General features: G+C 64.1%; 52 protein-coding genes (2 of these 52 running past the window's edge). 24 read left to right on the forward strand and 28 right to left on the reverse strand.

All coding sequences use genetic code 11. From position 1 onward, the window contains the following. Nucleotides 1-622, forward strand: the 3' portion of a protein-coding gene (locus tag FHW96_RS10220; RefSeq protein ID WP_216650851.1) for a formylglycine-generating enzyme family protein. It extends 278 nt beyond the left edge of the window; 622 of the gene's 900 nt are visible here — the last part of the coding sequence; its start codon lies beyond the left edge, outside the window; its stop codon occupies nt 620-622. A 33-nt stretch (nt 623-655) separates the two neighbouring features. Here FHW96_RS10220 and FHW96_RS10225 read toward each other — a convergent pair whose 3' ends face one another. Beyond that, on the reverse strand, nt 656-1,570 hold the full coding sequence (locus FHW96_RS10225) for a DUF1838 family protein (protein WP_172340459.1): 915 nt from the start codon (nt 1,568-1,570) through the stop codon (nt 656-658). A gap of 22 nt (nt 1,571-1,592) precedes the next feature. Beyond that, nucleotides 1,593-2,357, reverse strand: coding sequence for an SDR family NAD(P)-dependent oxidoreductase (locus FHW96_RS10230; RefSeq protein WP_172340460.1), 765 nt, complete (start codon nt 2,355-2,357; stop codon nt 1,593-1,595). 118 nt (nt 2,358-2,475) lie between these two features. On the opposite strand from FHW96_RS10230, the gene FHW96_RS10235 reads away from it, so the two are divergent. Next, on the forward strand, nt 2,476-3,438 hold the full coding sequence (locus FHW96_RS10235) for a hypothetical protein (protein ID WP_172340461.1): 963 nt from the start codon (nt 2,476-2,478) through the stop codon (nt 3,436-3,438). On the opposite strand, the gene FHW96_RS10240 is transcribed toward FHW96_RS10235, so the two are convergent. The 4 genes from FHW96_RS10240 to FHW96_RS10255 are packed head-to-tail and all read right to left on the reverse strand — an operon-like array spanning nt 3,425 to nt 7,110. Then, nucleotides 3,425-4,054, reverse strand: a complete 630-nt coding sequence (locus FHW96_RS10240) for an isochorismatase family protein (RefSeq protein WP_172340462.1) — start codon at nt 4,052-4,054, stop codon at nt 3,425-3,427. The two genes, FHW96_RS10235 and FHW96_RS10240, sit on opposite strands and share 14 nt — an antisense overlap. Continuing rightward, nucleotides 4,051-4,674, reverse strand: a complete 624-nt coding sequence (leuD, locus tag FHW96_RS10245; protein ID WP_172340463.1) for a 3-isopropylmalate dehydratase small subunit — start codon at nt 4,672-4,674, stop codon at nt 4,051-4,053. The genes FHW96_RS10240 and leuD (FHW96_RS10245) overlap by 4 nt, the downstream gene beginning before the upstream one ends. Beyond that, nucleotides 4,671-6,095 (reverse strand): 3-isopropylmalate dehydratase large subunit, encoded by a 1,425-nt coding sequence (leuC, locus tag FHW96_RS10250; protein ID WP_172340464.1) that lies wholly within the window; start codon nt 6,093-6,095, stop codon nt 4,671-4,673. The genes leuD (FHW96_RS10245) and leuC overlap by 4 nt, the downstream gene beginning before the upstream one ends. A gap of 13 nt (nt 6,096-6,108) precedes the next feature. Then, nucleotides 6,109-7,110 (reverse strand): alpha/beta fold hydrolase, encoded by a 1,002-nt coding sequence (locus FHW96_RS10255; RefSeq protein WP_253950862.1) that lies wholly within the window; start codon nt 7,108-7,110, stop codon nt 6,109-6,111. A gap of 221 nt (nt 7,111-7,331) precedes the next feature. Between FHW96_RS10255 and FHW96_RS10260 the strand changes: the two genes are divergently transcribed. From FHW96_RS10260 to FHW96_RS10275, 4 genes are all read left to right on the forward strand, one after another. Then, a complete protein-coding gene (locus tag FHW96_RS10260) occupies nt 7,332-8,786 on the forward strand; it encodes an NAD(P)/FAD-dependent oxidoreductase (protein ID WP_172340465.1) in 1,455 nt (484 codons plus the stop codon). Nucleotides 8,787-8,887: 101 nt separating this feature from the next. Further along, a complete protein-coding gene (locus FHW96_RS10265; protein WP_172340466.1) occupies nt 8,888-9,814 on the forward strand; it encodes a polysaccharide deacetylase family protein in 927 nt (308 codons plus the stop codon). After that, nucleotides 9,811-10,962 carry an FAD-dependent monooxygenase gene (locus tag FHW96_RS10270; protein ID WP_172340467.1) on the forward strand — a complete coding sequence of 384 codons (1,152 nt, stop codon included), beginning with the start codon at nt 9,811-9,813 and terminating at the stop codon, nt 10,960-10,962. Before FHW96_RS10265 ends, FHW96_RS10270 begins: the two co-directional genes overlap by 4 nt. Further along, the gene (locus FHW96_RS10275; protein WP_172340468.1) at nt 10,959-12,461 is read left to right on the forward strand and encodes an aldehyde dehydrogenase; all 1,503 of its coding nucleotides are present in this window, start codon (nt 10,959-10,961) and stop codon (nt 12,459-12,461) included. Before FHW96_RS10270 ends, FHW96_RS10275 begins: the two co-directional genes overlap by 4 nt. Nucleotides 12,462-12,494: 33 nt before the next feature. On the opposite strand, the gene FHW96_RS10280 is transcribed toward FHW96_RS10275, so the two are convergent. The 5 genes from FHW96_RS10280 to FHW96_RS10300 form a co-directional block, all read right to left on the reverse strand. After that, nucleotides 12,495-13,289: an IclR family transcriptional regulator C-terminal domain-containing protein gene (locus FHW96_RS10280; protein WP_172340469.1), complete on the reverse strand. Its 795-nt coding sequence runs from the start codon at nt 13,287-13,289 to the stop codon at nt 12,495-12,497. 113 nt (nt 13,290-13,402) lie between these two features. Further along, nucleotides 13,403-14,524 carry a zinc-binding dehydrogenase gene (locus FHW96_RS10285; RefSeq protein ID WP_172340470.1) on the reverse strand — a complete coding sequence of 374 codons (1,122 nt, stop codon included), beginning with the start codon at nt 14,522-14,524 and terminating at the stop codon, nt 13,403-13,405. A gap of 4 nt (nt 14,525-14,528) precedes the next feature. Next, on the reverse strand, nt 14,529-15,383 hold the full coding sequence (locus tag FHW96_RS10290) for an oxaloacetate decarboxylase (RefSeq protein ID WP_172340471.1): 855 nt from the start codon (nt 15,381-15,383) through the stop codon (nt 14,529-14,531). A 60-nt stretch (nt 15,384-15,443) separates the two neighbouring features. After that, nucleotides 15,444-17,306 (reverse strand): hydantoinase B/oxoprolinase family protein, encoded by a 1,863-nt coding sequence (locus FHW96_RS10295; protein ID WP_172340472.1) that lies wholly within the window; start codon nt 17,304-17,306, stop codon nt 15,444-15,446. A gap of 15 nt (nt 17,307-17,321) precedes the next feature. Further along, on the reverse strand, nt 17,322-19,370 hold the full coding sequence (locus FHW96_RS10300) for a hydantoinase/oxoprolinase family protein (protein WP_172340473.1): 2,049 nt from the start codon (nt 19,368-19,370) through the stop codon (nt 17,322-17,324). A 260-nt stretch (nt 19,371-19,630) separates the two neighbouring features. Between FHW96_RS10300 and FHW96_RS10305 the strand changes: the two genes are divergently transcribed. Together FHW96_RS10305 and FHW96_RS10310 are read left to right on the forward strand one after the other, a co-directional pair. After that, nucleotides 19,631-21,136 carry an aldehyde dehydrogenase gene (locus FHW96_RS10305; RefSeq protein ID WP_172340474.1) on the forward strand — a complete coding sequence of 502 codons (1,506 nt, stop codon included), beginning with the start codon at nt 19,631-19,633 and terminating at the stop codon, nt 21,134-21,136. A 96-nt stretch (nt 21,137-21,232) separates the two neighbouring features. Continuing rightward, entirely contained in the window at nt 21,233-22,447 is a 1,215-nt protein-coding gene (locus FHW96_RS10310; RefSeq protein WP_172340475.1) for an esterase family protein, read from the forward strand. A gap of 4 nt (nt 22,448-22,451) precedes the next feature. On the opposite strand, the gene FHW96_RS10315 is transcribed toward FHW96_RS10310, so the two are convergent. Together FHW96_RS10315 and FHW96_RS10320 are read right to left on the reverse strand one after the other, a co-directional pair. Beyond that, the gene (locus FHW96_RS10315; RefSeq protein ID WP_172340476.1) at nt 22,452-23,822 is read right to left on the reverse strand and encodes an MFS transporter; all 1,371 of its coding nucleotides are present in this window, start codon (nt 23,820-23,822) and stop codon (nt 22,452-22,454) included. Then, on the reverse strand, nt 23,819-24,688 hold the full coding sequence (locus FHW96_RS10320) for an alpha/beta fold hydrolase (protein ID WP_172340477.1): 870 nt from the start codon (nt 24,686-24,688) through the stop codon (nt 23,819-23,821). Before FHW96_RS10320 ends, FHW96_RS10315 begins: the two co-directional genes overlap by 4 nt. Nucleotides 24,689-24,807: 119 nt before the next feature. Between FHW96_RS10320 and FHW96_RS10325 the strand changes: the two genes are divergently transcribed. Genes FHW96_RS10325 through FHW96_RS10340 form a run of 4 tightly spaced genes read left to right on the forward strand, consistent with a single transcriptional unit; the run spans nt 24,808 to nt 29,112 of the window. Beyond that, on the forward strand, nt 24,808-26,094 hold the full coding sequence (locus tag FHW96_RS10325) for a Xaa-Pro peptidase family protein (protein WP_172340478.1): 1,287 nt from the start codon (nt 24,808-24,810) through the stop codon (nt 26,092-26,094). Continuing rightward, on the forward strand, nt 26,091-26,915 hold the full coding sequence (locus FHW96_RS10330) for an LLM class flavin-dependent oxidoreductase (protein ID WP_172340479.1): 825 nt from the start codon (nt 26,091-26,093) through the stop codon (nt 26,913-26,915). Before FHW96_RS10325 ends, FHW96_RS10330 begins: the two co-directional genes overlap by 4 nt. After that, entirely contained in the window at nt 26,915-28,144 is a 1,230-nt protein-coding gene (locus FHW96_RS10335) for an LLM class flavin-dependent oxidoreductase (protein WP_253950863.1), read from the forward strand. The genes FHW96_RS10330 and FHW96_RS10335 overlap by 1 nt, the downstream gene beginning before the upstream one ends. Continuing rightward, entirely contained in the window at nt 28,141-29,112 is a 972-nt protein-coding gene (locus FHW96_RS10340) for an alpha/beta fold hydrolase (protein WP_371815686.1), read from the forward strand. Before FHW96_RS10335 ends, FHW96_RS10340 begins: the two co-directional genes overlap by 4 nt. Here FHW96_RS10340 and FHW96_RS10345 read toward each other — a convergent pair. Further along, complete coding sequence (locus tag FHW96_RS10345; RefSeq protein WP_172340480.1) at nt 29,109-30,305, reverse strand: serine hydrolase; 1,197 nt, start codon at nt 30,303-30,305, stop codon at nt 29,109-29,111. The genes FHW96_RS10340 and FHW96_RS10345 overlap by 4 nt on opposite strands. Before the next feature lie 204 nt (nt 30,306-30,509). Here FHW96_RS10345 and FHW96_RS10350 point away from each other — a divergent pair, with 204 nt between their 5' ends. From FHW96_RS10350 to FHW96_RS10360, 3 genes are all read left to right on the forward strand, one after another. Then, the gene (locus FHW96_RS10350) at nt 30,510-31,715 is read left to right on the forward strand and encodes an NAD(P)/FAD-dependent oxidoreductase (RefSeq protein WP_172340481.1); all 1,206 of its coding nucleotides are present in this window, start codon (nt 30,510-30,512) and stop codon (nt 31,713-31,715) included. Between the two features lie 91 nt (nt 31,716-31,806). Next, nucleotides 31,807-32,553, forward strand: a complete 747-nt coding sequence (locus tag FHW96_RS10355; RefSeq protein WP_172340482.1) for an arylmalonate decarboxylase — start codon at nt 31,807-31,809, stop codon at nt 32,551-32,553. Nucleotides 32,554-32,723: 170 nt separating this feature from the next. Then, nucleotides 32,724-33,401, forward strand: coding sequence for a hypothetical protein (locus tag FHW96_RS10360; RefSeq protein ID WP_343058995.1), 678 nt, complete (start codon nt 32,724-32,726; stop codon nt 33,399-33,401). Nucleotides 33,402-33,527: 126 nt separating this feature from the next. Here FHW96_RS10360 and FHW96_RS10365 read toward each other — a convergent pair whose 3' ends face one another. The 10 genes from FHW96_RS10365 to FHW96_RS26715 form a co-directional block, all read right to left on the reverse strand. Continuing rightward, entirely contained in the window at nt 33,528-34,433 is a 906-nt protein-coding gene (locus FHW96_RS10365; protein WP_172340483.1) for a hypothetical protein, read from the reverse strand. Nucleotides 34,434-34,455: 22 nt separating this feature from the next. After that, entirely contained in the window at nt 34,456-35,637 is a 1,182-nt protein-coding gene (locus FHW96_RS10370) for a CaiB/BaiF CoA-transferase family protein (RefSeq protein WP_172340484.1), read from the reverse strand. After that, nucleotides 35,634-36,551, reverse strand: coding sequence for a hydroxymethylglutaryl-CoA lyase (locus FHW96_RS10375; protein ID WP_172340485.1), 918 nt, complete (start codon nt 36,549-36,551; stop codon nt 35,634-35,636). Before FHW96_RS10375 ends, FHW96_RS10370 begins: the two co-directional genes overlap by 4 nt. Then, nucleotides 36,548-37,135 carry a 3-isopropylmalate dehydratase small subunit gene (leuD, locus tag FHW96_RS10380; RefSeq protein ID WP_172340486.1) on the reverse strand — a complete coding sequence of 196 codons (588 nt, stop codon included), beginning with the start codon at nt 37,133-37,135 and terminating at the stop codon, nt 36,548-36,550. The genes FHW96_RS10375 and leuD (FHW96_RS10380) overlap by 4 nt, the downstream gene beginning before the upstream one ends. Beyond that, a complete protein-coding gene (locus FHW96_RS10385; protein WP_172340487.1) occupies nt 37,132-38,502 on the reverse strand; it encodes a 3-isopropylmalate dehydratase large subunit in 1,371 nt (456 codons plus the stop codon). The genes leuD (FHW96_RS10380) and FHW96_RS10385 overlap by 4 nt, the downstream gene beginning before the upstream one ends. Continuing rightward, a complete protein-coding gene (locus FHW96_RS10390; RefSeq protein ID WP_172340488.1) occupies nt 38,502-39,530 on the reverse strand; it encodes a zinc-binding dehydrogenase in 1,029 nt (342 codons plus the stop codon). The genes FHW96_RS10385 and FHW96_RS10390 overlap by 1 nt, the downstream gene beginning before the upstream one ends. Continuing rightward, entirely contained in the window at nt 39,527-41,134 is a 1,608-nt protein-coding gene (locus tag FHW96_RS10395) for an FAD-binding oxidoreductase (protein ID WP_216650852.1), read from the reverse strand. Before FHW96_RS10395 ends, FHW96_RS10390 begins: the two co-directional genes overlap by 4 nt. 94 nt (nt 41,135-41,228) lie before the next feature. After that, nucleotides 41,229-42,599, reverse strand: a complete 1,371-nt coding sequence (locus FHW96_RS10400; protein WP_172340489.1) for an FAD-dependent oxidoreductase — start codon at nt 42,597-42,599, stop codon at nt 41,229-41,231. Continuing rightward, nucleotides 42,599-42,961, reverse strand: coding sequence for a hypothetical protein (locus FHW96_RS10405; RefSeq protein ID WP_172340490.1), 363 nt, complete (start codon nt 42,959-42,961; stop codon nt 42,599-42,601). Before FHW96_RS10405 ends, FHW96_RS10400 begins: the two co-directional genes overlap by 1 nt. Further along, a complete protein-coding gene (locus tag FHW96_RS26715) occupies nt 42,958-44,184 on the reverse strand; it encodes a methyltransferase domain-containing protein (protein ID WP_172340491.1) in 1,227 nt (408 codons plus the stop codon). Before FHW96_RS26715 ends, FHW96_RS10405 begins: the two co-directional genes overlap by 4 nt. Nucleotides 44,185-44,375: 191 nt before the next feature. On the opposite strand from FHW96_RS26715, the gene FHW96_RS10415 reads away from it, so the two are divergent. The 7 genes from FHW96_RS10415 to FHW96_RS10445 are packed head-to-tail and all read left to right on the forward strand — an operon-like array spanning nt 44,376 to nt 50,570. Continuing rightward, nucleotides 44,376-44,684: an REDY-like protein HapK gene (locus FHW96_RS10415; protein WP_172340492.1), complete on the forward strand. Its 309-nt coding sequence runs from the start codon at nt 44,376-44,378 to the stop codon at nt 44,682-44,684. After that, nucleotides 44,681-45,508, forward strand: a complete 828-nt coding sequence (locus FHW96_RS10420; protein WP_172340493.1) for an SDR family oxidoreductase — start codon at nt 44,681-44,683, stop codon at nt 45,506-45,508. The genes FHW96_RS10415 and FHW96_RS10420 overlap by 4 nt, the downstream gene beginning before the upstream one ends. Beyond that, complete coding sequence (locus tag FHW96_RS10425; RefSeq protein WP_172340494.1) at nt 45,508-46,869, forward strand: MmgE/PrpD family protein; 1,362 nt, start codon at nt 45,508-45,510, stop codon at nt 46,867-46,869. Before FHW96_RS10420 ends, FHW96_RS10425 begins: the two co-directional genes overlap by 1 nt. Further along, nucleotides 46,866-47,747 carry a VOC family protein gene (locus FHW96_RS10430; protein WP_172340495.1) on the forward strand — a complete coding sequence of 294 codons (882 nt, stop codon included), beginning with the start codon at nt 46,866-46,868 and terminating at the stop codon, nt 47,745-47,747. The genes FHW96_RS10425 and FHW96_RS10430 overlap by 4 nt, the downstream gene beginning before the upstream one ends. After that, on the forward strand, nt 47,744-48,598 hold the full coding sequence (locus tag FHW96_RS10435; RefSeq protein WP_371815688.1) for an alpha/beta fold hydrolase: 855 nt from the start codon (nt 47,744-47,746) through the stop codon (nt 48,596-48,598). The genes FHW96_RS10430 and FHW96_RS10435 overlap by 4 nt, the downstream gene beginning before the upstream one ends. Nucleotides 48,599-48,618: 20 nt before the next feature. Then, nucleotides 48,619-49,341, forward strand: a complete 723-nt coding sequence (locus FHW96_RS10440) for a hypothetical protein (protein WP_172340496.1) — start codon at nt 48,619-48,621, stop codon at nt 49,339-49,341. Then, nucleotides 49,341-50,570, forward strand: coding sequence for an MFS transporter (locus tag FHW96_RS10445; RefSeq protein ID WP_172340497.1), 1,230 nt, complete (start codon nt 49,341-49,343; stop codon nt 50,568-50,570). Before FHW96_RS10440 ends, FHW96_RS10445 begins: the two co-directional genes overlap by 1 nt. A gap of 17 nt (nt 50,571-50,587) precedes the next feature. On the opposite strand, the gene FHW96_RS10450 is transcribed toward FHW96_RS10445, so the two are convergent. Genes FHW96_RS10450 through FHW96_RS10465 form a run of 4 tightly spaced genes read right to left on the reverse strand, consistent with a single transcriptional unit; the run spans nt 50,588 to nt 54,109 of the window. Continuing rightward, nucleotides 50,588-51,607 carry an NAD(P)-dependent alcohol dehydrogenase gene (locus tag FHW96_RS10450; protein ID WP_172340498.1) on the reverse strand — a complete coding sequence of 340 codons (1,020 nt, stop codon included), beginning with the start codon at nt 51,605-51,607 and terminating at the stop codon, nt 50,588-50,590. A 6-nt stretch (nt 51,608-51,613) separates the two neighbouring features. Continuing rightward, a complete protein-coding gene (locus FHW96_RS10455; protein WP_172340499.1) occupies nt 51,614-52,534 on the reverse strand; it encodes a polysaccharide deacetylase family protein in 921 nt (306 codons plus the stop codon). Next, nucleotides 52,531-53,427: a polysaccharide deacetylase family protein gene (locus tag FHW96_RS10460; protein WP_172340500.1), complete on the reverse strand. Its 897-nt coding sequence runs from the start codon at nt 53,425-53,427 to the stop codon at nt 52,531-52,533. Before FHW96_RS10460 ends, FHW96_RS10455 begins: the two co-directional genes overlap by 4 nt. Continuing rightward, entirely contained in the window at nt 53,420-54,109 is a 690-nt protein-coding gene (locus tag FHW96_RS10465; RefSeq protein WP_172340501.1) for an isochorismatase family protein, read from the reverse strand. Before FHW96_RS10465 ends, FHW96_RS10460 begins: the two co-directional genes overlap by 8 nt. 175 nt (nt 54,110-54,284) lie before the next feature. Here FHW96_RS10465 and FHW96_RS10470 point away from each other — a divergent pair, with 175 nt between their 5' ends. Next, a complete protein-coding gene (locus tag FHW96_RS10470) occupies nt 54,285-55,283 on the forward strand; it encodes an alpha/beta hydrolase (RefSeq protein ID WP_172340502.1) in 999 nt (332 codons plus the stop codon). Then, on the forward strand, nt 55,283-56,536 hold the 5' portion of the coding sequence (locus tag FHW96_RS10475) for an NAD-dependent succinate-semialdehyde dehydrogenase (protein WP_172340562.1). The gene runs 201 nt beyond the window's last position; 1,254 of the gene's 1,455 nt are visible here — the first part of the coding sequence; it begins with the start codon at nt 55,283-55,285; its stop codon lies off the right edge, out of view. Before FHW96_RS10470 ends, FHW96_RS10475 begins: the two co-directional genes overlap by 1 nt.

Genomic DNA, 56,536 nt, shown 5'->3' on the forward strand with positions numbered 1-56,536 from the left:
GATGGAGGGGCCGGTGCATCCCGTGACCATCGCGCGGCCCTTTGCCGTGGGGCGCTATGCCGTCACGTTCGACCAATGGGATGCCTGCGTGGCCGATGGCGGCTGCGGCACCTATCGCCCGGCGGATGAGGGCTGGGGGCGCGGGCGGCGGCCGGTCATCAATGTGAATTACGACGATGCGCAGGCCTATGTCGCCTGGATCCGTCGGAAAACGGGGCAGTCCTATCGTCTGTTGTCCGAGGCGGAATGGGAATATGCCGCGCGCGCGGGCACGGTCACGCCCTTCTATTTCGGCACGCGCATCACCCATGATGACGCCAATTACGGCAATTTCTATGATCGAACGACGCCGGTGGGGGCCTATCCGCCCAACCGGTTTGGCCTGTATGATATGGCGGGCAACACCGCGCAATGGGTGGCCGATTGCCATCACCCCGATTTCAAGGGCGCGCCCGGCGATGGTTCGGCATGGATCGCGGGCGGTGATTGCACCAAGCGCAATGTGCGCGGCGGCGGGTGGAGCCTGCTCGACTGGACCTTGCATGTGGCCCAGCGCATCGGTGATCCGCCGCAACAGCGCAATAACCATCTGGGCTTTCGCGTGGCGCGCGATTTGCCGTGATGATGGGGGCCTTGGCAAAGGCCCCCACGCCGGTCAGCCCTTGGGCACGGTTTTGAGATAATCGCCCATATCGTTGCGAAAGCCGGTCCATTCCTTCCATTTGAAAATGTCGGGCGTGTGGCTTTCCAATGATCGGCGCGCGGCGGCGGGGATCTCATCAAGGCCGCTGATCTTGGCCCCATAGGCGCGGCCCCATGTGCGGCCCGATGTGGTTTCGGCCCGTCCGCCCATGCCCAGCCATGGGTGCCATGTTGCCATATTCTGGAATGTGCAGAAGGCAGGCGCGTTGGTCAGTTTTTCATTGAAGGCGTCCTGCGCCCGCGCCCCATAGGTGGCGTGACTTTCCCAGAAAATGGTCTTGCCCGCCGAGAGATGCGGATAGGCATCGGGCGTGGCGGCATTGGGAAAGGCCGCCGAGGAGGATGTCGGCACGATCACCATGTCGCCCAGTTCTTCCATCGGCAGCACCACCGGGTTGAGATCGGCGCCCTTGGTGACGATCCCGTCCGGGCCGATGGCGACACTGAAAGGGCCGCCGTAGAATTGCCAGACCTTGCGCTTTTCGCCGGTGATGGGGTTTACCCATTCGTCGAGCGGCTCGTCGGTGTTGAACCGGCAATAGACCCCGGCCTCATAGGTCCGCGATTCATACTGGTTGCCGGGCAGGGGCGTCCATTCCGACACGTTGAGGTGGTTCATCGTGAAGAAGGGGATCAGATTGCCATCGCCGCTGTAGCCATAGATGTGCAGGCGATAGAAGATGAATACCGTTTCGCGTGCGCAGGAACCGATCACGCGGGCGCGCATCCGGGCGCGGGCGGCCGGGTCGTTCAGATCGGGCCTTGCGCCTTTGACGATGGCCGGGGCGGCCAAGGCGGCGGGCGTCAACAGCCCCATTCCGGCGGCGGGCGCGGCGGCGAGCAGGTTTCGGCGGGACAGATGATTCATGGTTTTCAGGCTCCCTTGGCGATTATCGGCCCCCCGCCACATCCAGCGTGGTGCCCGAGATATAGCTGGCCTCGTCGCCGGCCAGGAACAGGATGGCGTCGGCCACCTCGCGCGGCGTGCCCAGCCGGTGCAGCGGCACCATACGGCTGGGGGCATATTCTAGGCCCTGTTCGTCCATCGCGCGCAGGTATGGCCCCGCCAGTTCGGTATCGATGGGGCCGGGGGCTACGGCGTTGATTGTAATCCCGCTGTCGCCAAGTTCGATGGCCAGCGCGCGGACAAAGCCGATCACCCCGGCCTTGGCGGTCGAATAGGGGGCGGCGCCGGCGTAGAAGGCGTTCCACACCGTTCCGTTTCGCGCGCCCGAGGACAGACACACGATCCGCCCATAACCGCGCGCCGCCATGCCCGGTACGGCGGCGCGGGTGCACAGGAACATCGAGCGCAGGGACAGCGCCATCGTCTGTTCCCAATCGTCGAGCGAGAGATCAGCGATCCGCCCCGAACGCCCGCCGCCGACATTGTTGATCAGAATGTCGAGCGGGCGCCATTCGAGCGCCGCCCTGAACAGATCGGCCACCTGCGCTTCGCTGGTGACATCACAGGGTATGAGCAGATGCGGCGAACCGCCCAGCAGGGCAGCGGTTTCGCGCAACCGCTCCTCGTCGCGGTCGGCAAGGATGACCGCCGCGCCCTCTTCGGCAAGGCGCAGCGCGGCGGCGCGGCCGATGCCCAGACCCGCGCCGGTGATAAGGGCGGTTCTGCCGCCCAGTCGTGATTGGCTCATGGCGGGCAGGCTATGGAAGGCGCGGGCGCATGGGCGCGCTTTGCGCGGTCTATCCGATGGGCGGAATTGTGGCGATCGGTCGTTGCAGAGCGGGGAGCAGGAGGCGCAGCCTTGGTCCATGATCGCATTGGACAATGGTTTCGAGGAAGTGGTGGCCATCGTGGCCGATGCCGGGGCAAGCGCGGCCCGGCTCTGCGCGGCCACGGGGTTTGTGCCTCTGGCGCAGGGGCCGGTCGATGGCGGGGCGCTGGCGCTGCTGGGCCTGACGGGCGGCGCGCGTGAGGTTCTGATCGGCCATCCCGGCGTGGCGCGCGGGCGCATTCGGCTGATCGAGGTGGAAGGCCCGGTTGCGGGCCTGAATCGCGAGGGCGGGCAGGCATGGGACCCGGGGGGGATTTTTGACATCAACCTGCGCGCCCTGCCCGATATCGAGGCTTTGCAGCGCGCGCTGGTGGCGCAGGGCTTTGTCGCCCATGCGCCGATCACCGACTGGGATTTCGGCCCGCTGGCCGTACGCGAGGTGGTGAGCAGCGATGCCGATGGAATATGTATCGCGCTGATGGAGCGGGTACGCCCGCCCCTGCAGGGCTATGACGGCGTTTCGGGGCCAGCCAGTTTCGTGTTCAATTCAACGCAGGTCGTGCCCGATTTCGAGGCGGCGCGGCATCTCTATCGCGATTGCTTCGGCTGGTTGCCGGTACAGGAAACACAAGGCGTGGCGGCGCAGGAAAGCGGGGCCAACTGCATGGGATTGCCCGAGGGGATCGCCGCGCAGATCCCGATGCAGATCGGCATCTATCACCCCGAAGGGCGGATGGAGGGTTCGGTTGAGATCATCGGATATGGCGTGCGCGGCCATGATTTTTCCGACCGCGAACCGCCCCTGCGGGGATGGGCTTCGCTGCGCTTTCCCGTCACCGATCTTGAGGAGTTCATCGAGCGCGCGGCGCAGGGCGGGTGCCGGATCATCGGGCCTGTGATGGCGCAATGGGCGCCTCACCCCGCCGGATTGGCCGCCGCCGCGATCACCCCATGGGGCGCGCGGCTGGAGGCTTTTCAATCGGGGGTCAAAGACCGCTGAGATAGGCGAGGGCTTCGGCCTCGTCGATCACATCGGCATATTTGGCGTTCATGTCGAACAGGTTGGCCTCATGCGGGCCGGAATGCCGGTCGCCGCAGGCGTCGGCAATGACGGCGGTCTTAAACCCGTGACTCATCGCATCGACGCAGGAGGCCCGCACGCAGCCGCTGGTGGAAAGCCCGGTCAGCAGCACTGAATCCACGCCCATCGCCGTCAGCGTGCTGGCCAGCGAAGTGCCGAAAAAGGCGCTGGGATATTGCTTGGGGATGACCAGCTCGTCCTCGAAGGGTTCGAGTCCCGGTCCCCATGCGGCCATCGGATGGCCCTTGACGAAATAGCGCAAGGGCGCGGCCTTTTCGAAAAAGCGCCCGCCATCCACGCCGCTGGCATGATATTGCACACAGGTCAGGATGACCGGAACATTGGCCTTGCGCGCCACTTCGCGCACGCGCAGCGCGCTTTCGATGGCGTCAAAGACGGGCTGGCCGCAATAAAGATCGCAGTCCGGTTCGAAATAGGCGCGGCAAAAGTCGATCATCACCAGCGCGGGCTTTTTCCCGAAACCTACGCGGGTGTTATAGGCGCGCTTGTAATTTTCGAGCAGGTCGTCGCTCATGATGCATCATCCTCGGCATAGAGCCATGGCACGCTGGCCTTCTGGCGTGTTTCAAATTCGGCAATCGCGCCGGAATATTGGTGCAGCAACACGGCGGTTTCATCCCAGCCGTTGAGCAGGGCCAGCTTGCGCTCGGGCGCGATGTCAAAGGCAAAGGCGCGATTGCCCACGGTCAGGCTCTGGGTTTCCAGATCGACGGCAAAGGTCTGCTCGGTCTGGGCCGCGACCATCAGTTCGGTCACCGTTTCGGCGGGCAAGGTGATGGGCAGGATGCCGTTGCGCTGGCAATTGGAATGGAAAATCTCGCCAAAGCCCGCCGCGATGATGCAGCGCACGCCAAGCCCCGCAATCGCCCAGACCGCCTGTTCGCGGCTGGAACCGGAGCCGAAATTGGCTCCCGCGACGATAAAGGGGGCGGCGTTGAACGCGGCCTGATTGAGCACGTAATCCGCGATTTGCGCACCATTGGCATCAAACCGGCGGTCATGGAACGCATAGCGGCCCAGCCCCGCCTTGGCAGTGATCAGCAGAAAGCGCGCGGGGAAGATGATGTCGGTGTCGATATTCTCTTCCGGCATCGGGGCGGCATGGCCCGACAGGGCGGTGAAAGGCTGGCTCATGCGACATACTCCCGCACATCGGCAATATGGCCCGCGATGGCGGCGGCGGCGGCCATGGCCGGACTCATCAGATGGGTGCGACCGCCCGGACCCTGGCGGCCCTCGAAATTGCGGTTGCTGGTGCTGGCGCAGCGCTCGCCGGGTTTCAGACGGTCATCATTCATCGCCACGCACATTGAGCAGCCCGCAAGGCGCCATTCAAAGCCCGCCTCGATCAGGATGCGGTCAAGCCCTTCGGCCTCGGCGGCGGCGCGGGTGGCGGCAGAGCCCGGCACGACGATGGCCTTGATGCCGGGGGCCACCTTGCGGCCCTGTGCAATGGCGGCGGCGGCGCGAATGTCCTCGATCCGGCCATTGGTGCACGAACCGATGAAGGCATGGGTGATGGCAATGTCGGTGATGCTCTGGCCCGGAGCCAGCCCCATATAGGCCAGCGCCTTTTCCGCCTGACGCCTCGCCGGTCCTTCGTCCAGCGCGGCGGGATCGGGCAGGGCGGCATCGATGGGCAGCGTCTGATCGGGCGTTGTGCCCCAGCTCACCTGCGGCACCAGCGCGCCCACATCGAACTCGATCACGCGGTCATAGGCGGCATCGGGATCGCTGGCCAGATCGCGCCATGCGGCCACGGCCTGATCCCACAGCGCCCCCTTGGGCGCCAGACGGCGGCCCTTGAGGAAGGCAAAGGTCACATCATCGGGCGCGACAAGGCCCACCCGGCTGCCTGCCTCGATCATCATGTTGCATAAGGTCATGCGCTCGGCCATGCTCATCGAGCGCAGGGCCGGGCCGGTGAATTCCACCGCATGGCCCGCCGCGCCATCCGCGCCGATCTGCGCGATGATGGCAAGGGCAATGTCCTTGGCAAAGACCAGCGGGTGGCGCGTGCCGGACAGGTCGATCCGCATGGTCTTGGCCCGCTTCTGGCGCAGGCATTGCGCGGCCATCACCGTGCCTTGCTCGGACGCGCCAATGCCAAAGGCCAGCGCGCCAAAGGCGCCATGCGTGGTGGTATGGCTGTCGCCGCACACGATGGTGGTGCCGGGCAGGGTAAAGCCGCTTTCCGGGCCGATCACGTGGACAATGCCCTGTTCGGCCCCGTCCAGTTCGGCATAGGGCACGGCAAAATCGCGGACATTGGTTTCCAGCTCGGCAATCTGCGAGGCGGCCTGCGCGTCCTCGATCGTGCCGTGGCGGATACCATCGGCGCGCGGGGATCGCGTGGGCACGGCATGGTCGACCACGGCAATATGCGTTTGCGGACGACGCAACCGGCGCCCCGCCTCGCGCATGGCGACAAAGGCCTGCGGGCTGGAGACCTCATGCAGGATCTGGCGGTCGATATAGAGCAGTGTCTCGCCGCCGGGCAATTCGGCCACGGCATGGGCGTTCCACAGCTTTTCATAAAGCGTGCAGGCGGTCATTGTCGGATCATTCTCAAAGTTTGGGGGTGCCGGCCTCGACATAGGCGGCGATCAGTTGGGCAAAGCGGTCGCCCACCTCCAGCGGGGGATAATGGCCGACATCGGGCATCAGCACGCGGCTGATCGTGGCGTTGGACAGATATCGCGCGATATGGTTGGCCGCGATTTCGGGCAGCAGCGGATCGGCAGCGCCCCACAGCAGCATGGTCGGCGCCTTGACCTTGGCCATTTCCACCGTCGCCTGTTTGCCATCGCCAATGCGGGCGACCAGCGCGATGGGGTACTTCTCTGGCGTGCGGCGATTGAAATCGTAATACTCATCGCGGGTTTTCTTGCTGATCCGCTTGGGATCGCCTGCGAAATAGCCCAGATAATCGTCCCAATAGGGGCGGTCGTTAAAGCCCTGATTGGCCTTGGCGCGGGCGATCCCGTCAACGAAGCTCTTGGGCATGACCAGATGGCTGGTATCGACCGGATCGCTGGGCGTGTTCGACAGGATCAGCCGTTCGACCAGTTCGGGGCGCTTGGCGGCCAGATACATGCCCATCGTGCCGCCGCTCGACACGCCGACAAACGTTACCTTTTTGACCTTGAGCGCATCGAGCAGCCCTTCGGCGATCTCGACCGGCTGGACATTCTGCGCGACTTCATCGGAGATCCGGCCCGACAGGCCATAGCCGGGAATGTCGAAGCGGATGATGCGATAGCGCGATTTCAGCCGCGCGGTAATCACATCCCATGTGCGCAGTGTCGAAACCGAGCCATGGACCATATAGAGCACCGGCGCCCCGCGCGGGCCTTCATCCTTGTAATGGACCTCAACGCCCTTGATCGTCATGAAGCGACTGGCCGCATCGCGGTATTTGGCGCGCAATTGTTCGACCGAGAGATAGGGGTGGGCGGCGGCCGCAGCGGGCGCGCTCTGCCCATGGGCCAGGGGCGACATCACGCAGGCCGCCAGCATCGAGCCGACCAACAGAACCGGGCGCAGGCACTTCATCGCTTTCTCCACCATTTATAACAGTCCTGCGCCTTATCAGCGCGCGCAGGCTTTGCCACAAGGCGGCAGGTCCCCGACGGCACAGGCCCCCTTTGCGTGAGGCATGATGATGGCAATCTGCGAGGATTTCCGAAACGGAAAGTGCGCTATCCGACAGGTGGTGACGGGCCGGGGGTGGATCGACAGGGCGGTGGCCAGAGTGTGCATTGCGGGCAGGCATTTCGTGGAGTTTGAAGATGGGCGTTGACCGGCGCGGATTTACCCTTGGCCTTGGCATTGCGGGCCTGATGGCGGCCACGCCCGCGATAGCGCGCGCGGCGGCCAAGGCGGCCAAGCCTGCAGCCCCGCGCGGCACCGATGTGATCGTGCTGGGCGCGGGGATTTCGGGGCTGAACACGGCATGGCTGCTTGAACAGCAGGGGCTGAAAGTCACCGTGCTGGAGGGCCGCAGCCGCGTGGGCGGGCGGATCATGACGCTGATGGACCAGCCCGGCTATCCCGAAATGGGCTTCAACTCGATGGCCGAAGGCTATGGACGCGGCATTGATGCGGCGGCGCGCGCGGGCGTGGCGCTGGAAGAAGTGGGCGCGCGCTATCGCATCGGCGGGGCGCCGGGGCTCTATATCAACGGCAAGCTGCTGAGCCGCGAGGAATGGGCGCGCCATCCGGGCAATCCTTTTCCCGATGCGATGAAGACCTTTATGCCCGCCGAGCTGGTCAATGTGCTGATCGCCAGGAACACGCGGCTCAAAGACTGGACCCAATGGGCCGACGCGGCCAACGCCCCGCTCGACATCTCGCTCTATGAATGGCTCAAAGCGCAGGGCCTGTCGGATCAGGCGATCCATCTGGCCAATGATGTTTCGCCCTATTACGGCAGCAATGCCTATGACGTTTCGGCGCTGATGCTGGAATATAACGACGGCTTTGTGAAGGCGCAGATCGCGACGGGGATCAAGTCGCTGGCGGTCAAGGGGGGCAATCTCAATCTGCCCATCGCCATGGCCAAGATGCTCAAGGGCGACCTGTTGTTTGGCAAGGAAGTGGTGGCGATCGAGACCTCGCCGACCAATGCCACGGTCACCTGTGCCGATGGTTCGGTGCATCAGGCGGGGCGGGTCATCTCCTCGCTGCCTTTTTCCACGCTGCGCCATGTGCATGTGATGCCGGGCCTTTCGGGTGTTCAGGCGCGGGCCGTAGCCACCATGCCCTATCAGCCGCTCTCCATCGCTTTCCTGACGGCCACCGCGCCGTTCTGGGAAGAGGACAAGGCTGCGCCCGGCATGTGGACCGATGGCGTGACCGGCGTGGTGACGCCCCAGCGTTTCGGCGCAACGCCTGAGGAAATCACCGGCTTTACCGTGCAGGCGCGCGGCGCCATGGCCCATTATTGGGACGCGATGGGTAAAGAGGCTGCGATGGCCACGATCATCGCGGGGATCGAGGCGATCCGCCCATCGACCAAAGGCAAATTGCGCGGCGCGGCCTATTTCAGCTGGGTGGGTGAACGCTTCAATCAGGGCGACTGGGCCTATTTCAGCCCCGGACAGGTGGCGGGCGTGATGAGCGAATTGTCCAAGCCGGCCGGCCGCCTGCATTTCTGCGGCGAGCATACCGCCACCGGCGCGCGCGGATTGGAAGGCGCGCTGGAATCCTCCGAACGCGTCGCGCTCGAGGTGCTGTCGGCCTGATGCGCATTTGTTCGCATTGCGGAGAGTCAATCCTTGCCGATGGGCGTGGAGGCTCAATAATGTTTGTGTCGCACCATATTTTGCCAAGCGAGTAACGTCTCATGGAATATGATTACATTCCCCTTCCCGCCCGCCAGCCTTTGAAGTGGCCCAATGGCGCACGGGTCGCGCTTATCCTGACCTTCAACCTTGAGACGTGGGATCTGACCAAGGACAGCGACAAGCCCTATTATGCGGGCGGGCCGGCGATCCTGCCGGATTCGCTGCCGGCCAACACGCCCGATTTCCCCAATTTCACCTGGCGCGAATATGGCCAGCGGGTGGGCATCTGGCGGCTTTATGACCTGTTCGACGAACTGGGCGTCAAGGCGAGCTGCACCACCAATGCCGTGACGTTTGAGCGGCGCAAGGCGATGACCGATGCCTGCCTCGAACGCGGCTGGGAATTGCTGACGCATAATTGGGAGCAGGGCGAACTGCTGACCAGTTTCGCGCATCAGCCGGAAAAGGAGCGCGACATCATCCTGCGCAGCCTCGACCAGTTCGAGAAATATACCGGCCGCAAGTCGAAGGGCTGGCTCTCCTCGTCCCTGCGCGGCACGATGCAGACGGCCGACATTCTGGCCGAATATGGCTGCAAATTCTACTGCGACATCATGAATGACGATCAGCCCTATTTGCTGAAGACCCCGAATGGTCCGATCGTCTCGGTACCTTATTCGAATGAAATCAACGATTTTACCTTCATCACGCGCAAGAATTTCACCACAGACCAGTTTCGCGACGCGCTGATCGAGGAACTCGACGTGCTCTATGCCGAGGGCGCCAAGACCGGCCGGATCATGAATGTCGGCCTGCATCCGCATGTGTCGGGTCGCGCGCATCGCGTCCGGGCGCTGCGCGAATTTATCGAACATGCCAAGAGCCTGCCCGGCGTGTGGTGGGCCACGCGCGAAGAGATCGCCGAATGGTATCTGGCCAATCATGAGAGCCACATCCCCGGCCAGCTTGAAGGCGGTGCAAAGTGAGCAAGCCGCAGACCATCCTGATCGTTGGCGGCGGCGTGGCGGGCATGACCGCCTCGGCCGCGCTGGCCCAGCAGGGTTTCAAGGTGACGCTGCTCGAATCCGCGCCCCAGTTCGGCGAAATCGGCGCGGGTCTGACCCTGACGCCCAACGCGATGAAGGGGCTGGATTTCATCGGCATCTGCGAGGAAGCGGCAGCGGTTGCCGTCGAACCCACCCGCCAGCGCATCCAGCACTGGCAGGATGGGCGCACGCTGGTGGCATTTGACCGCTCGACCCAGCGTGAGAAATATGGCGCGCCCTACATCACCGTTCACCGGGCTGATCTGCACGGGGTGATGACAAGCGCGGCGCAGCGCGCCGGGGTGGAAATGATCGCCGGGGCGCAGGTCGTTTCGAGCGAGGGAACCACCGTGACGCTCGCCGACGGGCGGCAATTCAGCGCGGATGTTCTGGTCGGCGCGGATGGCGTAAAGAGCGTTATCCGCCAGCGCTTTGGCGATGATGCCCCGCATTTCACGGGCCATGTCGCATGGCGCTGCCTGGTGCCGGTGACGCCGGAAATTCAGGATCTTTCCGATTTCCCCGGCATCATCATCGGCCCCGGCGCGATGATGAACCGCTATAATGTGCGCGGCTCGAAGGTGATGAACTTCGTGTTCTTCGCCCGGCAGGAAGGCTGGAATCAGGAAGGCTGGACCACGCCCGCCGATCCCGAAGAACTTCAGGCGATCTATGGCCATTGGTGTGAGGATGCGCAGCGTCTGCTCAAAGCGGCGATTGCACAACCCCTGTTCAAATGGGCGATCAACGCCCGACAGCCGATGCCGACCTGGGTTCTGGACGGCAATGTCACGCTGATCGGTGATGCGGCCCATGCGATGACGCCTTTCCTTGGCCATGGGGCGGCCTGCGGGATCGAGGATGCGGTGGCGCTGGCCCGCGCGCTGGCTGCCTCGGATTCCGCCGCCGAGGGCCTTGCTCGCTATGAGAAAGCGCGCCACGAACGCGCCACGTTCATCCAGCAGGAATCGAACGCCAATGCCGATCGCATGCAGGGCCAGAACACCGATTTCTTCGGCCTTGAAGGTATGAAGGACGAGGAATCGCTCGGCCTGTTTCTGTATGATCCGCGGGAAGTTGAAGTATGAACGTGCTGCCCTTTGATGGCCACGCCATCGCGCCGCAAACCGCCGCCTTTTTGGGCGGGCAGCATCGGTTGCTGATCGACGGCGCATGGGTCGACGGCAGCGGCGAGCATGTCACGCGCGACCCGGCGACGGGTCTTGAACTGGCCCGTTTCGCCACCGGCGGCGCGGCCGAGGTTGACGCCGCCGTCGCCGCCGCCCGCCGCGCCTTTCATGGCGCATGGGGACGGATGACGGTTTCGGACCGCACCGCGATCCTGTTCCGCCTTGCCCGGATCATGGAGGCCAATGCGCAGCTTTTGACTGAGCTGGACATTGTCGACAATGGCATGCCCGGTTTTATTGCGGGGCTGACCACGGCCAATTGCGTGGAAATGGTCGATTATTACGCAGGTGCCGTGATGCGGATCGAGGGCACCACCACCGCCCCGCCGCGCCACATCGCCGCCGAGACCGAGGCGTTGACCTATACCCTACGCGAGCCGGTGGGCGTGGCGGGGCTGATCGTGCCGTGGAACGTGCCGCTTTCCACCGCGATCCTGAAGCTGGCGCCTGCGCTGGCGGCGGGCTGCACCGTGGTGATGAAGCCGAGCGAGGAAACCCCGCTCTCGGTGCTGGCGCTGGGGCAGATGATCCTGGATGCCGGTTTCCCGGCGGGGGTTGTCAACATCGTCAACGGCTTTGGCGCGGATTGCGGCGCGGCGCTGGCGGCCCATCCGGGCGTGGACAAGATCAGCTTCACCGGATCGACCGTGACCGGCAAGAAGATTGTGCAAGCGGCTCTCGGCAACCTCAAAAAGGTAAGTCTTGAACTGGGCGGCAAGTCGCCGGTGGTGGTGATGCCGGACGCGGATCTGGCGCTGGCCGTGCCGGGCGTGGCGCTGGCCACCTTCTTCCTTCAGGGCCAGAACTGCATGGCGGGCACGCGTATCTTTGCGCATGAGGCGATCCATGACGAACTGGTCGAGGGCGTGGCGGCGTTCAGCGCGGGCATGAAGCTGGGCCATGGATTGGACCCGGCCACGATGCAGGGACCGATGATATCGGACGTCCACAGCGCCAAGGTGATGGGCTACATCGAGGCGGGCAAACAGGCGGGCGCTACCCTGGTCTGCGGCGGGGAAAAGCTGGATCGTCCCGGCAATTTCATCCCGCCCACGATCTTTGCCGATTGCCGCCCGGATATGTCGATCGTGCGCGATGAAATCTTTGGCCCGGTGATGGCGGTCCAGAAATTTGCCACCACTGATCTGGACGCGATTGCGGAGCTTGCCAATGACACGCCCTTCGGCCTGTCGGGCAGCGTTTGGACGCGCGATCTGTCCACCGCGCATCGCATGGTCAAGCGCATCCGCTCGGGCCACGTCTCGATCAATTGCCATGGCGCGGTGGGCACGAACATTCCCTTTGGCGGCTTTGGCCAATCGGGATGGGGCCGCGAATTTGGCCGGGAAGGGCTTGAAGCCTATCTCGAAACCAAGGCCGTTACGGCGCGGCTGTAATCGGAAAGGGGCGGGGTTATTCCCGCCCCTTTTTTATGCGCTGCCCACCGGGGCGCCATTTGACAGATCGTGGCTGATGGCCGCAGCGGTGGCTTTCAGATCGTCCAGATAGCGTTCGAGCGCGGTCGACAGTTTCATCGCGGCCACGAAGAAAGCCAGCGTGATCGCCGCTTCGAAATGGCCGTTGCGAAACACCGGTACGGCGATGGACGATGTCTTGCCCGGTGTCAGATTGTGGTGATTGCGCCCCTGCACGGCATAGCCTTCCGCGCGGATGCGTTCGACATCGAGGCCGACCTCTGCCGTAGCCAGATAGTTGAGGTCGATATCCTGCGACACGCGCATGAAGCGCAGGATCATCTCGCGGTCCTCATCATCGGCAAAGGCCATCGACACTTTGCCCGAGGCGCTGTCCAGAATGGGCAGGGTGAAGCCGGGATAGTAATGTTCGAAGGTCAGCGAGGAGTTGGCATGGGTGGAATCGCGCAGCATCATGTCGCGCCCCACCCGGATCGCCACCGACACCGGCCAGCCCACCCGCCGCGTCAGCGCGACAATATGGGGCCGCGCGATGCGCACCAATTCATCGTCATGCTGAAACCCGGTGGCCAGCGTCTGCACCAGCGCGGTGGCGCGGTAACGCTTGCGCGCCGGTTCCTGCTCGATCAGGCCCTCATACAACAGCGTCTGCACGATGCGGCAGGCGGTGGGATAGGGCACCTGGCTCGCCTTCGCGATTTCCATCATCGAAAGCGAGCCGTGACGATTGATGGCTTTCAGCGCGGCGATTGACCGCGTGATCGACCGAATGGGAACACCCTTTTCCATGACCGTTTCTCCCGTGAAACTCTATTGTCGCCAGAGTGTCAGGAGATTGTCATTTTTCCGAAAAGGACGCCAGTTTATCCGACAGGCGGATACGCATTCTGACGTATATCCATTTACGCCCCCGGAATGATCACCTGCCGAATGGCTGCTCCGCTGGCCAATTTGTCCATCAAGGCATTGATTTCGGACAGCGGGCTGATCGAGGTGAGCAGCTTTTCTACCGGCAGGCGCCCCGCGCGCCACAGGGCGACATAGCGCGGAATATCGCGTGAGGGGATCGAGGAACCCATATAACTGCCCATCAAAGTCTTGCCATCGGCCACCAGGCTGAGCGCGTTGATGGAAAGCGACTCGGACGGATTGGGCAGGCCGACCGTTATGATACGCCCCCCGCGCCGCGCGGCCTGATAGGCTGTGGCCAGCACGGCGGCCTTGCCCACGGTTTCGACAACCACATCGGCGCCGCGCGCGGGTTCTTCCTCGCCCGGCGCAAAGGCGCCCGCCGCACCCAGTTCGAGCGCCAGCGCGCGCTTTTCCGCGCTGGGGTCGACCGCATAGACCGGCTGCGCACCGCAGGCCAAAGCGCCCAGCAGCGCGGCAAGGCCAACCCCGCCAAGGCCATAGATCAACACACTTTCGCCGGGGCGTACGGCGGCGGTGTTCATCACCGCGCCAACGCCGGTCAGCACCGCGCAGCCGAACAAGGCGGCGGTTTCGGGTGGAATGTCTGCATCCACCTTAACAACGCTGCGGCGGTCCACGACGGCATGGCTGGCAAAGGCCGAGACACCGAGGTGATGATGGACATGCGCGCCATCACACGACAGGCGATGCCCGCCGCGCATCAATTCGCCCCGCCCGTTGGCCGCCGCGCCATTGGGGCAAAGGTAGCCCTCGCCCGACTGACACGCGACGCATTGGCCGCAGGAGGGCAGGAACACCAGCACCACCCGGTTGCCCACCGCGATCCCGCGTTCATCAGGATCGCCAAGGGCCAGCACCGTCGCCGCCGCCTCATGCCCCAGCGCCATCGGCATCGGACGGGGGCGATCCCCGTTGATGACCGACAGATCCGAATGGCACAGGCCCGCCGCATCAATCCGCACCAGCAATTCGCCGGGCAGCGGATCGGCCAGTTCGACCGATTTCACGTCCAGCGGCTTGCCCGTGCCATAGGGGGCGGGGTTGTTGCCGCTCTGGTTGAGCACAGCGGCGGTGATGGTGCGGGTGTTCATGGTCTTACTTCGCCCACTTCTTTTCAAAATCCCAGACTTCGTTAAAGCCGATCAGGCCGCAGAATTCCTTGAAATTGAAAATGCCTTCCGGCTCGCCAATGCCGTGATCCTTCAGATCGCGCAGGCACTTTTCCATGGCCGTGGCCGCCACCAGCGAGGTCAGCGAGGGATAGATGGCATAGGCATAACCGATCTCTTCCAGAACGCTGGCATTGGGGATGGGGGTCGAACCGCCATTGGCCATATTGGCCATCACCGGCTTGTCAAACAGGGCGCAGGCCTTGGCCATTTCCTCTTCGCTTTCCAGCGCTTCGGGGAAGATGACATGGGCGCCGGCCTTGTCATAGGCTTCCATGCGGCGCATCAGGGCGTCGAAGCCTTCGCTCTGGCGCGCGTCACTGCGGGCGATGATCAGGAAATCCTCGCTCTCACGTGCGGCAACGGCGACCTTGATCTTGTCGACCATGTCTTCGACCGGGATGCAGCGGCGGAAGGGCGTGTGGCCGCACTTTTTGGGGAATTCCTGATCTTCCAGCTGGATGCAGGTGACGCCTGCGGCCTCATAGCCCTTGACCGTGTGATGGACGTTGAGCAGCCCGCCATAGCCGGTGTCGCCATCGGCGATCACGGCAGAATTGCTGGTACGCACCAGCGTGGTCATGCGGTTGAGCATTTCGGTATAGGTGGCGATGCCAGCGTCCGGCAGGCCCCATGCGCTGGCGGTCAGCCAGTAGCCGGTGCCATAGACGATGTCGAAGCCGACCTTGTTGGCGATGGCGGCAGTGATCATATCCTGAATGCCGGGCACGACGAAAAATTTGCCGCTTTCCAGCTTTTGGCGAAGGATGGGATTGGCCATTATGTTCTTCCTGCGATTTTTGTGCGGCCCCGAAAGCATGTGCCTTCGGGGCCGGATAGGTTAGGCGATGGTGGCCCACTTGGGCGCCTGCGGCGCGGGCAGGCCGGTTTCAGCAAGGCAATTGGCCCGCAGCGTTGCGAGGTCCGGGCCAAAGTTGAAGGTCTCGATGGGCCCGCGCTCGGCACGCATTTTGGCGCGCAAGGCGTCCGTGGCGGCGGCATCCACCACCCCATCGACCAGCACCACGCCATAGCGCAGCGCCCCCTTTTCGGTGACCAGCCCCTGCGTCAATTCCTTGGCCAGCAGCGCGGGATCGCGGTCGAGCGGGTCGCCCCAGCCGCCGCCGCCCCAGGTGATGAAGTGCAGGCGGTCGCCCGCCTCGACCGGATAATCCTCCAGCTTGTTGCCGACGACGATCTCGGTGCCGTCCTTCTTGACCAGAACCTTGCGCGCGCGCGCGCCCGGTTCGCCGCCGTTCACGCCCCATGGCGGCACGAACCAGCGGTCGTCATGGATGGCGATCACACCGTCCTCAAGGAAGCGATAGACCATGTCGATGCCATTGCCGCCACGATGCAGGCCCGCGCCGCCCGAATCGGCCACTGTTTCATAGCGCTCAATGATGAGCGGGAAGTAGCGTTCGAGGAACTCGTTGGGCACATTGGTAAAGCCGGGGAAGAGCGAATGCCCGTCCGGCCCGTCGCCCATCGGGCGGCCCGGAATGCCGCCAAAGCCGATCTGGAACAGCTGGAACCACTTGCCTGCCTTGTCCGTGCCGGCATAGAACAGGTGTGGGCTGGACGAGAAACCGGCGGCGTTGAGGAATTCAGGCGTTTTCTGGCCCAGCAGGCCGCCCAGAATGTCGAACAACCGGCCCAGAACGTGGGTGCGCCCCGACAATGCGGCAGGGAACTTGGGCTTGAGCAGCGAACCTTCGGGGATGCGCACATCGATGAGGTCGTAATAGCCGTCGTTGAACAGGATCTGCGGATCAAAGATCATGATCATATAGATGCCGAAGAACATGCGCATCATGTTCTCGTTCAGGAACATGTTGATCGAGGCCTTGGACTGCGGATCGGTGCCGTCGAAGTCGAGGACCACGCGGCCATCTTCGCGCCACATCGTGCACTTGATCTTATACGGGCCATAGCCCATGCCATCGTCGCAGATATAGTCTTCGAAGCTGACCTTTTCCTCGCCGATCGAGGTTTCGATCAGATGCTTCATCGCGCGATAATTGCGATCCAGCAGCAGGTCCGTCGCCGAGGTGAACATGTCGTCGCCAAAGCGGGCGGCCATTTCCACCACGCGGGCGGCGGCCACGCGGCAGCTTGCGATCAGCGCGTTAAGGTCCGCCTTGCACCAGTCGGCCGTGCGGCTCTGATGCATGACCAGCTTGATGAGATCCTCGTTATAGACGCCCTTCTTCCAGATCTTGACGGGCGGGATGCGCACGCCTTCCTGAAAGATCGAGGTGGCGTGGATCGGCATCGATCCGGGCACCATGCCGCCAATGTCGCTCTGATGGCCGAACATCGAGGTATAGGCGATCAGACGCCCATCCTTGAACACGGGCAGCAGCACCAGCCAGTCGTTGCAGTGCGAAATAGCCCCGCCCACCGAATAGGGGTCGGAGAGGAAGATCAGATCGCCATCCTCGACCGTGCCCTCGAAGCCTTCGAGGAAGGGGCCGATGTACGAACCGAACTGGCCCACGATCATGCGGCCCTGATAGTCGGCGATCAGCGGGAAGGCGTCACCCTGTTCGCGGATGCCGGGCGACATGGCGGTGCGCACCAGCGTGGCATCCATTTCGATACGGGCATTGCGCAGCGCGTTTTCGATGATGTCGAGTGTAACCGGATCTACGGCCACGGTGGCGAAAGGCGTTTCATTGGCCTGAATGATCTGTGCGGGCATGTCTTTGCCTCCTTCTCAGGCGAGGTTGATGAGGATGTTGCCGACGTGATCGACGGTGCCGTTGCAGCCCGCTTCGATCAGCGTGGTGGAGTCCATTTCGACGACGATGGCGGGGCCGGGGATGACATCGCCCGATTGCAGCAGCGCGCGGTCATAGATTGCGGCGGGCACCATCGCGCCATCGGCCCACAATTCGTGGTCGCGGATCTTGGCGCGGTCCAGATTGCCGTCCGATGCGGGCAATTCGGGCGCGGGCAGATCGAGCGCAGGCCCCATGGCCACCGCGCGCAGGTTCACCAACTCATGGGCCGAATCCATGTTGAAGGTGAAGAGGCGCAGGTGTTCGGCATCGAAACGGTCGGTGACCGCCTTGAGGCCATCGCGACGCAGCGTTTCCGGGTCGATGGAGAGCGGCACTTCGAAGGCCTGACCTTCATAGCGCACGTCCAGTTCGAACTGGCTGGTGATGTCGGCCTCGTTGATCCCTTCGGCCAGCAGTTCGGCGCGGGTCTGGCGCGCCATTTCGTCGAGAACGGCGATCACGTCTTCCTCGGCCGTATCGGCCACGCGCTTGGAGAAGCTGCGCGCCGTTTCCGTCCGCATCCGCGTGGTGGCATCGCCCAGCGCGCAAAGCACGCCCGGCGAGACCGGCGAGACCGCAGGCCACGAACCCATCAGGCGGGCAACCGCGTTGACATGGAGCGGACCCGCCCCGCCAAAGCCCATGAGCGCGAAGTCGCGCGGGTCATAGCCCTGCTGAACCGAGATCATGCGCAGCGCGCCGAACATGTTCTCGTTCACAATGTCGATGATGCCGCGCGCGGCCTCCATCAACCCGATGCCCAGCGCGTCGGCAATAGTCTGCACCGCCTTCTTCGCGCCCTCGCGGTCAAGCTGGAACGTGCCGCCCAGCAGGTTTTCGGGCAGATAGCCCAGCACCACATTGGCGTCGGTCACCGTGGGCAGCGTGCCGCCCTTCTGATAGGCCACCGGACCGGGAACAGCGCCCGCCGATTGCGGACCCACGCGCAGCGCCTTGGTCAGTTCAGGCACATAGGCAATCGAGCCGCCGCCCGCGCCCACGGTCTTCACGTCCAGAGCCGAGGCGCGAACCTTGAGATGCCCCACTTCGGTGTCGCGCTGGCGGCGGGCCTCAAGCCCTTCGATCAGCGCCACGTCGGTGCTGGTGCCGCCCACGTCCAGCGTCAGGATGTTCTTGATGCCCGCATTGCGGCCCACCCAGATCGCGCCGGTCACACCGCCCGCAGGACCCGACATCAGGAGCGAGACAGGATGCTCTTCCGACTTTTCAGACGACATCAACCCGCCATCCGAACGCAGCAGCGAAAGCGACCCGGCCATGCCCGCCCCGCGCAGCTTGTCGCGCAGGTTGCGAACATAGCGGCGCATCACCGGGCGGACGCTGGCATTGGCAACGGTGGTCAGCGTGCGCTCATATTCCTGCATTTCGGGCAGGACTTCGTGGGAGAGCGAGACGGGCACATCGGGCATGATTTCAGCCGCCAATTCGCCCACACGCTTTTCATGCGCGCCGTTGAGATAGGCATTGACCAGCGAAACCGTCAGCGCCTGAACGCCTGCATCGCGCAATTGCGTCAGCACGGCGCGGATTTCGTCCTCGTCGATGGGGCTGATTTCCACGCCATCGGCATCCATGCGTCCGGCAATTTCCAGCGTGTCCTGCAGCGCGGCCAGCGGTTCGGGCTTGGGCCACACGATCCAGCCCGCAAGGCCGCCCGGTACAAAGGACCGCGCGATCTGCATCACCTGACGATAACCCTGCGTGGTGATCAGGCCCACCCGCGCGCCCTTGCCCTCCAGCACGGCATTGGTGGCCACCGTCGTGCCATGCAGGAAGAATTCCACATCCGAAGGGCTGATCCCGGCCTTGTCGCAAATCGCGGTCACGCCGTTCAGGATGCCTTCCGAACTGTCATGCGGCGTCGAAGGCGTCTTATGGCGCCAGAATTTGCCGCTGGTCTGGTCGAAAAGCAGGAGGTCGGTGAAGGTCCCTCCAACGTCTACACCCAATCGGTAGGTCATATTTTCCCCGGCTTCCTTTGGTTTCATGTGCCGGCGGCTTTTGGCCTGGGGCCTTGGCCTGCCGGTTCCAGATGCTCTAAGGCTGTGACGTGATCGTCAGCGCCAATGGGGTGAAGGCGTAACGCAATCGCCGCGCTTGGCCCGGCTTTGGGCGCGGACTATCCGCCAAGCGAATTTTTGCCCTCGCGCAGTGGTCATTCCTCCGGCCCATGGGCAGGTTCAAAGCCAAGGCGGACGCGCCAATCATGGAGAAATTACCGATGGCCCTTGATCTGAACACGCTGCGCAGCGATTCGCGCGAATTTCTGGCCCGGCGCGGCGCGGGCGAGGGCCTGTTGATCGCGGGCCAGTGGCGCAAGGCCGAAGGTGGGCGCACCTTGCCCACGCTTGACCCGGCAACGGGAACCGAGACCGCGCAGATTGCTGCGGCCAGCACCGCCGATGTCGAGGCCGCCGTTGAGGCCGCCCGCGCCGCCCTGCCGCTCTGGCGTGCCACGGTGCCGGTCGAGCGCGCGCGCATCCTGTGGAAGATCGCCGATCTGATCGAGGCGCATATTGACGAACTGGCCGAGCTGGAAACGCTCGATCAGGGCAAGCCGCTCTATGTCGGGCGCTGGGCCGAAATTCCCGGCGCGGTCAACCAGTTCCGCTTCTTTGCCGGGCAGGCGATGACCATCGAGGGCAATACGATCGAAAATTCGATCAATTATCAGCCCGCCGGCAAGCAGACGCGTTCGTGGACCGTGCGCGAGGCGGTAGGCGTGGTGGCGGCCATTGTGCCGTGGAATTCGCCTTTGGTGCTGACGGCCATGAAGCTGGCCCCGGCGCTGGCGGCGGGCTGTACCATCGTGCTGAAACCGGCCGAGGACACCAGCCTGACCGCGCTGCGTCTGGCCGAACTGATGGCGCAGGCGGGCCTGCCTTCGGGCGTGCTGAACGTGGTGACGGGTCTGGGCAGCGAGACGGGTGCGGCGCTGGCCAATCATCCGGGCGTGGACAAGGTGGCCTTTACGGGCTCCACCGCCACGGGCCGGGCCATTCTGGATGCGGCCAAGACCAATTTCAAGCGCGTGACACTGGAGCTGGGCGGGAAATCGCCCTCGATCGTGATGCCTGATGCTGATCTCGATCTGGCGATCCCGGGCGTGGCCAATGCGATCTTTTTCAACGCCGGACAGGTCTGCATCGCGGGCAGCCGCCTCTATGTCCACAGCTCCATTCACGATCAGGTGGTCGAGGGCGTGGCGAACTATGCCAAGAGCATCAAGATGGGCCATGGCCTGCTGCCCGACACCCAGATGGGCCCGGTCGTCTCGGCCCGCCATGCCGAGCGCGTCGAAGGCTTTCTGAACCGCGCCAAGGCGCAGGGCGCGACCATGCTGGCAGGCGGCGAGCGCAGCGGCGAGGCGGGCACCTTCATCGCGCCGACTGTGGTGGTCGATGTAAAGCCCGATTTCGAAATCGTGCGCGAGGAGGTTTTCGGCCCGGTTCTGGTGGCTCAGCCCTATGACGACGCTGAGGAAGTGATCGCGGCGGCCAATGCCAGCGAATATGGCCTTGCCGCCAGCGTGTGGACCGAGAGCCTGAGCCACGCCCACCGCATGAGCAGCGACATTCGCGCCGGGACCGTGTGGATCAATTGCCACGCGATGTATGACGCGTCGCTGGCCATCGGCGGGGTCAAGGCTTCGGGCTGGGGTCGCGATTCCGGCAAGCAGGCGATGGACAATTACCTTGAATGGAAGACCGTCTGCGCGGTTGTTTGATCTGATCTGCCCGATAGGCGGACAGGGCCGGGCGGGGCGTTGAGAATATGCCCCGCCCGGCCAGCTTTCCCTTTCCAGTCGAAAGGGAGACAATCCATGCGAGGCCGAAAAACCAAGCCGTTCAGCCGCCTGTTACCCATCCTGCTGTGCGCCGGGGCCGCAATTGGCCATCCGGCGCGGGCGCAAAATGCCTCCTGCCAAAAGCCGTGGTTCACCCCGCAGGCTCCGCCGGTGCAGTCGGTCGAGGTGCTGAGCGATGGCCGGGTGACGTTCCGCCTTTGCGCGCCGCTGGCCCATGAAGTGCTGGCCACCAGTTCGGATGCGGGCGACGTCATCCCGATGGGCTTTCCGGCGGGCACGCCGCAAGGGCTTGTGCTGAAGCGCGATGACACCGGATTGTGGAGCGGGACGACCGCCAAGCCGTTTAAACCCGGACCTTATCGCTATGCCTTCCGTGTGGATGGCGTGCGCACGGCCGATCCCTATGCGCAGGATTTCTCTCGCACCCGCTTTGGCACAGAGGCGGTGCTGGAAGTGCCCGGCAGCCAGTTTCAGGCCTGGGGCGCAAACCTGCCCCATGGCGCGGTGGCCAGCGTGGATTACTGGTCGGCCTCGTTGAAGGCCCGGCGGCGGGCGCATGTCTATACCCCGCCCGGCTATGAAAAGGGCGGCAATCAGCGCTATCCGGTGCTCTATCTGGTCCATGGCGCGGGGGATAATGATGAAAGCTGGACCGGGATCGGCCATGCGAACCAGATCCTCGACCGGCTGATCGCGGCGGGGCGGGTCAAGCCGATGATCGTGGTCATGCCCGATGGCCATACGCCCGATGCGGCTCGCGCGATTGATTTCCACGCCCATGATTTTGGTGATGATCTGACCCGCGATCTGATCCCGCTGATCGACCGAACCTATCGCACCACGCCCACGGCCGACGCCCGCGCGATGGCGGGCCTGTCGATGGGCGGTTCGCACACGATCCGCGAAGGGCTGACCCGCCCCGGCACATTCCACTGGATCGGCATTTTCTCGATGGGTGTGGGCATCGGCAGCCAGACCGGCGTGGACCCCAAACGGATCGAGGAATACGCCACCGAAAATGCCGCCGCGCTCAAACAGGCGGGGCGCGATATGCATCTGGTCTATTTCGCCATGGGGCGCGAGGATTTCCTCTATGCCTCGGTCAAGCCCACCCGCGAAGTGTTTGACCGATTTGGCATTGCCCATGTCTATCACGAGAGCGAGGGCGGGCACACCTGGATGAACTGGCGCGATTATCTGGCCGATTTCGCGCCCCGACTGTTCCGTTAATGGCTCAGGCCGCCGCGTCCTCGCGCGCGGCGGCCTTCTTAACATCGGCCATTTTCGCCTCGTCCAGATCGTAGAGATAGAGAAACACCCCGTTCACCACGAACATTGCCGCCGGGATAACCGCATAGCCCATGGTCAGCGCAAAAATCGCGCTGGGCGGCTGCGTCACCAGTTTGCCGCCCATGGTGGGGATATAATGGGCCGCGCGCAGGAATACGCCCAGCACCGCCACACCCAGCGCAAAGCTGGCCTTTTCCAGCACGGCGGCGGTGGAGGAGAGCAGGCCCTCGCGCCCGATGCCGGTGATCGCCCGGTCATAGACCATCGTGTCGCCCAGCATCGAGATCGACATCAGGATCAGCGCCCCCGAGCCAAAGCCCGAGGTGATGCCGCGCACAATCAGTTCGGCATTGCCCGGCGTATGGGGCGCGGCCAGCCAGCTCAAAGCCGTGGCGCAGAAGATGAAGACGCCGATGAGATAGGTGCCCCGCTTGCCGATCCGCTTGCCGCTCCACACCCAGACCGGCATGGAGAGCGCCGTGACGATATTCTGCACCGAGGTCAGCAGGATCTGGCCGCCATAGCCCACGCCCAGCACGTTGAGCAGGAACAGCAGACCGCAAGATCCTATGCTGGCAAAGGCGAGGAACTGAAACACCTTGGCGCCCAGCAAGAGCATATAGGGCCGGTTGCGCCCCATCAGCGCGATCTGGCGCGGCAGGGACAGCGGCGGCGGCGCGTCCGCATGGGCCTCTTCGGCGTGGGTGGCGGGGACCGACAGCACCGTGGCCGTCATCGCCCCAAAGATGATCAGCGCCATCACCAGCCCCATCGTGGCATAGGCCGGGCCGCCCGCGCCGCCCGCCTTGATGATCGCCGCCGTGCCCGCCGTGGCAAGCATTTGCCCGATCGAGACGAAGACCGTGCGGAAGGAGAGCAGGCGGGTGCGCTCGGCAAAGCCTTCCGTCAATTCGGCGGGCAGCGCCATATAGGGCACGGCAAACAGCGAATAGGCGGTGGAATAGATCACCTGCGCCGCGATCATATAGGCGATCAGCGCGCCTTGCCCCAGCGCGGGCGGGGCGAACAGCATCAGGAAAGAAGCCGCCGACAGGAACGCGCCCACCAGCATGAAGGGGCGGCGGCGGCCCCATTTGCTGCGGCTCTTGTCGCTCATCGAACCGATGATCATGTCGACCACCGCGTCATAGAGCTTGGCCCCCATCATCAGATAGCCCGCGATTTCGGGCGATTGGCCCAGAACTGTGGTCATGAAGGCGGGGTAATAGGCAGTGACCGCATTGAGCATGATCGACACGCCCACCGTGCCGATGCCAAAGCCAAGGCAGGTCTTCATGGGAAGGCGCGCGCTCATGCTGCTTCTCCCTTCAGAAAGGCTAGGATCGCGCCGGCCTTGGCCGCGTCTCCAGGGGGCAGGGCGGCGGCATGTCCGTCGGGCAAAATCTCCAGCGCGCGCGCCACCGAGGCATTGAGCAGGGCCAGCTCGGTTTCCGGCTTGAGCAAGAGCGTGGGCGCCGCGACCAGTGCCATCCGGTCAAAGGCGCGATATTCAAACGCCGCGATATAGGGCAGCGAATAGGTGTCCCATGATTTGAGCACATCAAGCGTGATGCGGTGCAGGATCTCGGGCGGCGGCATGGGCACGGACAGGCGATGGGCCGCATCCTGCATGAAATGGGGAAAGAACAGCGCCTGATCGCGGCAGAAATTGAAGGCCCAGATCAGATGGCGGCCATAGGCGTCGGGTTCGACGCGCGGCGCGTAATGCTCGATCACCGCCTCGCGCAACTCGTCGGCATATTCGGTGATGCCGTCCAGCACCACGCGGCGCACGCGTTCGGGATGGGCGGCCGCCATTTCGCAGGCGATGCGCGCGCCGGTATGTGTGCCGTAAACGTCCACCTGCGCAATGCCCAGCGCGTCCAGCATCCGCACCATCGACCTGGCGAAATAGGCGATGTCGGGATGGTCGGACCCGGGGACGGCGCTGTCGCCGTTGCCCAGCGTGTCGGGGGCTAGAATCGGCCCTTCATGTCCGCCTGCGCGCAGCGCCCGCATCAAAGGCTGGCTGAACCACCCCGAGGCGGGCGAGGCATGGAGCAGCAGCAGCGGCGTGCCGCTCCCCTCCATCCGGCGCAGGTGGATCTGTCCTTCATCGATGGTGACGAAGGCTCTGGTGATAATGGGGGGGGTGATGACGGGGGGATCGATCAGGCTCATGGACAACGAAGCTAACCCGGCATGGCCTGCGCACTTGTCGCATCCTGACCTTATCCAGCAGGCGGATAGAAGCCTTTTGTCTGGGGGCAGAGCTGCTTTGGCATGGTCAATTTACGGGCATGTTACAAAGCGACGCCTCCGATGATGTCCTGCTGGACGGGTTGAACGCCGCCGGGCCGATCCATCTGGCCGAGGCCTATGCCGTGATGGAGCGCTGGGGGCTGGACGCGCTGGTCTGCGCACAGCCGGTCAATGTGTTTCACGCGCTGGGCCATTGGCCCCAGATCGCGCGGACCCGGATCGGCCAGCCCGCCGGAACCTTCGCCATCCTCTCGCGCAGGCATATGGAAAAGCCGGTGCTGGTGACCAGCCGGTTCCTCCATTTCTACACCTTTGCCGATGGGCGCGGGCCGGTTGAGGCTTTCCTCTATGATGATCTGAGCGATGGCGAGGATCTGGGGCAGAACGGCGATTTTCCGCTTTGCCCTGATCGCGGTTTTGCGCCGCTCTCGGCCATGGAGCAGCACCGCTTTGCCATCAGCGAGGCGGCCTTGCGGCACCGGGCGGCCTATCGCCATGCGGGCGGGGCGCTGGTGGCGGCGCTGCGCGAAATGGGCGCATGGGGAGGGCGGATCGGCTGGGATGATCCGTTGATCGCGGGCGTGCTGGCCCGCCATGGCCATGGCGGGGCGAGCATCGCGGCAGACAATGCCATGCGTGAGATTCGTCTCATCAAATCGCCGCTGGAAATCGCGCTGATGCGCCGCGCCGCCAGCGCCAATGTCGAGGCGTTGCAGGCGGTTGCGCAGGGCGTGCGTGCCGGGGCCTCCTACCGCGATCTCCACGCGCTGTTTCGCGCTGAAACGGCGGCGCGGGGCAACAGCGCGGTGTTTCTCAACGTTGATCGGTCATCCTCGGAGGCCAGCCCGCATCGCATCGCCGATGGACAGGCGCTGTTCCTTGATGCGGTCAGCCATTTTCAGAATTATCACGGCGATTTCGCCCGCACGGTCTTTGTGGGCGAACCCACGCGCGCGGCCGCCCGCGCCGCTGATGCCGCCGCCTTTGCCTGGCAGGCTGTGCGTGAAGAGATCGGGCCGGGCCTGCGCTTTTCCGACATCGTGCGGATTGGGCAGGATGCGCTCAAACGCGGCGGATTTGATGTTCAGGTCGGCTTTGGCCCGCATTCCTGCGGCCTCGCGCATACCGATGAACCCGGCGAAGATGCGGGCGGCTTCTGGCGCAAGCCCGATCTGATGCTGCGCCCCGGCATGGTGATTTCGGTCGATTGCCCGGTGCTCGATTCCGGCCTCGGCGGTTCGGCCCATTGCGAAGATCTCGTTCTCATCACGGCCGATGGCTGTGAAACCATCCATTCCTCTCCTCCAGCGGTGATTGTCGTATGACCAGAAGCTTTATCCTTTCCGCCGGCATTGGCGATCCGGCGCTGGCCGATCCGGCCATGGCCGCGCAATTCGTGACCGCCGCCGAGACGGCGGGCGTCGATCTGCTGTTGCTGGGCCGCCATGACAGCCTGCTTTTTGACCCGCAGGTGATTGCCGCATGGGCCGCGCCGCGCGTGTCGCGACTGGGTCTGGTGCCGCTGGTGTCCAGCCGGATTGCACATCCCTTTCACGTGGCGCGCTCGCTTTCGGCCATTGATTATCTTTCGGGCGGGCTGCTCGGCTGGTGCCCGGTGGCGCAGGGGGGCAGCGCGGCGCAACTGGCCGATCTGGTGCGGGCAACGCGCGCGCTTTGGGATGGCTGGGATGATGATTGCCTGATCATCGACAAGGAAAGCGGGCGCTATCTGGACACGACCAAGGTGCGGCCGAGCAATTATGTCGGCACCCATTATGCGGTGCGCGGCCCGGTCAACGCCATGCGTCCGAAACAGGGGCATCCCGTACTGGTCTGCGATGCCGCCTCGCCCTTTGCGGTGCCCGGGATCGATGTGGTGATCGCGGCCGAGGGGCAGGCTTTCCCCGCCGCCGCGCGCCGCCTGCTGCGGGTCGATCCGGACGTGGATATTGCCGCCATGGCTGTGCGGTTTGCGGCGGGCGAGATCGACGGGCTGCATGTCGATCTGATCAACCCCGTCGTCGAACTGGCCCGCATCGGCAAGGCCCTTGCTCCGATTACGCAGGGGCGCCCGTCGGCGGGCACTTTGCGCGAGAGGCTTGGCCTGCCGCTGACGCTGCGCAACATTCATGAGGAGATTGCCTGATGCCCCGTCCCATCCATCTTTGGGCCTTTCTTCAGGGCATCGGCCATTATCCCAGCGGATGGCGCCATCCCGGCGCCGAGCCGGAGGGCGTGTTCACCATGGATTATTACGCCCGCGTCGGGCGTCTGGTGGAAAAGGGCCGGTTTGACGCCATCGTCTTTGGCGATCAGTTGCAGTCGCGCGGGGTGCGCGGGCGCACGCCCGAACATCTGGCCATGCCCACGCTCGATCCCATGGCGCTGCTTTCTGCCATCGCCTCGGTCACGCAGCATGTCGGGCTGGTGAACACGCTGTCCACCACCTATTGGTCGCCCGAAGGCTTGGCCGAACGTTTCGCCACGATGGACCGGATGAGCGGCGGGCGCGCCGGGTGGAATATCGTCACCACCGCCCATCCCGACACCGCGCCCAATTTCGGCGACGAAGATCTGCCCGAAAAGTCGCAGCGCTATAAGATGGCGGCGCAGACCGTGGCGCAGGCGCAGGCCATCTGGCGCGAGCGCAATGCCGCGCTGGGGCCTTCGCCTCAGGCGCGCCCGGTTTTCGTTCAGGCCGGGCAATCGGGCGACGGGCGCGATTTTGCCGCCAGCATTGCCGAGGCGATCTTCTGTTCGGCCCCGACGATTGAGGAAGGCATTGCCTTTCGCAATGACATGCGCGCCCGCGTGGCGGCGGCGGGGCGTGATCCCGATGCGGTACGGATCATGCCGGGCCTCTCCTTTATTCTGGCCGAAACCGAGGCCGCCGCGATTGCCAAGGATCAGGCGATCCTCGATCTGGCCGATGAGGCGCTGTGCATCGAATATCTCTCGGAATCGCTCAATTGCGATCTGACCGGCTTTGATCCGGCCGGGCCGATCCCGGTCGATCATATTCTGAGCCAGACCTGTTTCCCCAAGGCCGACATTGGCCGCGCGCTGGAAAAGCCGGCTGCGATTGGCCTGCCTTTGGGCAAATTTGCCTCAGGCTATGTGCGTACGCCGCGCGGGCATAATGTGTTTCGCGGCACGGCATCGCAGCTGGCCAATATGATGATCCAGTGGGTTGAGGCGGGGGCCTGCGACGGCTTTACCCTGCAACCGGCCTATATGCCGGGCGAATTGGAAATCTTTGTCGAGGAAGTGGTGCCGATTCTGCAGGCGGCGGGCGCCTTGCGCATGGATTATCCGGGCAGCACCCTGCGCGAGACAATGGGCCTGCCGCGCTGGCCTGCGGATATGGCGGCGTGATCGGGGGGCTGGCGGCGCTGGTGCTGATGGCGGGCGCCGCGCCCGCCGTCGAAACGCCCAATGTCCATACCGACCGCGCCGCCGTGACAAGGCGCTGGGCCAAGCCACCCTCGCGCTTTGTCACGGTCGATGGCGTGCCGATCCATGTGCGCGAGGAAGGGCGCAAGGGCGCGCCTGTCGTGGTTCTGCTGCATGGCTCGATTGTGAACCTGCACGAATGGGATCTGGTCGTGCCCTTGCTGGCGCGCGACTATCGCGTGGTGCGCTTTGACTGGCCGCCCTATGGCCTGTCGGGGCCGGACCCCAAGGGCGTTTACACCACGCCGCGCGCCGCCGAACTGATGGACGGCTTGATGCGGCAATTGGGGCATGACCGTTTCGCGCTGGTGTCCACCAGCAACGGGGCCAATGTCGCGCTGGAATATAACCGGGCCTATCCGGGGCACACTACGGCCATGGCCTTTTCCATCCTGCCGCTCGAACGCCCCAGCCAGACGCGCAAGATCGGCGCGCGGATGATGGAACTGATCGCCGAGCAGAAGGCCAGGACGCCGCAATGGCGCAGCCATGCCTTTTTCCGCGAGGTGTTGAAGGACACCACGCCGCCCGCCTTCGAGCCGAAAGACTGGATGGTGGACAGTATTTTTGACGCCGACAATCTGCCCGGTGCCTATGTCAATCAGGCGGCCTTGCTGGCGGCCAATGTCGAATTGTTCAAGACCGATATTGTCAAGCGCGAGACTGAGGCTGTTACCGTGCCGGTGTTGCTGCAATGGTGCACCTATGACACGGTGATCAGCCAGAGCGCGGATGAATCCAAGGCGCGTTTTCCCAATGCGCGGGTGGAGTATATCGAATATCCCACGCTTGGTCATTTTCCGATGTGGGAAAATCCCAAGCTGTTCACCCGTGACCTCAAGGCCTTTTTGGACCGCCAGCGCAAACCGGCGGTCCGGCGCAAGAATTAAGGTTTGATCGCCCGGATCAGCAGGTTGGGCAGATAGGCATTGTCCCATTCTGCCTGATTTGTGGCTGAAGGCGCGGGCGGCGTGGCGCCGATGCGCAGCACGATCAGGTCATGTTTGGGCGAGACATAGACCACCTGATTGGAATTGCCGTCGAACAGGTAAAGCGCGGGGTCGAGGTAAGGCTCGCTGTGCAGAACCTGCGGGCCCAATGTACCGGGAGCGCCAAAACCGCGCCTTTGATTATAGGGCTCGCCGATCCAGATGCCCAGGCCGAAATTGGGGTTCTGCGGCGTTCCTTTGCGCATTTGCGCCGTATAGTTCTTGGGCAACAGTCGCTTGCCGCCCCACACACCATCGGCATGGATCAGCATGGCCATGCGCAGATAGGTCTCGGCAGGCAGATAGGTGCAGCAGCCCGAATGGGCGAGGCCCCCTTCGCGGTCGACCCAGATCGTGCCGCCCGGCGCGCCGATTTTGGCCAGCACCTCGGCGCCGACAAATTCGCCGTAGCGCCGCCCGGTGGCCCGCTCGATCACCAGCGCCACCAGATCCGATGGAGCATTGGCATAGGCATAGCGCGTGCCCGGCTCGGCGGTCATTGGATAGGTGTCGATAATCTCGCGCCCGTGATCGGTGGACAGATAGGCGGTGTTGAGCGGATGGGCCGGATCGGGGCTGAACCCCTGATCGAGCATCCCTGAACGCATATCGAGCAGATGGCGCACCAGAATGCGGCCCTTTTGCGTGCCCTTCAATTCGGGGATGATCTCACCCAAAGGCTGGTCCAGCCCCTTGATCCGCCCCAGCGCGATGGCGCGGCCCACAGCCAGCGCGGTGATCGGCTTGGACAGCGATTTGGACAGCATCGGCACCTGCGCATCCATGCCCGGTCCATACCAACTGTGGATCAGCGCGCCTTTGTGCCATACCAGAAAGGCGCTTGACCGCATCGCGGCGGCATAGGCATCGCCCTTGGCCAGAGCGGCGGGGGCGATGGCGGCATCGGCGCGCGCCGTCATCGGTCGCCATGCCTTTGCCCCGGACAGTTTTTCCAGCGGCGCATAAGGGAAATTGCCGGGATCTTTCAGGAATTGCGCGAATCGCTGCTGATAGACCGCCCTATCGCCGGCAACCTCGCCGGCCATGGCTCCAGCGGCCGGAAGCGTGGCCAGAAAGGCGGTCAACGCCGCCATCGTGATCCTCTTTGTCCTTTGCATGTCAACAATTCCCCGCATTCCTAATGGTCCCGAAGTTTTTGCAATCTGCCTATTGGTGCCGTGCATGCCTGTGCAGAGCGCGCCAATCCCCACTGTGCGGATAATTCCACCACATGCCGCATCACCATGGGGCCAAGCGTCCATATCCCGTGCAAGTCCGAGGTTTGGAGTGCATGAGCTATGACAGGGGTAGAACGGTGCCAGGTGGGGATTGTGGGTGCAGGCCCCGTTGGCACAGTAATGGCCACCCTGCTGGCCAAGGCCGGCTATGACGTGGTGGTGTTCGAGGCGGGACTCGATTGTGCGCAGGACCTGCGCGCATCCACGTTCCATCCTTCGACGCTGGAAATGCTGGACGCTATCGGCATCACCCAATTGCTGCTTGATCGCGGGCTGAAGGCGCCGGTCTATCACTGGCGCGACCGTTCTTCGGGCGAGGTGGTCGATTTCGATCTGTCGGAAATTTCCGATGTCACGCGCTATCCCTTTCGTATCCAGTGCGAGCAATATCACCTCTCGCGCGGGCTGGCCGAAGGGTTGGAGCAATATGGCAATGCGAAGGTGCTCTTCGGTCATCGCCTGCTGACGCTGGAGCAGGACGATACGGGCGTGAACCTGTGCGTCGAGACGATGACCGATATCGTGCGCTATCGCTGCGATTATCTGATCGGGGCCGACGGCGCCAATTCGGTGGTGCGCAAATGGCTGGGCATCGAATTTGACGGTTTTACCTATCCCGAACGTTTCCTCACTTTGTCCACCAAGCTGGAGCTGGCCGATTATCTGCCCAATCTGGCCTATGTGAACTATGTGTCGGACCCGTCGGAATGGCTGGTGCTGCTGCGCGTGCCTTCGGTGTGGCGCGTTCTGGTGCCGACCGACGCCTCGTTGGGCGATGATTATTTGAAGTCTGACGAATTCAAGGACGGCATTTTCCGGCGCCTGCTGGGCAGCGACATTCATGTCGAAACCGGCCACCGCACGCTTTACCGCGTGCACCAGCGCGTGGCCAAGAGCTTTGGCAGCGGCCGCGTCTATCTGGCCGGGGATGCGGCGCATCTCAACAATCCGCTGGGCGGGTTCGGCATGAATTCGGGCGTGCATGACGCTTTCAACCTGTTTGAAAAGTTGGACCCGGTGCTGAAGGGCAAGAAGACCAACCAGAGCCTTGCGCTCTATGATCGCCAGCGCCGCACGGTAACGCACAGCTTTACCCAGCAGCAGACGATCGAGAACATGGCCTTCATCAAGGGCGGCGCCGACGAAGCGCACAAGCGCCGCCGTCAGGCGATGCTCGACCTGAAGGCAGATGACGACAAGCGTCGCGCCTATCTGATGCGACAGGCGATGTATGAAAGCCTCTCGCAGGCCGCTGCGGTCGAGTAAATTTTCGGGCGGGGCGGTCAAACGCTCCGCCCTTCTTCCATCCAAACTGGGCACGGTCCCCCGTCCTGCCTGTAACAAGGAGTATATTCGCATGGGTGACGTTCTGGGCTGGCGCAAGCTGATGGGGGTGATTGCGCCTTCGACCAACACCACGGTGCAGCCCGACATGGAGCGGATGCGTCCGGTGGGCGTGACCAACCATTTCAGCCGCATCTATGTCGAGGACCCGCTGGCGCTGTCGAACGAGGATTTTCTGGTCGGCACCCAGGCGATTTCCGACGCCACCCATGATGCGGTACGCTCGGTCATGACGGCCAAGGTCGATTATCTCGTGCTGGGCATGTCGGCGGTGACGTTTTACGGCGGCGTTGAAGGCAGCCGCAAATGGAAGGCCGATGTCGAGGCAGTGGCGGGCGTCGGCGCCAGCACGGGGGCCGAATCCGTCGCCGCCGCCTTGAAGGCCTATGGCGGGGTCAAGACCGTCAGCTTCGTCTCGCCCTATTATCCGGTGGCCAACACCGAAGTGCGCCGTTTCCTTGAGGAATCGGGCTTTGAGGTGAAGCGCGACAAGCCGCTGGAATGCAAGCGCTGGACCGATATCGCCAAGGTCAGCCCTGAGGAATTGCGCCCGGTGCTGGATTATCTGGACGGTGATGATGTGGACGCCATCGTTCAGGTGGGCACCAATCTTTCGATGGTCGATCTGGCGGTGGAATATGAGCAGAAGCTCTCCAAGCCGGTGATCGCGATCAACACCGCGACCTATTGGCATGGCCTGCGCGCCTGCGGCATCCATGACAAGATCGAGGGCGTGGGACGCCTTCTGGCCGAATTTTAATCGAAATGCGCGCCCGCCTGACCGACAGGCGGGCGTATCGCGGCGGATGCCTACCCGCGCGCCCGGCAACCATGCGATGGATCGCTCACAGCAGGAGGTCGGCGCCATCAACCGAGCGACGACAGGGCCGCGCATGATCGCAGCGCCGGTCCCAACTCAGGGAGAAAACCGTGATTCAGGAAGTTCTCGTACTGCGCTGGGTGCACATCATCTGCATGGTCTATTGGCTGGGCGGCGAATGGGGTGTGTTTCAGACCAGCTATAATATCCTCAACCGCAAACTCTCGATGGAAGAGCGCAAGCGGCATATGGAAACCGCCTATCGCATCGACATTCTGGCGCGCACCGGCATCATCACGCTGCTGCCGCTGGGTCTGCATATGGGCAATATCTATGGGCTTCAGCCCTATGGCGGCAATTTCCTGACCTTCATGTGGATCTTTGTCGCAGGCTGGCTGGCGCTGTGCTGGGGCGCGTTCATCAAGCGCGAGACGGACATCGGCATCAAGCTGACCAAGATCGACGAGTCGGTGCGCTATATCCTCATCCCCACGATCTTCTTCGTCGGCATTTCCTCGCTGCTGGGTCATGGCCCGTTCGAGGCGGGTGAGGGCCAGCGCTGGTATGCCACCAAGTTCACGCTTTATGGCTTTACGCTGTGCATCGGGCTTGGTCTGCGCTGGATCATGCGCCGCTGGACCACGGCTTTCCGTATTCTGGCCCAGGGGCCCAATCCCAAAATCGAGGCAGTGCTGGAGCGCGACTTCTTCCTCGGGCGCTGCATGGCCTATGTTTATTGGATCACGATTTCGGGCATCTGCTTCCTCGGCACGGTCAAGCCGATCTGAAGACGCCTTCTCAAAGGGGCTAAGAAGCGCGGCGGGCCAAACCTGCCGCGTTTTTTATGCCCATAAAAAGACCCCGGCGCCTTCTGTTGAAAGCGCCGGGGCCAAGTGCGGGTTCGTATTAACGGATCAGTTGCGATAGGTGGTGGCCGCGCGGGTCAGCACGCCCATCGGATCGGCCGCCATCGCCGGATCGGCCTTGGCCACCATCGCGCGCCAGTCTTCGGGCATATCGGCATAGCGGGCCACTTTCATCCCCGCGCTGCGCAACGTCTGGGTGCCTAAGCCTGCGGGCATTTTCCACCAGCGCGCATAATCGGTGACATCCGTGCCATAGGCGGTCGCGCTGACAAAGGCGCGCTTGGGATCAAGGGCCTCAGCAGCAGGGCTGCAAATCATGCTCATATCGTTGAGCACGCGATCGTTCTGCCCGGCCGTTTCCGCGCGGGCGCGGCTGTGGGTCTGGAAACAGACGGTGTCACCAATACGGAAGAAAAGCTCGGGCACGTGCTCGACCGAGAACTTCGACCCACCAATGGTTGGGGGCAATTGCAGGACGTTATCCGCGTTATAGACCACCTTGGTCGGGCCGACGGGAGCGAAAGGCACATCGACCATCGTACCGGTGATCGGATTAAGCAGCTTTTCCGCGCGCACGCCGGAATCCAGCGCGGTGCGGAAGGCCAACTCATACTGGCTGATCACCAGCCCGCCATCTGCGGTAGGCCGCACATCCATCAGCGCGCCAAAGATCATGTCGCACATCGGGATCAGATTGGCGCCCTGCTGGGCATAATTGCGCCCGCGAAACCACCAGAACACCGGCCCCGCATCGGCGCGCATCCGCATCCGCCGGGTCATGGCGATGCGGGCGGCGGCATCGGCGGGGATGCCCTCTTCACGGGCGATCGGCGCGGCTGCCGCCATTTCGGGCATGGCCATGGCCGCGCCCAACATTGCCCCGCCCGCCATCAGCATCCGGCGGCTCAGAAGCAGGCTTTCATCGCCCATATCGGTCTCAAATGTGTCACTCATCACATTTCCCCCACTGTCGGGTTTACAGGGCGCCCACCGCCCCGGACCCGATCAATTGTTCAATTTTTCTATTATCATAGCCCAGCGCGCCCAGCACCTCGCGCGCATCGCGCCCCGGCTGGGGCAGGTGGTTTTCGGCGCCCGTCCGCCGCCCCGCCATTTCCAGCGGCACGGTAGGCAGCTTGGTCTCGCGCCCATCGTCGAGGAACACCGTCTCCAGCCCGCCTGCGGCCAACTGGGGGTCTTCGAACAATTCTTCGGGCTTGCTGACCGGAGCGAAGGGGATGCCGGTGCCTTCGAGCCGCGCGATGATTTCGGCGCGGGTGAAGGACGCCACCTTGTTGCGCACGACGGGCAGGATGCGGTCGCGGGCCAGCACGCGCTGGTTGTTGGCGCGCAGGCTTTCGTCCGCCCACAATTCGTCAAAGCCGAGAAGTGCGCAGAATTTTTCCCACAGGCTGTCGGACACCACGCCGATGAACACAGGCAGGTCCTGCGTTTCAAACACGTCATAGATTGCCCAGGCCGAAATGCGCGCGGGCATGGGCGCGGCGGGTTTCCCGGTCACGGCAAACTGCGCCATATGCTGGCCCACCAGATAGGCGGTGGTTTCAAACAGGCTGGCCACAACCTTTTGCCCGCGTCCGCTGCGGTGGCGTTCCTCCAGCGCGGCAAGGATTCCGATCACGCCGAACATCGCGCCCGTCACGTCGATAACGCTGGACCCGGCGCGCAAAGGCCGCCCCGGAGGGCCGGTCATATAGGCAAGGCCCCCCATCATCTGCGCCACTTCATCAAGCGCGGTGCGGTTTTCATAGGGGCCGGGCAGGAAACCCTTTTCGCTGCAATAGATCAGGCGCGGATTGGCATCAGCCATCGCCTCATAAGACAGGCCCATGCGGCCGAGCGCGCCGGGACGGAAATTTTCCACCAGAATATCGGCGCCCAGCACCAGATCGCGCGCCACCGCAACGCCATCGGCACTTTTGAGATCAAGGCAGATCGACTGCTTGCCCCGGTTATACATCGGGAAATAGCCCGAGCCGGAACCGAGCAGCCGCCGCGTGGCATCGCCGCCGATGGGTTCGATGCGGATCACCTCGGCGCCAAGGCTGGCGAGGATATGGCCCACCGCCGGACCCATCACCATGTGGGTGAACTCGATCACGCGGATGCCCGCCAGAGGGGTGGGGTTCTGGCTCATTGGGCGATCCTTTCCTGATAATCCATCATCACGCCCGCATCGGGGGTGAAACCATACAGCGGCTCGTCCGGCAGGGCTTCGGCCAGAATGGCGCGCACTTTCAGCAACTTTTCCAGATCAATGCCGGTGCGATAGCCCATGGCGTTGAGCATCAGCACCAGATCCTCGGTGACGAGATTGCCCGAGGCACCCGGCGCATAGGGACAGCCGCCAAGGCCGCCCAGCGAGGCATCCAGAGTGGTGATCCCTTCATCCAGCCCAGCCAGCGCATTGGCCAGACCCAGCCCGCGCGTATTGTGCAGGTGGAGCGTGGTCAGCGCATCGCCCACCTCGGCGCGTACCGCGCGGACAAGGCGGCGGACCTGCGCCGGATCGGCATAGCCGGTGGTGTCGGACAGGCTCAGCTCCTTGGCCCCCGCCTCGATGCTGGCCGCCGCCATGCGGACCACGGTGGCCTGCGGCACGGCGCCCTCGATGGTGCAGCCAAAGGCGGTGGAGAGGCCCACCGCGAAATGGACGCCTGCTTCGGCCGCGATCCGGCCCATTGCGCGGATTTCCTCGATCATCTGGGCGTGGTCCTTGCGGACATTGCGGATCGAATGGGTCTCGCTCATCGAGAAAGGCGCGGAAAAGCCATGCACGCCCGCCTCGACCGCACGCGCCGCGCCCTTGGCATTGGGCACCAGCGCGACGACGTTCAAACCCTCGATCTCGCGCGCGAAGCGCACCAGTTCGGCAGTGTCGGCCATCTGCGGCAAGAGGCTGGGGGGCACGAAACTGCCTACCTCGATTTCAGGCACGCCGCAGGCGGCCTCGGCAGCGATCCACGCCTTTTTCGCCTCCAACGGCATGACAGGCTTGATCGATTGCAGCCCGTCGCGCGGGCCGACTTCGGAGATAGTGATGAAAGTCATAGATATATCCAAGGGCGCGCCACGCGGTCGGCATGAAGCCACGCGGCGATGGCGGGGCGCGATTTCAGGGTAAGATCGATGGCGTCCAGCCCTTCAAGGAGCATGGTTCTGGCCTCGGCCTCGATGGGGAAAGAATATGTTTCATCGCCGCAGGTCAGCGTCTGCGCGGCAAGGTCGATATGGACCTCGCGCCCTGCGACGCTTTCCACCGCCTCGCGCGGCAGGACCAGCGGGAGCAAGCCGTTGCGGATGCAATTTGCGGCGAAGATCGGCGCGAAGCCCGGCGCGATGACACAGAGCACGCCATATTCGGCCAGCGCCCAGACCGCATGTTCGCGGCTGGACCCGCAGCCGAAATTGGCGCCCCCCGCGATGACCTGCGCGCCCGCATATTCGGGCCGGTTCAGCACGAAATCGGGATTGGGCACGCGGCCTTCGACATAGCGCCACGGGGCGAACAGCCCCTCGGCAAGGCCCGTGCGCCCGGTCGATGTCATCTCGCGGCTGGGGATGATCGCGTCGGTGTCGATATTGTCGAACATCATCGGCGCGGCGATGGCGGACAGGGTGTTAAAGGGGGTCATGCCTGCGGCTCCAGCAAGCGGGGATCGGCAATTGCGCCTGCAATCGCGCTGGCCACGACCACTTCGGGGCTGGCGATATGGGTGCGGATGCCGGGGCCTTGGCGGCCTTCGAAATTGCGGTTGGTGCTCGAAATGCTGCGGCTGCCGGCGGGGAAACTCTCGCCGCCCGCAAAAAAGCAGAGCGAGCAGCCGCTCATCCGCCATTCAAAGCCCGCAGCCTCGAAGATCTTGTCCAGCCCTTCGGCCTCGGCGGCGCGTTTGACCGCGCTGCTGCCCGGCACGACCAGAGCCTTTTGGATTGAGGAGGCGATATGGCGCCCTTTGACCAGCGCGGCGGCGCGGCGCAGATCGGACAGGCGCGCATTGGTGCAGGAGCCGATGAAGGCGACATCAATGGGCGTGCCGATGATCGCCGCACCGGGGGCAAGGTCGATATAGTCATGCGCGCGAGCGGGCCCGCTGGGCACCACGCTGTCGATGGGGATCGCATGTTCAGGGCTGGTGCCCCATGTGATCATCGGGGCAATGGCGGCGGCATCGATCACGATGGTGCGGTCGAACCGCGCGCCTTCGTCGGAATGCAGGCCCGTCCAATAGGGCGCATCGAATGCGACGGGTGCATAGCGGCGGCCCGCCAGATAGGCGAAAATCTTTTCGTCCGGCGCGATGATGGCGGCCATGGCGGCAAATTCGGTGGCCATGTTGCACAAGGTCATGCGCGCCTCGATATCAAGCGCCCGCACCGCCGAACCGGAAAATTCCACCACATGGCCCGCGCCGCCCCCCGCGCCATGCGCCGCGATCAGAGCCAGCGCCATATCCTTGGCTGTCACGCCGGGAGACAGCGCGCCGTCAAAACGCACCAGCATCGTCTTTGGCCGGGGCAGGCGCAGCACGCCGGTGGCCATCGCATGTTCGGCCTCCGATGATCCGATGCCCCATGCCAGCGCGCCCAGCGCGCCCTGCGTGCAGGTGTGGCTGTCGGGCGCGACCAGTGTGCAGCCGGGCAGCACGATGCCCAGTTCGGGCGAGATGACATGGGTGATGCCTTGATCCGGGTCGGTCACATCGAACAGGGTGATGCCCGCCGCGATGGCCGCCGCGCGGGTCTCGGTGATGAAGGCCTGTCCGCCCAGCATCAAAGTCTTGTCGCCCCGGCCAGGGCGGGTATCGACGATATGATCCATTACGGCAAAGACGCGGCGTGGATCAACCACCGGCCGTCCCGCCGCCGCCATGCTTTTGAGCGCCGAGGCCCCGGTGCGTTCATGCAGGAACACCCGGTCTATCGCCACCAGATCCGAACCCGCGGGCGTGGTGGCGGTGACATGCGCGTCCCAGATCTTATCCGCCAGGGTGAGGGCCATTACGCCGCGCCCCCCAGATCGACGATGACCTTGCCGCTGGACGCGCCGGAGAGCAGGCGTTCGACCGCATCGTAAATGCCTTCGAGGCCAGAGAAACGTGGCGTGTCGAAATGAACTTTCACCTTGCCCTCGGCATAAAGGGCGAACAGCTTCTCGCGCGCTTCGGGCCAATGCGGGGTCAGCAGGCCGTTCATGAAGCCGCGCACCGAGGCGCCCTTGTAATAGATCGCGTTGGCGATGCGCGGGCCGCTGATAATTTCGGGCACGCCGTTGAGATCCGCCGCCGCGCCGCCCACCACCAGCCGCCCATGGTTGGCCAGATTGGCAAGGAAAGCATCGAAGATCGCGCCTGAAACGGTATCGACCGCCACATCAATGGCATTGCGATATTCGCTGTTCAGCACGGTGGTGACATTTTCGGCGCGATAATCGATTACCCGCGTGGCGCCCAGCGAGCGCACGAAAGCGGCCTTTTGCGCGCCTCCGCAGACCGCCACGACATGGCATCCGCGCGCCGCCGCGATCTGGACGAGGAAATGGCCGAGGCCCCCCGCCGCCGCCGAAATCGCCACTGTCTCGCCCGGCTGCAATTGCCCGATGACGTCGAGCGCCACCATCGCTGAAACCCCGGTGCTGCACAGCGCCAGCCAGTCGGGGTCGGCCGAGGTAACCTTCAGGAAATTGGCGGCGGGGGCGATATTGGCCTGGCGATATCCGCCGGTAAAGCGTGTGGTGACCACCGCATCGCCCGGTGCGAAATCGGCAACACCTTCGCCCACGGCCTCTACCACGCCCAGCGCCTCGACCCCGGTATAGGTGGGCAGGGCGATCTTCACGTAGTCCACCGCATTGCGCGCGATCTGCGTGTCGAAAATGCCGTTGATCCCGCAATAGAGGTTGCGCACGCACAACTCCCCCGGCGCCGGATCGCTCAGGGGCAATTCCCGGATCACGCAGCCCTCGCGAAACGAGGGCGCGATGGTTTCAAGCCGGATCGCGCGATAGGTGTTCAAGCTGGAGGTGTTCATGCGGGAAACCCCAGACAGCCGGGGTTCAACTGCCCCTTGGGATCGACCACCGATTTGACCGCATCCAATACGCGCAGGAAGGCGGGATCGCGGCTCTCGCGGTATTTATAGGATCGCCCGATCTGGAAATGGGCGCAGCCATAGCTCTCGGCAATCCGCTTAACCTTCTCGCGCGCAGCCGCGACCATGGCGCTCGCCTCGGGCGCATCGCCCAATTGCTTGAGACGCGCCAGATGGGCCGGTTCGACAAAGCTTTCATGCACCGGGCGATAGCCCTGCGGCCAGAAGAACACCGGTTCCATGCACACGGCATTGTTGTGCAGCGTAGAAAAGAGAAAGCCGGTGTGGATGCCCAGACGGTCGAATTCGCCGGCCATTTCGTCGAAATAGGCCTTGATGTCGGCAAACATTTTGGGCGCGTTCGACAGCGAGACCTGACCATGGACCGGAATCCAGCTTTCGCCCTCGGGCCCAAGGATCGAGTTGGGCGGCGGGAACGGCATCGCGCGGATCACCTTGGCGATCGTATTGGCGATTTCGACGCCATCATATTGCGCGGCAATCGCGCGCGCTGTGGCCAGATCGGCGGCCACGGCTTCCTTGCAGCGGCCCTCGGCGGTAATGTGGAGGGGATATTCCTCCTCCTCGATGAAGCTGCGCCCGGCGGTGGCGATTTTCAGGCCAGCCTTGAGCGCGCCGAACACCGACTTTTCCTTGGCCATCACCGCGCCCAGCGCTTTGACGTCATTGGTCATACCCATGCGGCGCATCCGCACCTTGGTCAGGCCGGGGTCAAAGCCGCAGGTTTCCGAGGCGATCCCGGCCCGTGCCATTTCGGCCAGAGCCTCCAGCATGATCGGGCCGGTCTTGAAGCTGAAGCTGACCGAATCCTCAAATTGCGGGCGGCGCATCAGGCGGAAAGTGACCTCGGCCTTGAGGCCCAACGTGCCCGCATCGCCCATGAACAGGCCCGCCAGATCTGGGCCGTAGTGACGATAGAACGGCGTTTCCCCATCCGGCCCGCGCGCGCCGGTTTTCAGCACGCTGCCATCGGCCAGCACCATCGTGATCGCAATCACGCTTTCGGTCGAGGTGCCGTACTGGCCGCAACCGAACATGGCATTATGGTTCGACAGACCGCCGCCGATGGTGGAATATATCCCGCTCATCGGCCCCCAGAACGGCAGGCGCAGGCCCAAAGGTTGCAGCGCATCGTCGATGGCTTTCCACGATACGCCTGCCTCGACGGTGATCGTCATATCCTCTTCGCGGATCGAAAGGATGCGGTTCATCCGCAAGGTGTCGATCGAAATGGTGGTATCGGTGGTCGGGATATAGCCGCTGGTATAGGTCATGCCCGCGCCGCGCGGGGCAAGGTCCACGCCCGCTTCGACCGCGGCCTTGACCACGGCGGCCAGTTCGGCGGTATTGCCCGGCGAAACGATCAGCATCACCGTATGGTCCGATGCGCTCCAGATGTCCTCGCTGAACAGGCGGCGGCTGGCCTCATCCTCGCGCAGATTGGCTTCGCCCACGATTGACGCAAGGCGCGAACGCAGGTCGGCGGGGCAAGGGGCGGACATTGTTGCGGTTTCCTGAGACATGATGGCCTTTCGGATCGAATGGGGTTTAAAATAGGCAATAGGACCGGGCGGCGGGGGGCAGGCAGAGGATCTATCCTCCTGTCGGATGAAGCGATCAGGCCACGAGAGCCGCCGCCGACAGACCCGCGAGCCGCCCCAGCGTTACCGCCGTGCACAGCCCCATCGCGGGCAGATAGCCCCAATGGGCGGGGCCCGAGACGCTGCGCGCCGCGCCGCCTCCGGCAAACAGATTGGGCAATGGTGAACCATCCTCGCGCAGCACGCGGGCCGCGCCGTCGATTTGAAGCCCGCCCTGCGTGTGATAGATCGCGCCCACCACCTTAAAGGCGCTGAGTGCGCCCTGCGGCGGGGCGGCATCGTCCCAGCATCGGCCCATGGTGTCCGCCCGACCCTGCGCCTTGGCCTGCGCGGCTTCGGCCAGAGCGGCGGTCAGCGCCTCGGCAGGCACGCCGATGGAATGCGCGAGAGAGGCCGCATCCTCGCCGCGTCGGGCCGCGTTCAGGCCGGCCAGCGTTTTCATCTCGGGCGTATAGGCCTGCGCCGCCTCGATGCGTTCATCAAGGATGACCCAGCACGGCCCCCCTTGCGCCATCACCGGATGAACCATCCCGGCAATATCCTCGCTTTCGTCGCAAAAGCGCTGGCCATCCGCATTGACGATGATCCCGCCATCGACGATCACGCCCGGCACCACCGAAATCCCCTGCGGATCGGTCAGCATGGCATAGCCCTGATAGGCCCCCATATCGCCCAGCGCCGCGCCCAGCTTTCGCCCAAGCACGACGGCGGTGCCATCGCTGCCCTCATGCCCATTGTTGCGGGCATCGGCCATCGAGGGGATATATTGCGCCAGCAGATCGTGGTTCGCCGCATAGCCCCCGCTGGCCAGAATCAGGCTTTCGCAGCCAACGTGTTCCACCGAACCATCGGGTCGTTTCAAACTGACGCCCAGCACGCGGCCCGTGTCATCGGCATGAACCTCCACCAGCCGCGCGCCCAGCATCACCATCACGCCCTCATCCTCAAGGCGCCGGTGCAGCAGGTCGACCATGTCCTGTCCGTCATGGCCGTGCCAGCCATGCATGCGATAGGTGGACAGGCCATAGGAGGGGCGGAAACCCATATCGAGTTCCCACGGCATCGACAGCCGCCCCGCCATCCAGTCGAGCGTGGGGCCGGAATGGTCGGCAATCGCGCGGGCGATGACCGGATCGGTGGCCCCGCGCGTCTTGGCGATGATGTCGTCGTAATAGGCATCGCCGCTGTCGCTGATGCCCCTGGCCGCCTGCGCGCGCGTGCCCGCCGCGCAGATCAGGCCCATCGACATGCCGGTCGTGCCCATGGGCCGCTCATCGGCCTCAACCAGCAGCACCTCGGCCCCGGCATCGCGGGCGGAAAGCGCCGCGATGCAACCGCAGGCGCCCCCTCCAACCACCAGTACGGGAATGGAAAATTCAAATTCCATTACCCTGCGCCCCTCACCATATCGTCGGCCATCTCACCGCTGGCCACATCATCAGCCAAGGCGGCGGCCTCGTTTTCCTGCTGAACAATGCGCAGGATGCGAGCGATATATTCCTGGTTCCACATCTGCCGCTCGGCGCTGGCCGAGGCATCGGGGGCAAAGGTGTCGATCTCGCCTTCCACCAGAACGCCCTTGGCCTTGAGCAGGCGCTCCAGCGTATCGGCGCGCTGATGCGCCACGGCCAGCTCCTGCATGAGGCTCATGGTGATGGCCAGCACGCGCTCGACCTGCGGATCAAGGAAATAGGGGCGCTTGCCGGCGGGCTTGGCTCCGGCTTCGTTCAGGGCGTCGTTAAAGCTCATGCCACAGCTCCGATCACATGCCATGCGGCCTTGCGGCCATAGTCCTCGGTGTTGTCCTCGGCGGCGTCTGGGAAGATTTCCCGGTCCACCACGCCATAGACGCCGCCATGGATGATCTTGGCCCGGTCAAACCCGGCACGTTCCATTTCCGCGTCCAGATCCATTTCGTGCATTCGGCTCCAGAACGGTTCGTTGTTGTAGAAGGCGTCCCAGTCGCGCATGGCCTGTTCGAACAGGGGCATGTCGGGAGCATATTGCGGCTGTTCGACATGCAGCACGATGCCGCCGGGCCGCAGCAGGCGGTGGCTTTCGGCAAAGATATTGCGCAGCGCGCGGGTCGACAGTTCGTGCAGGAACATGGTCGTCTGCACCCAGTCGAAACTGCCATCCTCGAAAATGCCGGTCAGATCCTCGGCGCTGGCCTGAACGAAGCGGACATTGTTGATCCCCAGCGATTTCGCCCGCGCCAGACCATAGCGCAGCACCGGTGCGCCCAGATCGACAATCGTCAGTTCCGCATCGGGAAAGGCTGCGGCCAGAGGCAGGCTGGAATGGCCCACCGTACCGCCGAATTCGAGGATCTTTTTGGGCGCGAAATCGGGCAGGTTCTTCTTGACCCACTGCACCACGGCATGCCCGCCGCCATCGGAATATTTGCCCAGCAGACCGCCCGTGGTGACGAAACCGGCATGGTCGTAATTGGCGCCATTGGTGAAATCATCGGGCGCATATTCGCGGTGATAGCTGCCCGGCATGCAATGGTGATCGACCGCCGAAACATAGCGCGGGATCTCCAGCGCGGGGTTGAGCACCAGCCGGTCATCGCCCTCGATCAACTCTTGGCCGCGCGCGTTCAAGTCCTCGCGCTGGCGGATCACGGTCCAGCGGCCCGCCTGCTGGCGCTGCTCCATCGTCATGCGGCGCAGCGCCGACCATGTGCAGAAGGCCTGATCTTCCAGCATCGCCTTGCGCGCCTCGTGGCGGGTGGCGATGGGGCGACCATGGGCGGTGGCAAAGCCGGGGGCGACCCGCGTGTCATAGGCGGCCTTGACGCCGGGCACGACGCGCGCGGCCAGATGGCGGTTCATCTGCGCCAGAAAATTGATGCGTTCGATCTCGTCATGGCTGGTTTGCGGAAAGACGCCATGGCGGCCGATCACTCGATAATCGGGCGGGCCATCATAGGATGCTGCGGGGCTGTTGGGGCGCTTTGTATCGGCCACGGGGCTTGTCCTTATTGTGTTTGCCGGGATGGGGGATTGCCTGTCGCGTGGGGCAAACCTAGCCCGGCGGGCCGCTTCATCCGAAAACCACCCCGGACCTGACCGACAGGCGGTCACACCACCCCGCGCCTCTGCATCGCGCGGCCATTCCGGCCCAATTTCTCCGCCACACCCAGATGCGGAGAAGTGACATGCGGATTTTCGCCCTGTTCAACCTGAAGCCCGGCGTGGACGAGGCCGCCTATACCGAATGGGCCAAAACGGTGGACCTGCCCACGGCCAATGGGCTGCCCTCGATTGACTCGTTCCGCCTGTTCAAGACCACCGGCCTGCTGGGCAGCGAAGCCAAGCCGCCGTACGGTCATATCGAAGTGATCGATGTGGCCGACATGGACCAGTTTGGCCGCGATGTGGCCACCGAGGCGATGCAGGCCGTGGCCGCCGCCTTTAACGAGATGGTCGATGTGACCTTCATCACCACCGCCGAGATCACCGCGTGAACGGGCGTTTTGCGGGCAAGGTGGCGGTGGTCACCGGTTCGGGCCGCCGGGGCGGTCTGGGCGAGGCGATTGCGCGGCGGTTGAGCGAGGAGGGGGCGATCCTCGTCATCTCCGACATCGGCACCAGCCGTGATGCCGCCACGCCCGACAGCATGATCGGCGGCACGGATGAGATGAAGGCCATCGCCGCCGGCTTGCCGTCGCCTGCCAGCACCTGCGTCTGCGACGTGCGCGATCCCGACAGCGTTCGCGCGCTGGCCGAACATGCCGTGGCCACGCATGGCGGGCTGGATATCTGGGTCAACAATGCGGGCATCGGCTATATCATGAAGCCGCTGGCCGAGGTTTCGCCCGATGATTGGCGCGCGGTGATCGACGTCAATCTGACCGGCGCCTGGTTTGGCCTGCAGACCGCCGCCGAGGTCATGGTCCGCCAAGGGCGCGGCGGACGCATCATCAACATCGCCAGCCAGGCCGCCAAATCGGGCTTTCCCCATGCGCAGGCCTATACCGCCTCCAAGCATGGGCTGGTGGGCCTGACGCGCTCGGCCGCCATCGAATTGGGCGAGCATGGGATTACCGTCAACAATGTCTGCCCCAACCATGTGACGACCGGACTTGGCGCTTGGCAGAATGAGCATTTTGCGCAGCTTCAGGGCATCAGCGTCGAGGAATATCTCAAGCGCATGGCCGCGCGCATTCCGCTGGGCCGCCCCGGTCTGCCGGGTGATACGGCGGGCGCGGTGGCTTTCCTGTGCAGCGATGACGGGGCCTATATCACCGGTGAGAGCATGAATGTTTCGGGCGGCGAGGAGCCGCATTGATGGCCCAAAATCCCGCTGAAATCCTTGTCGATCATGCGCTGGGCCTGCGCTGGGCCGATGTGCCGGGCACGGCGCGCGAAAGGGCGCTGGCTTTCCTGCATGACACGCTGGCGGTGGGCGTGGCGGGGGTGGGCGCGGCCCATGCCGATGCGGTGCTGACCATGGCGAAGGGCTGGGGCGCAGGGCGCGTGGCGGGCGTGCTGGGGCGGCCCGGCCTGCGCCTGCCGGTATGTTCGGCGGCCTTTGTGAATGCCTATCAGATCCATGGGCAGGAATTTGACTGCGTCCATGAACCCGCCGTGCTGCACCCGATGGCCACTTTGCTGGCGGCGCTGCTGGCCGAGGCGGCGCGGGGCGTGCCGGTCAGCGGCGAACAATTCCTGACCGCGATTGTGGCCGGCGTCGATGTTTCGGTCACGCTGGGCCTGGCGGCCCCCGGACCGCTCAAATTCTTTCGGCCTGCAACGGCAGGGATCTTTGGCTGTGTGGCCGGGATCGCCGCGATGCGTGGGCTGGGACGCGAGACGGCGCTAGATGCCTTTGGCCATGCCCTCGCGCTGGTGTCGGGGACGATGCAGGCACATCTTGAGGGCAAGCCAGCGCTGCCGGTGCAGGTGGCTGCGGCGGCGCGCAATGCGCTGGTGGCGGTCGATCTGGCGCGGGGCGGGATGCCGGGGGTGCGCGATCCTCTCGCCGGGCCTTTCGGCTATTTTCCTCTGATGGAAGTGCGCGAGGAACTGGACGCGGCCATCGCCCTGCTGGCGCAGGGCCACCGAATTGCCGAGGTAAGCTGGAAACCTTTCCCGACGGGTCGGGCGGGCCATGGCGGGATCGTGGCGGTGCAGCGCCTGATGGTGCGCGGGCTGATCGCGGAAAATCTGACGGCGCTGGAATATTACGCTCCGCCGCTGATCCACCGCCTTGTGGGTCGCCCGGCCAGGTCGGGGATGGAGGTGGCCTATGCGCGCCTGTGCTTGCCCTATCTGGCGGCCTGCGTGCTGGTGCGCGGAGGCATCGGGCTGGGCGATTTCACGCGTGAGGCGCTGGACGATCCGGCGGTGTTGGCCGTGGCGCGGCGGATTGCCGTGGTGGCCGATGACAATCCCGATGCGGCGGCCTTTGTGCCCGCCCGTGCCATGGCGATCCTGAGCAATGGCACGCAGATGATCGAGGATGTTTCGGCCCAGCTCGGCTCGCCCGCATGGCCTTTGTCGGCCCTTGAACAAGAGGCCAAGGCGCAGGCCTGCCTCGATTTTGCCGGTCTTGGCGCACAGGCCGCGCCGCTGGCCGATGCCATTGCCGGGTTGGAGGCCGCGCCCGACGCGCTGGCCGCGATCCGCGCTGCGGGAGTGATGGGATGACCTTGCTGAAATGCGCCACGCATGTTGTGGCCGATCTGGATGACGCGGTGGCGCGCTATGCCGCGTGGATGGATTATGCCGTGGTGGAAAGCGGCGTGGTGGATGATAGGCTGGCCGCGCTGTGGCTGGCGCCCGCCGGCGCGGGGCGGCGCTATGCCCTCATGCAGCCTGCCTCGGGAGCGCAAACTTTCCTGCGCTTTGTCGAAGGCGATGTGGTGGAGGATTACGCCCCCATTCGCTCTTATGGCTGGGCGGCTATTGAGCTTTGCGTTACTGATGTCGAAGCGGTGAATGCGCGGATGATGGCCTCTCCCTTCGAGATCATCGGCCCGCCCAAGCCTCTGGACGGTTTTGCCATCGTCAAGCCGATGCAGGTGAAGGGTGCGGACAAGGAGGTGGTCTATCTGACCCAGATCCTTGCGCCCGGCGCCGAACATGGCCTGCCCGCGCCGCAATCGCTGGTGGACCGGCCCTTTATCATGGTGCTGGCCTGTCCTGATTTGCGCGCTGCGATGGATTGGGCGCGCGATGTGCTGGGGCTGGAGGTGATCGATCCGGTGGCGATCCGCTATTCGATGATCGCCAAGAGTTTCGATCTGCCCGAGGGGCAGAAGACCGAGATTTCGACCGGGCGCTGGGGCGATCACGTCTTTCTGGAATTCGACCAATATCCGCAAGGCGCGTGCCCGCGTCCGCGCATCGAGGGCCAATTGCCCCCCGGCGTGGCGATCACCACGATGGAGCATCCCGATTTCGCGCGCCTTGCGCCCCATTGGGCCGTGCCGCCCGCCCCGCGTGAGGGCGCGCTCTATCAGGGCCGCCGCACCGGCATGTTGCTGACGCCCGAGGGCGCCTTGCTCGAGGTGATCGAGGCGTGAGCATCCGCCGCGCCTTTGCCGATCTGTCCCATGGCCAGATGCATTATCGCCACGGCGGTGAGGGGGCCTTTGCGGGGGCGGCCGATGCCTTGCTGGTGCTGCATCCCTCGCCGGTCTCCTCGCGGCAAATGGTGCGGATGGTTGAAGGGCTGGTCCCGCTGGGCCGGGTGATCGCGCCCGATACGGCCGGTTGCGGCGACAGCGACCCTCTGCTGCAGGAGGCGCCCGCCATCGCCGATTATGCCGCTGCTCTGCGCGATCTGATGGACGCGCTGGGGCTGGGGCGGGTGCTGGTTTACGGGATGCATACCGGGGCGGCGATTGCGGCGGAATTGGCCATTCTGGCTCCGGATCGCGTGGTGGGCGTGGTGGTCGATGGCCTGTCCGATTTCCAAGGGGCGGGGCTGGAGGATGTCCTTGCCCATTATGCCCCGCCTTTCGCGGCCGATCTGGACGGGGCCGGCCTTGCCCGCCTGTTCCAGTTCTGCCGCGACCAGTTTCTGTTCTTCCCATGGTATGCGCGCAGCGCCGCCGCCCGCCGCGACACCGGCCTGCCGCCGCCCGATGATCTCTATGGATGGGTGGGCGAGGTGATGAAGGCGCGCGGATCCTATGCCCGCGCGTATCATGCGGCTTTTCGCTGGCGCGGGCGTGAGAGGCTGCCGCTGGTGGCCTGCCCGATGGTGATCACCTGCGGGGCCAATGACCCGCTCTATGCCGCAACCGATAACGTGGCGCGCGATGCGGGGGTGGGCTTGCGCCCGTTGCCCCGGTTTGATGCGTCCGATTATGCCGCCGCGCGCCGCGATCTGATCCTTGCGCTGGCCCAGCCTGATTTCGGGCCCGCCTGACATTCACGGAGAACTTCCCAATGCAACAGCATCGCACCATCACCGGCAAGATCCTCTATACCTCGCGCAAGCCGGGGCGTGAGGGCGAGGAGCGCGGGCGCGAATATTTCACCTGGACCCACCACAGCGACGGCAAGAAAACCCTGCGCGCGCGCTGCGAGATCGACGAACCGGCCCCCACCGTCCACCGCGACATCACCTACAGCATGGACGAAAATGACATGCCGATGGACTGTTTCGTCCGTCTGGTGATCGGCGACCGGTTTATGGGTTCGGGTTGGTTCCGCTTCACCCCCGATACGGTCGAATGCGAAAGCTATGGCCCCAGCATCGGTCGCCTGTCGCAGCGTATGCCGATTGAGGGCGCGTTTGACGGTTTCGGCACCCATCCCATCGTGGCCGACGCCTATATCACCCGCAAGATCGACCGTGCCACCACCGAGCCGCGCAATTTCCGCTGCTTCCTGCCCTCGCCGGACCATCGCGGGGCCACGCCGCCGGTGATCGCCGAAAGCGTGATGCGGCTGGGCTATCTTGGACAGGAAACGATCACTGTTCCGGCCGGAACCTTTGATTGCCACAAGTTTGAATTCACCGATCCGCATGGCGCGATGGTCTCGGGCGGCCAGCCCCATCCGCCCTATGAACTCTGGGTCACGGCCGATGAGGATGCGATCTTCGTTCAGGGCGGCGTGGGCGGCTATATGCAGACCTGGTACGAACTGGTCGAGCTGTCACGCTGATGAGCAATTCTATGGACAGCAGTCCGGTCGACAGCGCCAAGGGCTGGAGCGTGGTGCTGGCCGGGATGGTGGGCATCGCGCTGGGGCTCAGCCCGGTGCCCTTTTACACCATCGGTATGTTCGCGCCCGAACTGGCGCGGGCCTATGGCTGGACTTTTACCCAGTTGATGACCTGTCTGACGGTACAGACCGCGGTGGTGGTGCTCTCGGGGCCTTTGTCGGGCTTTGCGCTGGACCGGTTCGGCGCGCGGGCGGTGGCGCTGTGGTCGGTGCCGCTGTTTGCGTTGTCCTTTATGAGTCTGGCGCTGACCAATGGTTCCCTGCCGCTGTTCTATGCGCAATGGGCGGTCATGGGGCTGGTCGGGGCGGGCACGCTCAACGCCACATGGACGCGGCTGGCCAATGCGTGGTTTTTCCGCCATCGCGGCCTTGCCATCGGGCTGGTCAGCGCGGGGACGGGGATCACCGGCTTTGCGATCAAGCCTTTTGCGGCATGGCTGATCGGTCATTATGGCTGGCGGATGGGCTTTGCGGTGATCGGGGCGCTGCCGCTGGTGGTGGCATGGCCTTTGGTCTTCGCGCTGTTTCGCGCGCCGCCGGGGGATGCCCTGCGCAGGACGGACAGGGTAGGGGTCGAGCCCACGGTCTGGGCGGTGATGGGCACGCGCCCCTTCTGGCTGATGGCGGCGGCTTTTCTGTTGCTGCCCTTTGCGCTGACCGCGCCCATTCCCAATCTGGAAAATATCTTGAAAACGCAGGGCTTTTCTCTGCCGCAGATCGGTGCCGTGGCTTCGGCCTTCGGGCTGGCGGTGGTGGCCGGGCGCGTGGGCGGAGGCTGGCTGCTCGACCGGGTCTGGGCGCCGGGGGCGGCGTTTGGCGTGCTGCTGCTGCCGATGGCGGGCAACTGGATTCTGGCGGGGCAGGGGGTTTCGCCGGGCATGGCCACGCTGGCGATCATTGGCATGGGGTTGGGGTCGGGGTTTGAATTCGACCTGCTGGCCTATCTGGTGGCGCGCTATTTTGGCGCGCGGCATTATGGGGCGATCTATGGCTTTTTCTATGTGATGATCGCGATTGGCGCAGGGCTGGGCCCGGTGGCCTATGGCAAGGTGTTCGACATGACCGGCGCCTATGGATCGGCGCTGATGGGCGGGATCGGGTGCCTTGTTCTGGCGGCGCTGTTGCTCTTGGCACTTGGCCCCTATCCGCAGGAGAAGGCGGGCGATTAAGCCCGCCTTCGCGCCGTTTATTCCGAAACCCGGATAAGGATCTTGCCGACATGGCTGCCTGATTTGAGATGGGCATAGGCCGCTGAGGCCTCGTCAAAGGCAAAGGTGCTGTCGATCACAGGCTGGATATTCTGCTGCTCGATGGTGCGCACAAGGCGGGCCAGCATTGCGCGGCTGCCTTCGGCAATGCCTTTCAGGACGAGGTTCTTATAGATCACCAGACCCACGTTGATCGCCGGGGCGCCCTCACGCGGGGCCACGCTGATAAAGCTGATGCGCGCATTGGGGGCGGCGGCAAGGATCGATTTGGCATGGGTGTCATAGCCGCCGGTTTCGACGATAATGTCCGCGCCCGCACCGCCGGTGGCCTTCATCACTTCAGCTTCCCAATCGGGATTTGTGCGATAGTTGATGGTGATATCCGCGCCCAGCTTGCGCGCCAGTTCGAGCTTTTCGTCGCTGGAGCTGGTGATGATGACCCGCGCGCCATGCGCCTTGGCGATTTGCAGCGCCCAGATCGCCACGCCCCCGGTGCCCAGCGCCAGAACGGTGTCGCTGGCCTTGATCTGTCCGACCTCGACCACTGCGTGCCATGCCGTCAGCGCCGAGGAGGCGAGCGAGGCGACCTGTTCGTCAGACAGGCTTTCGGGCACTTTGACCAGCGCGGCGGCGGGCACGCTTATATATTCGGCCAGCCAGCCATCATGGGTGATGCCGTAATCCACGCCAAAATGGCCGAGCGAGAAGGCCCCATCGATCCAGTTGACGAAATGGGCAAAGATCGCGCGGTCGCCAAGGGCCAGCCCGCTGACGCCTTCGCCAAGCTCCACCACCTCGCCCACGCCCTCGGACACGGGGATGCGGTTTTCCGCCTTCTTCGCGCCATAGCGGCCTTCGAGCACCTGAATGTCGCGGTTGTTGAGCGCGACAAGGCGGGTTTTCAGCAGAACCTCGCCAAAGCCCGGTTTGGGCGTTTCGCGGATAACAGGATGCAGGCTGTCCAGCCCGGTCTGCGGGCCGATTTCATAGGCTTTCATGTCGGATTATCCTTGGTTTGCCGCAAAGGCATCGAAAATGTCGCAGCCGCGCGCGAACCATGTGTCGGGGCGGGCGGCGAGGTCTGCCAGCAGGCGCTCGAACGTATCCATCCGATAGGGCAGGCCGATGATATAGGGCGTGATATGCAGCGGCAGCATCCGCCCGCCGCCCTGCGCCTGCGCCTCGGCATTCAGCCAGTCATGGGCGTCGAGCACCTGCTGCGCGTAACTGTCCACCGACTGCTGCTGAACATTGATGATCTGGCGGTCGGACAATTCGTGGTTGAGGGGGATGTTGACGAGCCCATTGTTGAAGGCAAAGGGCATTTCGTCATTCGCCCAATCGACGCAGTAATCGACGCCCGCTTCCTTCAGCAGATCGAGCGTGGCGAAACTTTGCGAGCGGGCGATAGAATGCCACCCGCGCGGGCGCCGGCCTGTGGCCTCCTCCAGCGTGGCAAGGCTTTGCTCAATCAGCGCGCGCTCCTGTTCCACCGGCAGGGTGGAGGCGATGGTGCCGTTCATGTCGGTGCTGTGGGCGATGATTTCGTGGCCCGCGCCCAGAATATCCGCGATGATCTGGGGATAGCGCTGGGCAATCGCGGCATTGACCGCAACGCTGACCTTGGCTCCCACCTTATCAAACGCATCGAGCAGCCGGTAGAACCCCATCCGCGTGCCATATTCGCGCGATGTGTAATGGCGATAGTCGGGATAGGCGGTCTGCATATGACCCGGCGCGCGGAAGGGCGTGTCGGACGGGGTAATCGGAAACCATTCAAGGCTGACCGTGAACCACACCGCCACGCGCCGCCCGTCCGGCCATGCCAGAGGCGCGCGCCTGGGCAGGGGCGCATAGGGATAGAGCGCGTGGTCATAGCCAAGGGCGCGGCGGGGATATTCCAGATAGGTTGGGTCGAGGCTCATTGTCCGCCCTCCTGCGCGTCATACCATGCGTCCGCGATGTCGCCCGCCCGCGTGATCCACGCACGTCCACCTTCTCCGGCATCCTGCGCAATATGGCGCAACACTTCCTCAAACGGCCCGATGCGATGGGGCTGGCCGATCAGATAGGAATGGAGCGGGATGCACATCACCGTGCCGCTTTCCTCCGCTGCCAGCCTTTCATACTGCCGGATCAACGTCTGGGCATAGTCTCGCGGGCTCATGTTATAGATGAAGAAGCCATAGTGGTCGTTGACCTCAAGGCTGTAGGGCATGGAAAGCAGGCGGCCCTTATTGACCTTCACCGGAAACGGCTGGTCGTCGTGATAGAGGTCGCAGGTGTAATCCATGCCATATTCGGCAATCAGATCCAGCGTGCGCGGCGTATGCGTCAGCGCGGGCGCCAGCCAGCCCCGGATCGTCTGGCCCGTGGCATCGCGCACGGTGCGGATCGAATCCTCGATGATGGCGCGCTCCTGCGCCTCGTCCATGCCATAGGAATAGCGCGTGTTGTAAATGCCGTGGGAAAAGAACTCCCACCCGCGCGCATTGGCGTCGGCCACCACATCGGGATGATGCTGGCACAGCGCCACCGAGAGCGAAACCGAGCCGGGAAAGCCATGTTTGCTCATCACATCGGCCATGCGCCAATGGCCCACGCGGTTGGCGTGGTCGCGGTGGGCATAGCCCACGACATCGGGATGCGGCCGCGCCCATGATTTGCGATGCGGATTGGCGGGCGGGTCGATCTCGTAATATTCCAGATTGGGCGAGATCCACACCGCCACTTTCTTGCCGCCCGGCCATGCGAAAGGCTTGCGCGCGCGATAGCGCTGGAATTCATAGAGTTCGGGATCGGGGCTTCCTTCACGCATCAGGGCGACCCTCCAGCCAGTCGATCACGCTCTGCACCGGCTCGACATCGGCATATTTGAGCTGAAGATCGGTCAGATTGGCGAAGTGATAGGATTCATGCTTATCCGCGCAGGTCTCGATGGGAACGATGGTGCGATAACCGCGCGAGAGCGAATCCACCGCGCCGGCACGCACGCAGCCCGATGTCGATCCGCCCGTGATCACCACCGTATCGACCTTGTGCCACACCAGCAGACTTTGCAGCGGCGTTTCGAAAAAGGGCGAGGGCATGCGCTTGGTATAGACCGTATCGCCCGGCGCAATGTCGCAGCGCTCGTCAAAGGCGTGACGGTCGCTGTCATATTTGATGTTCTGCAGGGAATCGGGTGTGTTGGTTCGCGTGCCCCATACGCCCGCGTCGCTGGCATCCTCGGCATAGGCCACATGGGTCCAGATCACCGGCATACCCTTTTTGCGGGCCAGAGCGGACATGGTGTTCACATATTCGATCTGGCGCGGATCGGTTTCATAGGCGGTCTTATACCGGTCGATGCGGGTATAGGCGTTTTGAAAATCGATGTTCACAATCGCCAGCTTTTCCCCAAAGCCGAATTTGGCGCGGGCGGGATTGGCCATCACCTCCTCGAAGATCTGGCGCGCGGTCTTGCCGTCGCTCACCATTTTCGTGCCGATTATATCCATGGCGGGGCCTCTTGCTGGAATGGGGATTGCGTCTAAGGCTGGCCTTTTGCGCGCCGCTTTGGCCACTGCGGCCCCGATTTTGTCCGCCCACCGGAAAAAGCGGGCAAGCCGCCTTGCCCGTGCGCGAGGCTGCCGCGCAAATCCGGGTGTGAAACCGGCCTAGGGGAAAACAGGCGTGACAAAGAAACGCAGGATTATGGGCACTTTGCTGGCGCTGAGCCTGAGCGGGGCGATCCTGAACGTGGCAGGGGCGCAGGCCGCCCCGGTGCGCGAACAGGCCCCCGTGCCCCTTTGGCCGCAGGGCGCGCCCGCATGGGGCGGATCGCTGAACGTTCCGGTGCAGGAGGAGGCGCGCGATGGCGGGCAGAGGCTGTGGAATGTCAGCCAGCCTACGCTTCAGGCATTTCTGCCGGAAAAGGACAATGATGCGGCGGGGCGCGGCGCGGCGGTGATTGTTGCGCCGGGCGGGGGCTTCCGCTTCCTCTCGATCCAGAGCGAGGGCGTTGCGGTGGCGCGCTGGCTGGCCGCGCATGGCACCGCGGCCTTTGTGCTGAAATATCGTGTGGTCCAGATCGCGCCGGGCGAAACCGAGGCGGCGATGCACAAGCGGATGAACGCCGAAATCGGGACCGAACAGGCGGGCGAGGCGGCGCTGGCCGATGGGCGGCTGGCGCTGCGCTATCTGCGCGCCCATGGGGCCGATTACGGCATAGACCCGCACCGGATCGGCGTGGTGGGCTTTTCCGCCGGGGGCCATGTCGCGGGCATGTTGGCCCATGAGGCAAGACCGGAGGACCGCGCCGATTTCGTCGGGCTGATCTATGGCCTGCCTTTTACCAAGGTCACCCCGCCCATTCCGGCGGCCAATCTGCCCTTTCCCCCCGGCACGCCGTCCGAGCCATGGCTGCAACCAAAGCCCACGCCCGCGCCCGATGCACTGCCGCCGATCTTCATTGCCATGGCGCAGGACGATCTGGCCGTGGGACAGGGCGTGCCGGACTATTACGCCAAGCTGTTTGCCGCCGGCTATCGCCCCGAAACTCACCTTTATGCGCGCGGGGGGCATGGCTTTGGCATGAAGGGAACCGGCACCACGGTGGACCATTGGATCGAGGAATTCGATTGGTGGATGCAACAGGTGCTGGCCGACAAGAGCGAGAAGAGGACGAAATGATGGATCTGAAACTGGCCGAGCCTGCGCTGCTGCGCGATGCGGCTTTCGTGGGCGGCGTATGGGTTGGGGGCGCTGCCAGCATCGCCGTGACCAACCCGGCCGATGGCGGGCTGGTCGGCCATGTGCCTGATCTGGGCGAGGCCGAGACGCTGTTGGCGCTTGACGCCGCCGTGCCCGCGCAGGCTGCGTGGGCGCGCGTGACGGGCAAGGGGCGCGGGGCGGTGCTGCGCCGCTGGGGCGAATTGATGATGGATCATCAGGAAGATCTGGCCCGCATCATGACCGCCGAACAGGGCAAGCCTTTGGCCGAGGCGCGCGGCGAGGTGGCCTATGCGGCCAGTTTCCTCGAATGGTTTGCCGATGAGGCGCGGCGGATCACCGGCGACGTGCTGACCCCGCATCAGGCCGACCGCCGCATCCTTGTGCGCAAGGAGCCGGTGGGCATCGTTGCCGCTGTCACGCCGTGGAATTTCCCGCTGGCGATGATCACGCGCAAGGCCGGACCTGCGCTGGCGGCGGGCTGCGCGATCATCATCAAGCCTTCGGAACTGACGCCTTTGTCGGCGCTGGCGCTGGCCTGGCTGGGCGAGCAGGCGGGGGTTCCGGTGGGCGTGCTGTCGGTCATCACCGGGCAGGCCGCGCCCATCGGCAATGTGCTGACCGGCGACAAAAGGATCGCCAAATTCACCTTCACCGGATCGACGGGCGTTGGCAAGAAACTGGCCGCGCGATGCATGGAGACGGTCAAGCGGGTGAGCCTTGAACTGGGCGGCAATGCGCCGTTTATCGTGTTTGATGATGCCGATCTGGACGCCGCGGTCGAAGGCGCGATTGCCAGCAAGTTTCGCAATGCGGGCCAGACCTGCGTCTGCGCCAACCGCCTTATCGTGCAATCGGGGATCTACGATGTCTTTGCCCGGAAATTGGCCGAGCGGGTTGCGAGGTTGAAGGTCGGGCCGGGCCTTGCCGGTCCGTCGGATCAGGGGCCATTGATCGACGCGCGCGCGGTGGAAAAGGCGCGTGCGCATGTGGAGGACGCCGTGGCGCGCGGGGGCCATGTGCTGACCGGCGGCGATGCGATTGCGGGCGAGGGTACGTTCTTTGCCCCCACCGTCATTACCGGGGTTCCGGCGGACGCCTTGCTTTGCCGCGAGGAGACATTTGGCCCGGTGGCGGGTCTGGTGCGGTTTGAAGCCGAGGAGGAGGCGATCGCCATTGCCAATGACACTGATGCGGGTCTGGCGTCCTATCTC

The organism is Novosphingobium sp. SG751A, from assembly GCF_013149295.1.
In the GTDB taxonomy this organism is placed as follows: domain Bacteria; phylum Pseudomonadota; class Alphaproteobacteria; order Sphingomonadales; family Sphingomonadaceae; genus Novosphingobium.

Bases quoted from the DNA above. Each gene is read 5' to 3' on its own strand.
- FHW96_RS10335 (WP_253950863.1), top strand. From the start codon at position 26,915: ATGCCCCGTCCCATCCATCTTTGGGCCTTTCTTCAGGGCATCGGCCAT.
- FHW96_RS10400 (WP_172340489.1), bottom strand. From the start codon at position 42,599: ATGGAATTTGAATTTTCCATTCCCGTACTGGTGGTTGGAGGGGGCGCC.
- FHW96_RS10255 (WP_253950862.1), bottom strand. From the start codon at position 7,110: ATGGTGGAGAAAGCGATGAAGTGCCTGCGCCCGGTTCTGTTGGTCGGC.
- FHW96_RS10430 (WP_172340495.1), top strand. From the start codon at position 46,866: ATGACCTTGCTGAAATGCGCCACGCATGTTGTGGCCGATCTGGATGAC.
- FHW96_RS10290 (WP_172340471.1), bottom strand. From the start codon at position 15,383: ATGGCCAATCCCATCCTTCGCCAAAAGCTGGAAAGCGGCAAATTTTTC.
- FHW96_RS10285 (WP_172340470.1), bottom strand. From the start codon at position 14,524: ATGAACACCCGCACCATCACCGCCGCTGTGCTCAACCAGAGCGGCAAC.
- FHW96_RS10240 (WP_172340462.1), bottom strand. From the start codon at position 4,054: ATGAGCGACGACCTGCTCGAAAATTACAAGCGCGCCTATAACACCCGC.
- FHW96_RS10455 (WP_172340499.1), bottom strand. From the start codon at position 52,534: ATGAGCCTCGACCCAACCTATCTGGAATATCCCCGCCGCGCCCTTGGC.
- FHW96_RS10345 (WP_172340480.1), bottom strand. From the start codon at position 30,305: ATGGCGGCGTTGACCGCCTTTCTGGCCACGCTTCCGGCCGCTGGAGCC.
- FHW96_RS10440 (WP_172340496.1), top strand. From the start codon at position 48,619: ATGCAACAGCATCGCACCATCACCGGCAAGATCCTCTATACCTCGCGC.
- FHW96_RS10415 (WP_172340492.1), top strand. From the start codon at position 44,376: ATGCGGATTTTCGCCCTGTTCAACCTGAAGCCCGGCGTGGACGAGGCC.
- FHW96_RS10460 (WP_172340500.1), bottom strand. From the start codon at position 53,427: ATGCGTGAAGGAAGCCCCGATCCCGAACTCTATGAATTCCAGCGCTAT.
- FHW96_RS10305 (WP_172340474.1), top strand. From the start codon at position 19,631: ATGGCCCTTGATCTGAACACGCTGCGCAGCGATTCGCGCGAATTTCTG.
- FHW96_RS10370 (WP_172340484.1), bottom strand. From the start codon at position 35,637: ATGAGCCAGAACCCCACCCCTCTGGCGGGCATCCGCGTGATCGAGTTC.
- FHW96_RS10445 (WP_172340497.1), top strand. From the start codon at position 49,341: ATGAGCAATTCTATGGACAGCAGTCCGGTCGACAGCGCCAAGGGCTGG.
- FHW96_RS10265 (WP_172340466.1), top strand. From the start codon at position 8,888: ATGGAATATGATTACATTCCCCTTCCCGCCCGCCAGCCTTTGAAGTGG.
- FHW96_RS10350 (WP_172340481.1), top strand. From the start codon at position 30,510: ATGACAGGGGTAGAACGGTGCCAGGTGGGGATTGTGGGTGCAGGCCCC.
- FHW96_RS10295 (WP_172340472.1), bottom strand. From the start codon at position 17,306: ATGCCCGCACAGATCATTCAGGCCAATGAAACGCCTTTCGCCACCGTG.
- FHW96_RS10365 (WP_172340483.1), bottom strand. From the start codon at position 34,433: ATGAGTGACACATTTGAGACCGATATGGGCGATGAAAGCCTGCTTCTG.
- FHW96_RS10405 (WP_172340490.1), bottom strand. From the start codon at position 42,961: ATGAGCTTTAACGACGCCCTGAACGAAGCCGGAGCCAAGCCCGCCGGC.
- FHW96_RS10385 (WP_172340487.1), bottom strand. From the start codon at position 38,502: ATGGCCCTCACCCTGGCGGATAAGATCTGGGACGCGCATGTCACCGCC.
- FHW96_RS10300 (WP_172340473.1), bottom strand. From the start codon at position 19,370: ATGACCTACCGATTGGGTGTAGACGTTGGAGGGACCTTCACCGACCTC.
- FHW96_RS10320 (WP_172340477.1), bottom strand. From the start codon at position 24,688: ATGAGCCTGATCGATCCCCCCGTCATCACCCCCCCCATTATCACCAGA.
- FHW96_RS10325 (WP_172340478.1), top strand. From the start codon at position 24,808: ATGTTACAAAGCGACGCCTCCGATGATGTCCTGCTGGACGGGTTGAAC.
- FHW96_RS10375 (WP_172340485.1), bottom strand. From the start codon at position 36,551: ATGACTTTCATCACTATCTCCGAAGTCGGCCCGCGCGACGGGCTGCAA.
- FHW96_RS10330 (WP_172340479.1), top strand. From the start codon at position 26,091: ATGACCAGAAGCTTTATCCTTTCCGCCGGCATTGGCGATCCGGCGCTG.
- FHW96_RS10450 (WP_172340498.1), bottom strand. From the start codon at position 51,607: ATGAAAGCCTATGAAATCGGCCCGCAGACCGGGCTGGACAGCCTGCAT.
- FHW96_RS10260 (WP_172340465.1), top strand. From the start codon at position 7,332: ATGGGCGTTGACCGGCGCGGATTTACCCTTGGCCTTGGCATTGCGGGC.
- FHW96_RS10280 (WP_172340469.1), bottom strand. From the start codon at position 13,289: ATGGAAAAGGGTGTTCCCATTCGGTCGATCACGCGGTCAATCGCCGCG.
- FHW96_RS10315 (WP_172340476.1), bottom strand. From the start codon at position 23,822: ATGAGCGCGCGCCTTCCCATGAAGACCTGCCTTGGCTTTGGCATCGGC.
- FHW96_RS10230 (WP_172340460.1), bottom strand. From the start codon at position 2,357: ATGAGCCAATCACGACTGGGCGGCAGAACCGCCCTTATCACCGGCGCG.
- FHW96_RS10425 (WP_172340494.1), top strand. From the start codon at position 45,508: ATGGCCCAAAATCCCGCTGAAATCCTTGTCGATCATGCGCTGGGCCTG.
- FHW96_RS10225 (WP_172340459.1), bottom strand. From the start codon at position 1,570: ATGAATCATCTGTCCCGCCGAAACCTGCTCGCCGCCGCGCCCGCCGCC.
- FHW96_RS10395 (WP_216650852.1), bottom strand. From the start codon at position 41,134: ATGTCTCAGGAAACCGCAACAATGTCCGCCCCTTGCCCCGCCGACCTG.
- leuC (WP_172340464.1), bottom strand. From the start codon at position 6,095: ATGACCGCCTGCACGCTTTATGAAAAGCTGTGGAACGCCCATGCCGTG.
- leuD (WP_172340486.1), bottom strand. From the start codon at position 37,135: ATGACCCCCTTTAACACCCTGTCCGCCATCGCCGCGCCGATGATGTTC.
- FHW96_RS10390 (WP_172340488.1), bottom strand. From the start codon at position 39,530: ATGAACACCTCCAGCTTGAACACCTATCGCGCGATCCGGCTTGAAACC.
- FHW96_RS10275 (WP_172340468.1), top strand. From the start codon at position 10,959: ATGAACGTGCTGCCCTTTGATGGCCACGCCATCGCGCCGCAAACCGCC.
- leuD (WP_172340463.1), bottom strand. From the start codon at position 4,674: ATGAGCCAGCCTTTCACCGCCCTGTCGGGCCATGCCGCCCCGATGCCG.
- FHW96_RS10310 (WP_172340475.1), top strand. From the start codon at position 21,233: ATGCGAGGCCGAAAAACCAAGCCGTTCAGCCGCCTGTTACCCATCCTG.
- FHW96_RS10235 (WP_172340461.1), top strand. From the start codon at position 2,476: ATGATCGCATTGGACAATGGTTTCGAGGAAGTGGTGGCCATCGTGGCC.
- FHW96_RS10355 (WP_172340482.1), top strand. From the start codon at position 31,807: ATGGGTGACGTTCTGGGCTGGCGCAAGCTGATGGGGGTGATTGCGCCT.
- FHW96_RS10465 (WP_172340501.1), bottom strand. From the start codon at position 54,109: ATGGATATAATCGGCACGAAAATGGTGAGCGACGGCAAGACCGCGCGC.